At 53.0% G+C, this 57,671-nt stretch carries 52 protein-coding genes and 1 tRNA gene (1 of these 53 running past the window's edge); 27 read left to right on the forward strand and 26 right to left on the reverse strand.

Translation table 11 applies throughout. The annotated features are described in order from the left end of the window. Positions 1–282: 282 nt before the first annotated feature. Positions 283–924, reverse strand: coding sequence for a TetR/AcrR family transcriptional regulator (locus ACR0I1_RS19565; protein ID WP_480707600.1), 642 nt, complete (start codon positions 922–924; stop codon positions 283–285). 171 nt (positions 925–1,095) lie between these two features. On the opposite strand from ACR0I1_RS19565, the gene ACR0I1_RS19570 reads away from it, so the two are divergent. Next, on the forward strand, positions 1,096–2,172 hold the full coding sequence (locus ACR0I1_RS19570; protein ID WP_480707601.1) for an efflux RND transporter periplasmic adaptor subunit: 1,077 nt from the start codon (positions 1,096–1,098) through the stop codon (positions 2,170–2,172). 12 nt (positions 2,173–2,184) lie between these two features. After that, positions 2,185–5,328 (forward strand): efflux RND transporter permease subunit, encoded by a 3,144-nt coding sequence (locus ACR0I1_RS19575; RefSeq protein WP_480707602.1) that lies wholly within the window; start codon positions 2,185–2,187, stop codon positions 5,326–5,328. A gap of 279 nt (positions 5,329–5,607) precedes the next feature. On the opposite strand, the gene ACR0I1_RS19580 is transcribed toward ACR0I1_RS19575, so the two are convergent. From ACR0I1_RS19580 to ACR0I1_RS19590, 3 genes are all read right to left on the reverse strand, one after another. After that, positions 5,608–6,507 (reverse strand): hypothetical protein, encoded by a 900-nt coding sequence (locus ACR0I1_RS19580; RefSeq protein WP_480459834.1) that lies wholly within the window; start codon positions 6,505–6,507, stop codon positions 5,608–5,610. Positions 6,508–6,676: 169 nt separating this feature from the next. Next, a complete protein-coding gene (locus ACR0I1_RS19585; protein ID WP_480707603.1) occupies positions 6,677–8,290 on the reverse strand; it encodes a mechanosensitive ion channel family protein in 1,614 nt (537 codons plus the stop codon). Next, positions 8,287–9,609: a mechanosensitive ion channel family protein gene (locus ACR0I1_RS19590; protein WP_170567857.1), complete on the reverse strand. Its 1,323-nt coding sequence runs from the start codon at positions 9,607–9,609 to the stop codon at positions 8,287–8,289. The genes ACR0I1_RS19585 and ACR0I1_RS19590 overlap by 4 nt, the downstream gene beginning before the upstream one ends. A gap of 1,260 nt (positions 9,610–10,869) precedes the next feature. On the opposite strand from ACR0I1_RS19590, the gene ACR0I1_RS19595 reads away from it, so the two are divergent. After that, complete coding sequence (locus ACR0I1_RS19595; RefSeq protein ID WP_170512780.1) at positions 10,870–11,100, forward strand: hypothetical protein; 231 nt, start codon at positions 10,870–10,872, stop codon at positions 11,098–11,100. Positions 11,101–11,569: 469 nt separating this feature from the next. Here ACR0I1_RS19595 and ACR0I1_RS19600 read toward each other — a convergent pair whose 3' ends face one another. The 3 genes from ACR0I1_RS19600 to ACR0I1_RS19610 form a co-directional block, all read right to left on the reverse strand. Continuing rightward, on the reverse strand, positions 11,570–12,052 hold the full coding sequence (locus tag ACR0I1_RS19600) for a hypothetical protein (RefSeq protein ID WP_480707604.1): 483 nt from the start codon (positions 12,050–12,052) through the stop codon (positions 11,570–11,572). A gap of 37 nt (positions 12,053–12,089) precedes the next feature. Continuing rightward, positions 12,090–12,860, reverse strand: coding sequence for a hypothetical protein (locus tag ACR0I1_RS19605; RefSeq protein WP_480707605.1), 771 nt, complete (start codon positions 12,858–12,860; stop codon positions 12,090–12,092). 74 nt (positions 12,861–12,934) lie between these two features. Then, complete coding sequence (locus tag ACR0I1_RS19610; RefSeq protein ID WP_480707606.1) at positions 12,935–13,450, reverse strand: DUF805 domain-containing protein; 516 nt, start codon at positions 13,448–13,450, stop codon at positions 12,935–12,937. A gap of 393 nt (positions 13,451–13,843) precedes the next feature. Here ACR0I1_RS19610 and ACR0I1_RS19615 point away from each other — a divergent pair, with 393 nt between their 5' ends. From ACR0I1_RS19615 to ACR0I1_RS19625, 3 genes are all read left to right on the forward strand, one after another. Continuing rightward, positions 13,844–14,143 (forward strand): hypothetical protein, encoded by a 300-nt coding sequence (locus ACR0I1_RS19615; RefSeq protein WP_170471152.1) that lies wholly within the window; start codon positions 13,844–13,846, stop codon positions 14,141–14,143. Positions 14,144–14,312: 169 nt separating this feature from the next. After that, positions 14,313–15,812, forward strand: a complete 1,500-nt coding sequence (locus tag ACR0I1_RS19620) for a ShlB/FhaC/HecB family hemolysin secretion/activation protein (RefSeq protein WP_480707607.1) — start codon at positions 14,313–14,315, stop codon at positions 15,810–15,812. 1,875 nt (positions 15,813–17,687) lie between these two features. Beyond that, complete coding sequence (locus tag ACR0I1_RS19625) at positions 17,688–18,941, forward strand: serine hydrolase domain-containing protein (RefSeq protein ID WP_480707608.1); 1,254 nt, start codon at positions 17,688–17,690, stop codon at positions 18,939–18,941. A 79-nt stretch (positions 18,942–19,020) separates the two neighbouring features. On the opposite strand, the gene ACR0I1_RS19630 is transcribed toward ACR0I1_RS19625, so the two are convergent. The 5 genes from ACR0I1_RS19630 to ACR0I1_RS19650 all read right to left on the reverse strand — a co-directional run bounded on the left by ACR0I1_RS19630 (position 19,021) and on the right by ACR0I1_RS19650 (position 23,957). Further along, complete coding sequence (locus tag ACR0I1_RS19630) at positions 19,021–19,722, reverse strand: hypothetical protein (protein WP_480707609.1); 702 nt, start codon at positions 19,720–19,722, stop codon at positions 19,021–19,023. Between the two features lie 605 nt (positions 19,723–20,327). Continuing rightward, positions 20,328–21,290, reverse strand: coding sequence for an ion transporter (locus ACR0I1_RS19635; protein WP_480707610.1), 963 nt, complete (start codon positions 21,288–21,290; stop codon positions 20,328–20,330). Continuing rightward, the gene (locus tag ACR0I1_RS19640) at positions 21,283–22,473 is read right to left on the reverse strand and encodes a low temperature requirement protein A (RefSeq protein ID WP_480707611.1); all 1,191 of its coding nucleotides are present in this window, start codon (positions 22,471–22,473) and stop codon (positions 21,283–21,285) included. Before ACR0I1_RS19640 ends, ACR0I1_RS19635 begins: the two co-directional genes overlap by 8 nt. Positions 22,474–22,673: 200 nt before the next feature. After that, a complete protein-coding gene (locus ACR0I1_RS19645) occupies positions 22,674–23,327 on the reverse strand; it encodes a DsbA family oxidoreductase (protein WP_480707612.1) in 654 nt (217 codons plus the stop codon). Positions 23,328–23,330: 3 nt separating this feature from the next. Further along, positions 23,331–23,957: a glutathione binding-like protein gene (locus ACR0I1_RS19650; RefSeq protein ID WP_480707613.1), complete on the reverse strand. Its 627-nt coding sequence runs from the start codon at positions 23,955–23,957 to the stop codon at positions 23,331–23,333. An 88-nt stretch (positions 23,958–24,045) separates the two neighbouring features. Between ACR0I1_RS19650 and ACR0I1_RS19655 the strand changes: the two genes are divergently transcribed. The 4 genes from ACR0I1_RS19655 (at position 24,046) to ACR0I1_RS19670 (ending at position 26,835) form a co-directional block, all read left to right on the forward strand. Further along, positions 24,046–24,306 carry a hypothetical protein gene (locus ACR0I1_RS19655; RefSeq protein ID WP_480707614.1) on the forward strand — a complete coding sequence of 87 codons (261 nt, stop codon included), beginning with the start codon at positions 24,046–24,048 and terminating at the stop codon, positions 24,304–24,306. 640 nt (positions 24,307–24,946) lie between these two features. Further along, positions 24,947–25,321 carry a DedA family protein gene (locus ACR0I1_RS19660; RefSeq protein ID WP_480707654.1) on the forward strand — a complete coding sequence of 125 codons (375 nt, stop codon included), beginning with the start codon at positions 24,947–24,949 and terminating at the stop codon, positions 25,319–25,321. Between the two features lie 210 nt (positions 25,322–25,531). Beyond that, on the forward strand, positions 25,532–25,933 hold the full coding sequence (locus tag ACR0I1_RS19665; protein WP_480707615.1) for an SLC13 family permease: 402 nt from the start codon (positions 25,532–25,534) through the stop codon (positions 25,931–25,933). Next, positions 25,930–26,835: a hypothetical protein gene (locus tag ACR0I1_RS19670; protein ID WP_480707616.1), complete on the forward strand. Its 906-nt coding sequence runs from the start codon at positions 25,930–25,932 to the stop codon at positions 26,833–26,835. The genes ACR0I1_RS19665 and ACR0I1_RS19670 overlap by 4 nt, the downstream gene beginning before the upstream one ends. Positions 26,836–27,011: 176 nt before the next feature. Here the strand turns inward: ACR0I1_RS19670 and ACR0I1_RS19675 are convergent, their stop codons facing one another. The 3 genes from ACR0I1_RS19675 to ACR0I1_RS19685 form a co-directional block, all read right to left on the reverse strand. Further along, the gene (locus ACR0I1_RS19675; protein ID WP_480707617.1) at positions 27,012–27,890 is read right to left on the reverse strand and encodes an ergot alkaloid biosynthesis protein; all 879 of its coding nucleotides are present in this window, start codon (positions 27,888–27,890) and stop codon (positions 27,012–27,014) included. Continuing rightward, positions 27,883–28,338, reverse strand: coding sequence for a nuclear transport factor 2 family protein (locus tag ACR0I1_RS19680; protein WP_480707618.1), 456 nt, complete (start codon positions 28,336–28,338; stop codon positions 27,883–27,885). The genes ACR0I1_RS19675 and ACR0I1_RS19680 overlap by 8 nt, the downstream gene beginning before the upstream one ends. A gap of 61 nt (positions 28,339–28,399) precedes the next feature. Next, a complete protein-coding gene (locus ACR0I1_RS19685; RefSeq protein WP_480707619.1) occupies positions 28,400–28,861 on the reverse strand; it encodes a DMT family transporter in 462 nt (153 codons plus the stop codon). Between the two features lie 106 nt (positions 28,862–28,967). On the opposite strand from ACR0I1_RS19685, the gene ACR0I1_RS19690 reads away from it, so the two are divergent. Beyond that, positions 28,968–29,579, forward strand: a complete 612-nt coding sequence (locus ACR0I1_RS19690; RefSeq protein ID WP_480707620.1) for a TetR/AcrR family transcriptional regulator — start codon at positions 28,968–28,970, stop codon at positions 29,577–29,579. 75 nt (positions 29,580–29,654) lie between these two features. Here the strand turns inward: ACR0I1_RS19690 and ACR0I1_RS19695 are convergent, their stop codons facing one another. After that, complete coding sequence (locus tag ACR0I1_RS19695) at positions 29,655–31,025, reverse strand: aminotransferase-like domain-containing protein (RefSeq protein ID WP_480707621.1); 1,371 nt, start codon at positions 31,023–31,025, stop codon at positions 29,655–29,657. A 159-nt stretch (positions 31,026–31,184) separates the two neighbouring features. On the opposite strand from ACR0I1_RS19695, the gene ACR0I1_RS19700 reads away from it, so the two are divergent. Further along, positions 31,185–31,574 (forward strand): DUF983 domain-containing protein, encoded by a 390-nt coding sequence (locus tag ACR0I1_RS19700; RefSeq protein ID WP_480707622.1) that lies wholly within the window; start codon positions 31,185–31,187, stop codon positions 31,572–31,574. 51 nt (positions 31,575–31,625) lie between these two features. Next, positions 31,626–32,468, forward strand: a complete 843-nt coding sequence (locus ACR0I1_RS19705; RefSeq protein WP_480707656.1) for a methylenetetrahydrofolate reductase — start codon at positions 31,626–31,628, stop codon at positions 32,466–32,468. A gap of 70 nt (positions 32,469–32,538) precedes the next feature. On the opposite strand, the gene ACR0I1_RS19710 is transcribed toward ACR0I1_RS19705, so the two are convergent. Continuing rightward, positions 32,539–33,288: an SDR family oxidoreductase gene (locus ACR0I1_RS19710; RefSeq protein ID WP_480707623.1), complete on the reverse strand. Its 750-nt coding sequence runs from the start codon at positions 33,286–33,288 to the stop codon at positions 32,539–32,541. A 95-nt stretch (positions 33,289–33,383) separates the two neighbouring features. On the opposite strand from ACR0I1_RS19710, the gene ACR0I1_RS19715 reads away from it, so the two are divergent. Next, positions 33,384–34,298, forward strand: coding sequence for an AraC family transcriptional regulator (locus ACR0I1_RS19715; RefSeq protein ID WP_480707624.1), 915 nt, complete (start codon positions 33,384–33,386; stop codon positions 34,296–34,298). A 5-nt stretch (positions 34,299–34,303) separates the two neighbouring features. Here ACR0I1_RS19715 and ACR0I1_RS19720 read toward each other — a convergent pair whose 3' ends face one another. Continuing rightward, positions 34,304–35,041: an SDR family oxidoreductase gene (locus tag ACR0I1_RS19720; protein WP_480707625.1), complete on the reverse strand. Its 738-nt coding sequence runs from the start codon at positions 35,039–35,041 to the stop codon at positions 34,304–34,306. A gap of 93 nt (positions 35,042–35,134) precedes the next feature. Here ACR0I1_RS19720 and ACR0I1_RS19725 point away from each other — a divergent pair, with 93 nt between their 5' ends. Continuing rightward, positions 35,135–36,031: a LysR family transcriptional regulator gene (locus ACR0I1_RS19725; RefSeq protein ID WP_480707626.1), complete on the forward strand. Its 897-nt coding sequence runs from the start codon at positions 35,135–35,137 to the stop codon at positions 36,029–36,031. 899 nt (positions 36,032–36,930) lie between these two features. Here ACR0I1_RS19725 and ACR0I1_RS19730 read toward each other — a convergent pair. Then, on the reverse strand, positions 36,931–37,548 hold the full coding sequence (locus ACR0I1_RS19730; RefSeq protein ID WP_480707627.1) for a response regulator: 618 nt from the start codon (positions 37,546–37,548) through the stop codon (positions 36,931–36,933). Positions 37,549–37,703: 155 nt separating this feature from the next. Here ACR0I1_RS19730 and ACR0I1_RS19735 point away from each other — a divergent pair, with 155 nt between their 5' ends. The 7 genes from ACR0I1_RS19735 (at position 37,704) to ACR0I1_RS19765 (ending at position 48,381) form a co-directional block, all read left to right on the forward strand. Then, on the forward strand, positions 37,704–38,198 hold the full coding sequence (locus tag ACR0I1_RS19735) for a putative pterin-binding protein (protein ID WP_480707628.1): 495 nt from the start codon (positions 37,704–37,706) through the stop codon (positions 38,196–38,198). Between the two features lie 43 nt (positions 38,199–38,241). Then, positions 38,242–40,779 carry a hybrid sensor histidine kinase/response regulator gene (locus ACR0I1_RS19740; RefSeq protein ID WP_480707629.1) on the forward strand — a complete coding sequence of 846 codons (2,538 nt, stop codon included), beginning with the start codon at positions 38,242–38,244 and terminating at the stop codon, positions 40,777–40,779. A 151-nt stretch (positions 40,780–40,930) separates the two neighbouring features. Then, entirely contained in the window at positions 40,931–42,151 is a 1,221-nt protein-coding gene (locus ACR0I1_RS19745) for an NAD-dependent epimerase/dehydratase family protein (protein WP_480707630.1), read from the forward strand. A 76-nt stretch (positions 42,152–42,227) separates the two neighbouring features. Then, entirely contained in the window at positions 42,228–43,784 is a 1,557-nt protein-coding gene (locus ACR0I1_RS19750) for a hypothetical protein (protein WP_480707631.1), read from the forward strand. Beyond that, positions 43,781–45,616: a glycosyltransferase family 2 protein gene (locus ACR0I1_RS19755; RefSeq protein ID WP_480707632.1), complete on the forward strand. Its 1,836-nt coding sequence runs from the start codon at positions 43,781–43,783 to the stop codon at positions 45,614–45,616. The genes ACR0I1_RS19750 and ACR0I1_RS19755 overlap by 4 nt, the downstream gene beginning before the upstream one ends. Positions 45,617–45,672: 56 nt before the next feature. After that, positions 45,673–46,761: a hypothetical protein gene (locus tag ACR0I1_RS19760; RefSeq protein ID WP_480707633.1), complete on the forward strand. Its 1,089-nt coding sequence runs from the start codon at positions 45,673–45,675 to the stop codon at positions 46,759–46,761. A gap of 717 nt (positions 46,762–47,478) precedes the next feature. Continuing rightward, on the forward strand, positions 47,479–48,381 hold the full coding sequence (locus tag ACR0I1_RS19765; RefSeq protein ID WP_480707634.1) for a DUF6602 domain-containing protein: 903 nt from the start codon (positions 47,479–47,481) through the stop codon (positions 48,379–48,381). A 215-nt stretch (positions 48,382–48,596) separates the two neighbouring features. Here ACR0I1_RS19765 and ACR0I1_RS19770 read toward each other — a convergent pair whose 3' ends face one another. From ACR0I1_RS19770 to ACR0I1_RS19800, 7 genes are all read right to left on the reverse strand, one after another. After that, positions 48,597–48,803 (reverse strand): hypothetical protein, encoded by a 207-nt coding sequence (locus tag ACR0I1_RS19770; protein ID WP_480707635.1) that lies wholly within the window; start codon positions 48,801–48,803, stop codon positions 48,597–48,599. 254 nt (positions 48,804–49,057) lie between these two features. Continuing rightward, positions 49,058–49,321, reverse strand: coding sequence for a hypothetical protein (locus tag ACR0I1_RS19775; protein WP_480707636.1), 264 nt, complete (start codon positions 49,319–49,321; stop codon positions 49,058–49,060). A gap of 57 nt (positions 49,322–49,378) precedes the next feature. Further along, the gene (locus ACR0I1_RS19780; RefSeq protein ID WP_480707637.1) at positions 49,379–49,723 is read right to left on the reverse strand and encodes an AAA family ATPase; all 345 of its coding nucleotides are present in this window, start codon (positions 49,721–49,723) and stop codon (positions 49,379–49,381) included. A gap of 609 nt (positions 49,724–50,332) precedes the next feature. After that, a tRNA-Arg gene (locus ACR0I1_RS19785) sits at positions 50,333–50,409 on the reverse strand. A 64-nt stretch (positions 50,410–50,473) separates the two neighbouring features. Then, the gene (locus tag ACR0I1_RS19790) at positions 50,474–51,856 is read right to left on the reverse strand and encodes a sensor histidine kinase (protein ID WP_480562667.1); all 1,383 of its coding nucleotides are present in this window, start codon (positions 51,854–51,856) and stop codon (positions 50,474–50,476) included. A gap of 18 nt (positions 51,857–51,874) precedes the next feature. Continuing rightward, entirely contained in the window at positions 51,875–53,293 is a 1,419-nt protein-coding gene (locus tag ACR0I1_RS19795) for a dihydrolipoyl dehydrogenase family protein (protein WP_480707638.1), read from the reverse strand. 3 nt (positions 53,294–53,296) lie between these two features. Beyond that, positions 53,297–54,028, reverse strand: a complete 732-nt coding sequence (locus ACR0I1_RS19800) for a TVP38/TMEM64 family protein (protein WP_170392949.1) — start codon at positions 54,026–54,028, stop codon at positions 53,297–53,299. 295 nt (positions 54,029–54,323) lie between these two features. On the opposite strand from ACR0I1_RS19800, the gene rpmH reads away from it, so the two are divergent. The 5 genes from rpmH to ACR0I1_RS19825 all read left to right on the forward strand — a co-directional run. Beyond that, the gene (gene rpmH, locus ACR0I1_RS19805; RefSeq protein ID WP_005980833.1) at positions 54,324–54,458 is read left to right on the forward strand and encodes a 50S ribosomal protein L34; all 135 of its coding nucleotides are present in this window, start codon (positions 54,324–54,326) and stop codon (positions 54,456–54,458) included. Positions 54,459–54,484: 26 nt separating this feature from the next. Further along, complete coding sequence (rnpA, locus tag ACR0I1_RS19810) at positions 54,485–54,910, forward strand: ribonuclease P protein component (RefSeq protein WP_223117081.1); 426 nt, start codon at positions 54,485–54,487, stop codon at positions 54,908–54,910. Continuing rightward, positions 54,907–55,140 (forward strand): membrane protein insertion efficiency factor YidD, encoded by a 234-nt coding sequence (gene yidD, locus ACR0I1_RS19815; protein ID WP_223117082.1) that lies wholly within the window; start codon positions 54,907–54,909, stop codon positions 55,138–55,140. The genes rnpA and yidD overlap by 4 nt, the downstream gene beginning before the upstream one ends. Positions 55,141–55,178: 38 nt before the next feature. Beyond that, positions 55,179–56,063 (forward strand): tRNA 2-thiocytidine(32) synthetase TtcA, encoded by an 885-nt coding sequence (ttcA, locus tag ACR0I1_RS19820; protein ID WP_170402750.1) that lies wholly within the window; start codon positions 55,179–55,181, stop codon positions 56,061–56,063. A gap of 70 nt (positions 56,064–56,133) precedes the next feature. Next, on the forward strand, positions 56,134–57,671 hold the 5' portion of the coding sequence (locus tag ACR0I1_RS19825; protein ID WP_480707639.1) for a putative bifunctional diguanylate cyclase/phosphodiesterase. The gene runs 4 nt beyond the window's last position; 1,538 of the gene's 1,542 nt are visible here — the first part of the coding sequence; it begins with the start codon at positions 56,134–56,136; its stop codon lies beyond the right edge, outside the window.

The raw sequence follows: 57,671 nt of genomic DNA on the forward strand, positions 1-57,671 counted from the left end.
GCCTGCGGACATTCCAAGCTAACAAACGCGCGTGCATAACTCCGGCCTACATATAGATTGTTTTGCGTTCAAGATTCTGCCGTACACCCTAACTTGTAATACTGGCTCAACCCGAAGCCGACATTCACGACGAGACCTTGCGATTCTGGATAGCCGACATTGGCGGCGCTTTCCAAAAATGTCTTCTATGTGAACCAGAGCAATCGTTTAGGCGCAGGCGTGACAGCGGCTTAGATCGTCTGCTATGAGTGCTTGGTTGAATTCGTTTTAGTGTGAGAACGCTCAACTCAGCATTCTTTCCGAAACGTCCTCAAGAAGGGTATGAAGATCGAATTCTTCACCTTTCTCCGCAAGCCCTTTGTCATGCAAAATGAAGGACAGCCCGTGCACGAAACTCCACAACAAAAAACCACGGCGGCGAACTTCGTCTGTGATTCCCGGTTCACCGAGACATTTTGCTACTTCAGTCAAAAGAATCCCGAAACTTTGCTGGCCGCCTTCCTCCAGCCGGGGATCCGCGATGCGGTCTGTGAAGCCGCCAAATTTCAGTCTGAAGATCCCGGGCTCATTTAACGCAAAGGCAATATACTCCATCCCTATGGCAGTAATGCGCTCGGGAGATCCTTCAGGAACGCCTTCCAGCGAAGTAAGCATTTTGTCTCGGTGCCGATCCATTCCCTCAAGGACAGTGGCGACCAGCATTTCTGTCTTGTCTTTGAAGTGCTTGTAAGGTGCCGCAGTCGATACGCCCGCGCGTCTGCACGCCTCGGATACGGAAAAACTGTCCGGACCTTTTTCTTCTACCAACTGTCGGGTTGCTTCGATCAGTGCAGCGCGGAGATCACCGTGATGATAGGCTTTCTTGCTGACGGAAAGACCAGCCGTTTGTCTGCTAGTCGAATGATTTTTTTCGGTGCTGCTCATGATCCAACATGTGCCAGATCACGTATCTCTTGTCAAAGTGAGAACTTCTAACATATGTTAGAGACGCTAACTTGATGGGGTCCCCAAATGCCGAATCCTGCCAATTCATCTACTGAAGCGACCAAACCGAGCCTATTTGCACGTGTGTTACGCGGCACTGTGCGTTTGGGAGTGACCGTCAGTTTTATAGCCGTTGCAGCGGCCGCCGTTCACTTTGGCGCATCCGAGCTCACCCGTAGAGCGGAGGCGGTGCCCGCACCGGATGCCGCCGCTGTGACCCCGGTATCCGTGACGCCGATAACGTCCGAGAGCGCTTACACGGTCGACCGTGTGTTCATCGGGCAGGTCGAACCTCAGCGTTCGGCAGATATCTCTTTCGAGCTGAACGGGACGCTCGATCAAATTCTGGTGGATGAGGGTGACAAGGTTGCCAAAGGTCAACTTCTTGCGACACTGGACATTGCACTGCTGGAGGTCGAACGCGACCGTCTGACAGCATCACGCGATGCCATTGCAGCCCAGCTTGCATTTGCAAGAAAGACGGTCGAGCGAAACGCGAAACTCATTGAACAAGGCTTTACCAGTCAAGCCCGTTTGGACGAAGCCGTTTCTCAGCAAGATGAATTGTTATCCAGAATTGGCGAGTTGGATGCGGCCCTCCGCGATGTTACCGTTCGGATTGAGAAATCCAGCATCGAGGCCCCATTTGCCGGTCAAATAACCGCGCGACACGTGGACGGTGGCGAAACTCTGCGCTCGGGCGAGCAGGTTCTGGGAATGGTCGAGGTCGTGTCGCCGCAGGTTCGGATTGGTGTTCCTCTCGATGTTGATCCGGCGCTTCTGGCTGATGTTGAGATCGAAATATCAGCTAAAAGCTACCGGGCTGAGCTTGCAACCTTGCGGCCCGATATTGACCCGGTGACCCGAACCCGCACTGCGCTGTTCGATCTGAAAAACGCTCCCGACGTTGCTTTCGGACAAACCGCACGTGTGCATGTACTCGATCCTGTCCAAAGTGCGGGAACCTGGGTGCCCACAACATCGCTGAAGGAAGGAACGCGCGGGCAATGGACACTGCTGGTTGCCGACGCGCAAAAGACTGTGCGCCTGGCGACGGTCGAAGTGCTGCATGCCGAAGACGACCGCGTCTTTGTGCGTGGCGCGTTTCCGGAAGGCACCGTCCTGATCGATCAGGGTCCGCAGCGGGTGAGCGTTGGTCAGCGCGTCGCCTTCGACACTGGCGAGTAACGGAGCGATCTGATGGAAACCCTTACCTTTCGCCATCCCCGGCTGGTTGCCCTCATCATTTTGGTGCTTGTGTCTGCAGGGCTGTCTTCGTTCCTATCGCTTGGGCGACAGGAAGACCCCACGATCACCAACCTCTTCGCAACCATAACCACGCAATTTCCTGGCGCAGACCCCGAACGGGTTGAAGCACTGGTTACCGCAGAAATCGAAGAAGAACTGCGAAAGATCGCCGAGGTAGATGAGATCAGTTCTGTCTCCCGCTCGGGCGTGTCGGTCGTTTCTGTTGAATTGCTGGAAACACTAGACGAAGCCACCATTGAGCAGGTTTGGGCCGAGGCTCGGGACGCCGTGGAAGATGCGCGCCAGAACTTCCCGGCAGGAGTATTGCCACCGGAATTCGATGCCGAAGGTATTGCTGCTTATTCCGCTGTCATTGCAGTTGCGGCCGAGGACCCCGACTTCCCGATAACTTTGCTGTCTCGTCATGCCGAAGCATTGGGTGACAGATTGCGCGCGATACCTGCGACACGAGCCGTCGACTATTTCGGTCAGCCAGAGGAAGAGGTGCTCGTAAGTGTCGATATGGACAAGGCCGCTGCGCTTGGGCTTGGCGCCGCCGAGATTTCCCAGCGGATCGCCGAAGCAGATGGGAAGGTTCAGTCTGGGCGGCTGCAATCCGATGTCGACCTAACCATTGGCGTCAGCGGAGAAATTGAGAGTCTGGATCGTATTCGGAGCATCGTCCTGCGTGAAAACGCGGACGGTGCAGTGGTGCAGCTCGGCGATATTGCCAGCGTAGACCGGGGCGCACGCGAACCGCAGTCCTCAATCGCTTTTGCCAACGGGATGCCCTCCGTTTTGGTCGGAATTCTGGCGCAGGACGGCGTGCAGATCGACCGCTGGACAGGCTTTCTACGGGATGAGCTTGAGGCCGGCGCCGCAGCGGTACCTTTGGGCATGCAGGAAATACTGCTGTTTGATCAAAGCCAGTACACGACGGATCGTTTGTCAGAGGTTGGGGTCAACATGGCCATTGGCGTGGCTCTGGTTGTGGCAGTTTTGTTTGTTACGTTAGGTGTTCGGGCAGCCGCGATCGTGGCTTTGGTTTTACCGGTTGTCTCGTTGGCGACCCTGGCGACGATGAACATGATCGGTTTGCCCATTCACCAGATGTCCGTGACGGGTCTGATCGTTGCCCTCGGTCTGCTTGTTGACGCAGCCATCGTGATGACCGATGAAATTCGACGTCGTCTGCAGGATGGGATGGAGCGACTTTCAGCCGTGCGAGATGCTGTTCGCCGGTTGGCCGCGCCTTTGCTGGCGTCGACCGTCACTACAGCGCTTGCCTTCACGCCGATGATCTTGCTGCCGGGACCCGCCGGCGACTTTGTCGGTGCCATCGCTATCGCCGTGGTGCTGATGCTTGTTTGGTCCCTGGTTGTGGCCTTGACTGTGACTCCGGCGATTGCGGGCTGGCTACTGTCCGATCGCCCAGACGCAGGAATGCTGAGCCGCGGTATCAGCATCCCGCCACTTGCCCGTATGTTCGAGGCCTCAATTCGATTGTCAGTCACCAATCCGGTGCGATCTATCGCGTTGGCATTGATCTTGCCGGTGCTTGGCTTTGCGGCCTTTCCAACGCTGACCGCGCAATTCTTCCCGGGCGTCGATCGCAACCAATTCTATATCGAAGTAGACATGCCGGGTGGAACGTCAATTGCCACCACCGAAGCAACCGCCCGCCAAATCGATGAAATGCTGCTGGCTGACGACGGCGTCAAAAGTGTCTACTGGACCGTCGGAGAGTCCGGCCCAGCATTCTACTACAACATCGTTGGAAACCGCTCACGAGAGCCTGGGTTTGCACAAGCTATGATCACGACCGGCACGGCAGACGACGCCGCCCGCCTTGTTGGAACGTTGCAGAGTCGTCTGGATACCGACTTTCCTGATGCGCAGATCATCGTTCGCAGTCTTGTTCAGGGCCCTCCGGTCGCCGCACCGGTTGAAGTCAAAATTCAGGGGCAGGACATCACGGTTTTGCGTGATCTGGGCGACGAGGTGCGTTCAGTCATGGCCAATCTCGATCTGGTAACCCAGGCGCGCGCCAGCGTGAACGGCGGCAACCCTCAAATCCGGTTCGAGATTGATGAGGTCAAGGCGCGTCTGCTGGGACTGGATGTGGCGGATATAGCTGGTCAGCTGGACACGGCGCTTGTTGGCATTACCGGTGGATCACTGATTGAAGGGACCGAACAGTTGCCGGTGCGTGTTCGACTGGGTGACGAGGTGCGATCAGACCTAAGCGCCATTGTCAGTATGCCCATCCTGCTGCCCAATGCTGCCGCCGTATCCGCCACAAGTGTTTTCCCTGCTGTGCCGTTGTCGGAACTAGCCAGGCCGGTGATCGAACCAGCGGAAAGCGTCATAACCCGAACGGACGGCGTGCGCGAAAACACTATCCAAGCGTTTATCGTCCCCGGTGTTTTACCCGAAGAGGCGTTGCAAAACGTACTAGAAGCGCTTAATGCGTCCGGGTTTGTGTTGCCGCAAGGCTATTCGATGTCCTTAGGTGGCGACAGTGATGCCCGATCCAACACCGTGGGCAATCTGCTTGCCTCTGTTGGATTGATTGTCACACTCTCCATTGCGACCATCGTCCTCACCTTTAACTCGTTCCGGCTGACGCTCGTGACCTTGGTCGTGTGCGTGTTGTCTGCAGGCCTTTCAATACTGTCGCTGGCCGTTATGCAATTCCCGTTCGGAATAACGGCGATTATCGGTGTCATCGGCTCGATCGGGGTTTCGATCAACGCGGCGATAATAATTTTAACCGGGTTGCAACAAGACGTTGACGCGAGCCAAGGCGACCGGGTGGCGATGGCGCGTGTTGTGACTGGTTCAAGTCGGCATATCATCTCGACAACGGTCACAACCTTTGGTGGTTTCCTACCCCTGATCATAGCTGGAGGAGCATTTTGGCCGCCATTCGCCGTTGCAATCGCTGGGGGCGTACTGTTGTCGACTGTCGTATCGTTTTATTTCACTCCGCCAATGTTCGCCCTGGTGCATCGTGGAAAGCTTGACCAACCGCTTGAGGCAAACAACCAGCATTCCCAGCCTCAAGAAGCTATTGTTGCGCTTGTGGCAGAGTGAGGTTCGAGACTACTTCTCCTTGCAAATTGGTATGTTTCAAAGCCGTCGTTGTTCGAAGCGGGGTTCACTTTCTGTTATGGGCCGCACGCCGGACTTTGCAAAGTCTGGTTTCTGCGTATTGCTGTAATTGGGGCATCGCGCAGCATCGGTCAAAGTGGGCTCGGTGCAGACCTTCGCTGCGTTCCAGCTAACAGACCTCTTTGCGGACAAAGCGGACGTTCGAACTCAGACGCAAATAATAACTCCGCGCACAATTGGCAAACAGGCTCAATGCTGTGATCAGAACCTGACCCTAAACGCCAGCCCAACCAATGGCGCTGTTTCATAGGTCTGACGACTAATTTCCGCTCCATTCGCATCATCTAGCGTCAGGCGGCCGTCAAATTCTGCGCCTGCAAATACGCTCAATGAAACTCCAGGATTTGGGTTGTATCCAACGGAAAGTACGACGGGGACACTCTTGTCTTCGCCCACCCCGTCCTGCGCGAGACCTTCCCCATCCAACCTGAATCGAATTCTCTCCGATCGTGCGGTTAAGGAAAGATCTATGGTCTCAGTCAACGTGTAGCTCAGGGTCAACCCGGGGCCTTGTGTCGCTCCAATCCCTGAGCCAGTGTTCAAGTTCCAGCGATCATTTAGGTCCCAATCGATCAGCAGGGCCGGAAAAAAATCTGTACCACCATCGTCAAATTGAGAGAACGCGCCAAAGGCCGGTCCTATCGTCAGGCGCTCGTTAAGTTGCCAAGCAATACCCGCGAAAACACCGTAGGTCCTACCATCAGATGCGGAAGCTCCAATTTGATAATCCCACCTGATCTGTGGTGACACAAAAACTGTTGCTGTATCGCTCGCACGAAATCGCATGGGAACAGCAACGCGCAAGTCACGGATGTTCTCCCATGGCTGATTGTTCGATTGACTAAAGCTATAATCCAGCTTGCCAAAGCTGGTTGAAAGCCCAATGGAGTTTCCTCCTTCCAGATTGTAAAGTGCGGTAGCACGTAGAAATGCTCGGCTTGCAGAGAATTCACCGCCGTCACTCAAATCCGCGTCCCCTTGAAACGCAGCAAGCCCATCAACCTGATACGCCCAACCTAGCCGAGGCTGCGCGGCTGAAGGTAATGCTGCAAATCCTAGAGAAATAGCTCCAAAGCAGCACGTTAGAAAAAGGTTTTTCATATGGCATTTCCCACGTGACGCTGATTCCTTTTGAGTTGCCATTCCTGAACGAGCGTTTCAAGTCCCTAATGGTCGGCTCTGTGGACTGCGGAGACATGGCTACTCAATGACATATTTATACAATACGAAGCTTAAGCACTGACACTGATAACCTATAGCTGAATGCAGTTTATTCAGCGTGATGAGCAAGCTTGCCGTCCCATTCCTCTGACGAAACTTTGGGTTCCGGCGGGTCCGCAATGTACGACGGTGTCATTATCTGTGTTCCGTTTTCATTAAACACATCGACAATGTTTTCGCGCAAATCGGACAAAATCTTAGGCAAGCTCGATCCGCGCGAAGTGTATGCGTTGATCTCATAATTGATTGCGTAGTCAGCCAGCTGCGTCCAAAGCACAAAAGGTTCAGGGTTCTTTCTTAACCCTTGAGTACGATGAGCTGCCTCTATCAGCATCGCTTTGATTTTCTTTGGTGGCTCCTCGTATCCGATCCCTACTGTCGTGTGAACCAACAGCCCTCGACCATCCACTTTGCGCGAATAGTTTACGACTTCGGAGTTGAGCAGCTGTGCATTTGGAATGCTAATCATCTCGTTCTTTATCGACTTAATGAGTGTTTCCATCAGTTTGATCTCGGTTACATCCCCAATCTTGTCGCCAACCTGAATTCGATCACCGACATTGGTACTGCGTCTATAGATGACAAACAGACCGGCCATCATATTCGAGACGACCGTGTTCGACCCTAACGATACCATGATGCCGGCAAGGATAGTCAGGCCTTGGAAGGCTCGAGAGTCAGATCCGGGAATATAAGGGTAGGCAAACACCAGCGCGATCACAATCAGCAAAGCCCTGCACAGCATTTTTGTTGGTGCAATCCAATGATCTTCAAAATCTTTCAGTTGGAAAGCGCCGCTCTCGACGTTGTCAAAAAAAAGATCGAGGCCTCGAATTCCCAACCGTGTCACAGCTGCAATGATTGCGAGCATGATCAAGTTGGGGATATATTCAACAATTGCCAAAACGACGGTTACGAGCGGCTCGCTGACATACTTCAAGAGGATCTGGGCAATGCCCTGGGTCTCGGCAAAGGAGAGCAGCACCAATGAAAGGTAGTAGTAGAAAAAGAACAGAAACAGGACCCACATCAATATGTGTATTGAATAGACGATAATCGACGCGATTGCCCTGCTTCTCAAGAGCGATTTCGTGGCTTCTTCAACACCTTCAGCTCTCTTTTCCAAGATGTTTCTAAAGTAGTCTAATAACATTCGCCGTTTCGCAAAAAACGCATAAGAAGTGAGGGCAAAGACTGCTGTCCAAGCAAAGGCAGCCATCGCACTATCTACTCGGCCCTCATTGGACCGAGCATCTCGGTATTGAAGGATTGCAGTCTCAATCGCTTCGGACTGAAGCCCAGCTAGAACTTCAATAACCATTTGTTCGTGCTCAGCATCAGCTTGGGTGGTGATCGTAACCATCTGCCCGTCAACGCGTATCATTTTCCCAAATTCGGCGTCCGAAATCTCAAGCTGTACTGAAGCTTTCGTGGATGCATTGGCGACTTGAGCGATCCGCTCCTCAATTTTTTTCGCTCGTTCGGTTGCGGGCAGCGCACTTGAACCGCGAACCACGAACAATTCTTCGCCATCCACTATCACCGGCGCAATAAACTCGGGATCTTCTCTCTCTTCAGCCGGTGCGAGGATTTCTTCAGACTGAGCAAGCGCAACAGTGCAGGAAAATAGAAGAGGCAGTAACCATAGCGTAAGAGCCCTCATGATTTTGCTCCTTCTGCGGGAATAATATGCACATCGCGTTGCGGGAACGGTATAGATATGCCTTCTTTATCAAACCGCTCTTTTGCTTGACCGGTCAGGTCCCAATAAACGGTCCAATAGTCATCAGACTTGGACCATGGACGGCAGAAGATGTTGACGGAGTTGTCTCCCAACTCACCCACGAAAATTTCTGGTTCTGGTGCCTTCAGACAAAGCTGGTGATGCGCAACCAAGTCTTTGAGCACTTCAATTGCTTGGGCAGCGTTGTCCGAATAGGCGATACCAAAGACCAGATCGACCCGACGTTCTTCGGATGCACTTACATTGGTAATGACATCCCCCCAAATCTTGCTGTTGGGAACTATAATAATCTGGTTGTCGAATGTTCTGATCTTGGTTGAAACCACCGACATCTCATCCACAAACCCAGATGAACCGCCCACTTGGATATAGTCGCCAGTGTCGAATGGCTTGAGGACCATGATCATCAGACCGCTTGCGAGGTTTCCCAGCGTTTCCTGCAATGCGAAACCTAGGATGAACGACAAACCACCGAGCACGGCAAAAAGCGGTGTGACGTTAACTCCGAACAAAGCTAAAACGACGAGTATACCAAGGACGAAAACGGCCCAGTATACGGCGGTGGCAATGAAGCGTTTCAGCATTCTGGAGATAGTTGGAATTTTGTTCAGACCCCGTTCAGTGACCCGGCGCACCATCCGAGCAATGAACATCATGGCCCAAACTGCCAACAAAACACCCAGACCGGCCATCAGCAGGCCTACGCCCCCATCCCACGAGAACAACCAGGCCCAAGCGTTCTGAAAAAGCGTTTGAAGGTCGGTAGTTTTTAGGGCTCCCGTTTTCAACGCGAGAATATAGTCAGAATGCGGTTCTAGATCTTCCGCCTTCGCGCCTTTCAAGGCCCATGCTTCGAGCACCAGACGATAGTTGTTGAGAGTTTCTGATCCAGAGTCGTTCAAAGAGGACAACTGAGACCGCAAGTTGTCTTCCCGAGCTCCGCTCGCCGACCGAAGTTGCAAGTTTACTTGCGCGACTTCTTCGAGCCGAGAGCGCACATAACTCTGCCAAGTACCAGCGACTTGGGAAAGCTCTTCCGCGGTTAGGGGAACAAGTAGGATCTCGAGATCGTCAGCCGCAATCATCTCATCAACGACTGCATTTTTTAGATCGTCATTCTCGACCTCCACAGCCTCTTGGTCGGCCTCAGTCTCTTGCGCGCCGGCAGGAAAAGCACTCGCTAATGCCGTGAACCAAATGAATGACCAAATCTTCAACGTTCTCAGTGCTCGTCTCATCTGTCTGTCCCTTACTTCTTTAACGGTCGAAGAGAGCATACACAGATGCAACAAATCCAGACTTATGTTTATGTTTGAATGTTTCCTTGTGACGAACCCCACGGATTTTTGGGTCGCCGTAGATATAGAGAACCTCTCAAATTCGCGGAACCACAGATCTGCGAATGAAACAGAAATTTCCGCAAAGGGGTCATAGACTTGCCGTGCACGTAGAATTGGGAGCCTTTTCCATTAGACCCATTAAACCGAGAATAACGGCCTCCTGGCGACACCACTCACTTGCGTCTCCAGGAGGCAACCAGACAAGTCTGGCGAATGCGCGAGCAACAGAGGTAATACAAATTCGCCACGCATTCGAATACTTGAATCTAAAATACAACAAATCAAGTAATTTTACGCGCGCCAAAAAGTTTGCTCTCGCGTGCATGAGAAATTCTTGTTTATTCCAGCTTACACGTCCGCTTCAGAAAACGTGGCGGCGCTGTGCAGATGGCGGGTGACGAACTTTGACTGTAGCGAACAGAATTTGCGCTCATGCCAACTTGGTTGACTAACAGCGGCCAACCGCACATTCGACTTAGTCTGGCCAGTCCCATGGTCAGACTAAATCCCCGCGTTGCCCATCATCCCAGATAGAGGTGACGCGGGGAACTTTGATCCATCTTTCAATCAGTACCGTAACACCAACACCCCAAAACTACCGCCCGCGTTGTTCACCTGGTTTCCCTCCGAACGATGCGGGTTTTTTTTGGGGGGGATGGGGATATAATGAGTTTCCATTTTGCAGAGCGACCGACTGGACCTTCTACTTCTGGTTTGGTCGATGGCGCAAGTGTTGGCCTCATTACCACCTGCTTTTCAAACCATTCGAAAGGACGCAGCCATTCATTTTAGTTTGAAGATTCGCGTTTTCGGTTTTCCCTCATATCTTCATTCTGCAATATTATAATGGGATTGTTCCTATGAAAACGACAACTAAGACCCTTGCTGCCGCTGCCGTTCTTGCATGCGGAGCAACCGTAGGACATGCCAAGGACAAAAAATATTCTGCCAAAAGACAACGCAGAGTTCGTAAACTATGGCGAGGAATCCGGCTGGAATATGTTTGTGGATTAGAGCCGAAATACTTGCCTGATCGAACGGGTGGATGAGAATACCAACGTTGTTCAAATGGGTCTGACCCCAGACAAAGATTTTGGCTACATGGGTGTTTTTACAAAGGCAGACATCGAATTTGAGGATGATAAAGCCTAGCTGCTCATGGACAACAAATTATACTATGGCGATACAACAGCGGCGCCACCTAATTTGGCGGACGGGTACAAAGGCGGTTATCTCATTGCCAACAATCCCGACTTCGTCACAGACGTAATGGAGCGCGAAACCATGATTGTAATGCCAGAGTCTAATTTTGCCTTCGAATTAAGCCTTGCTGGCACCAAGAAGGCAATTGAAGCGGCGCGTGAGTGCAATGCTTCTCTGACCAACTGATCGGTGTCGATACTTCAAGGCCGTCCACTTTGTGGGCGGCTTCGTTTGTGACTGCGCGAACCCTGTGTATCGAGGAAGCTTATAATCGATTTCAGGCTTCAATTTCGATCAACTCTGTTTTGTAACTTAGATAGTTAGTCCCTTTGTTCCAAAATAACTTTTTAGAGGCGCAAATATACGTGCGCTTCGGGCTCGATGGGGACGTTCGCTCGATCGCAACGAATGTCCACATTGCGGACAAAGCTGACTTTCGCCCTTCGGCGGCCTTCGCCTGCTTGCAGCCCGAAGCGGACATTCGTAACAAGATTTTGCAATTTCCGAGACTGGGTGTAGGTGCGTTTAAACTGCTACATGTATATGATTGATTTTATAAATTAATATGCTGAAACTTCGCCCAAAAGTTTGCATGCTACAGAGAACCCATCGAACAAACAGGCTCTCAGGCTTTTATACGGTGCCCAATTGCAGTTTACTCCCAATCACCAGCAGACGAGCGCCACGTTTTAGCTTCTGCGTCCCAAACACTGGCCGTAACGCAAGGCGTTGGGTTTATTCCGTCGCAATTGGATCCATGAATACCTGCCACAACAACGCGTTGGCGCCCAAAATCAACGACTGTCCAGCCTTGATTGAGCAAGGAGTGCACCTCTTCACCAACCCAAAAATGCGACATGCATCCGCCAGTCCCGCAATAAAGAGATGCGGCGCTTGAACACGCGAAACCAGACTCATTCAGAACCCAATCGCGTTGTAGGTCTCCGTCGAGATCGACCTTCTCAACCGCACCCCAATCTAAGTCAAATTGAGCGTCGTTGAATTCCGCGCAGGCCTGTGCCGCCAGATCAACCTTCGCCTGCAAACCGGGCGTAAGGCGCGATACATCAGCCGCGACATCTGGTGAGGTCCAAACAAGGCCCGAAGCAAGCACAATCCCGGCGACCAAACACTTCATCTGACGCGCTATTTGGAAAGCTGGTTGGCACAAGGTATCAATTGCACTGATCATATCGGTAGTCCCCATATTCCAGCCAGTTTGCCGAGCCTTCGTTAAAAATCAGAAACTCGGACCTGTCCTCCCCAAGCAGGGCCACGACAAATTCGGCTGGCGGCTCAGAATTTCCGAAGTAACTGTAAGCAGTCATGGCTCTGATCGACTCGCCGTTGACTGTTACTCGCGCGTCCCACTCTTCCCCCGAGTTGTCCAAAATTACGGGTTCGATCACGCGCTCTATCGCTCCGCCACCACAATAGACGATGCCTTCGGGGGGTTCGTAGTAGGACCGCTGGCTAGGATCTGAATCGCAGGCGGAACGAAGGGACCGAATTGCCGCGCTGGAACCTTTCAAGTCAAATATTCCGTAGCTGACATCTTGATCAATCATCGACAGGTTAACCGATGCATTGGCCGCAAGCTGGCCCAGTACAAAACCATAGTCCTCTTGACTATTGAAACTGACCTCGACGGGATAGGTATCAACGATCTGTACGGCAGCGTTTTCTGCGCCAACCTGAAATGCTCCAACTTCGGTGGCTCCGTTCTTCAAGAAACGAATGGAAAGCCCCTGCTTGTCCGTAATGTCCTGGCTGTCCTCATATCCAGCCGGAGCAAAGCGAATACGGTTACACTGAAGTTCCAGCGTCATGTTTCCGGTTTGAATAAATGCATTGGGAATAGGCCCAGAGTTGAACGACCACTCCGCTGATGCAGTGGTCGCCATAACCATCATTAGCGTCCCAGTGGAAATCGTTTTGAAACTCATTTTCTCTCTCCATGGTGTTACGGTTCGCACTGTCATTCAGCCTGAGATTCCGGCCAATTGCCCCGGCAACCAGGTCAGGAAACAGGTTCGCCGTATTCGTTTGCGCCTTCTTCCGAAGGGCGCGTCAACCACCAGATCATCAGAATGGACAGAACCAATTGAAGAATTGAGACAACAACAATACCGGTCACGCCCAGGACTGCCGCGGGTCCTCGTAATGCGTCAGGGTTCTCGGTCCCTTGCTCCAACACCGAAAAGAACGCCACGCCACCCAGCATAACAAAAAGCGTTGTAATGCTGAGCGCCATCGGCAGCAGCAAATACCAGCCAGGTCGTCCTGTATCATGCAGCCTTCGCCAACCGGCGGCCAGCATAGGTATGAGAACAGCCAGTTGAAAAACAGAGGACAGAACCCGAGATCCCTGCCCCGCTTCAGGGTTGGTCCCTAATAGGATCGTATCCAGCACAGCTAAAGCCGCACTCACGAGAACCACAAACAAGAAGAACCACCAGTATTCTGAGCGTATAGCCCGACCGGAAAACTGGAAGTATTTCGAGAAACACGTTTTAACGGCTTCACCAAATCCCATTTTTCAATCCTTTCTTAGTTTCTGTGCGGCCTCAGAACGCCTCGCGGACCCAAAAGCACGCCTTCGCCCTTCTGGGTTTTCCCGCCTTCTATTTTTGTTTGAACGCCAAAAACCTATCTTTCAAAAAGGTAGCGAAATTTACGCGCGGAAAAAATGTTGATTTATGAAAAATAAGATTCAAACATGCGAATTCGACTAAGCTTTATTTGACCCACGTTGTTATCGGCCCCGGCAATCAACTCGATATCGTTCCCCCGACCAATCCGTTGGCGACAAATCTTTGGGATAGGTAAGCACCGGATCGAGCTGTGCTCAATTGGCTGAGTAGAAGCGGACGCTTAAAAAAGGAGCATCCAATTTCACTAGATTCGATGGACCCTGATGGAGAAGAAAATGACCAAAAAGACAGTGATGATTGCAGGCACAACTTTGTTTGCATTGCTTGCGGCATGTGACGAAACGAGTACGTCTAGCGCGTCCGCCGAACCCACGCCCGCTCAGCAGGCATGTTTGCGAGATGTGGCCAAAACCACGAACAATTCGCAAGTCGTTGTGCTCTCGTCGGCGTTTAGCGAAGCTGGAACACAAGTCACTGTCGGCGTTGGTGAGGATCGTGCTCCTTGGAATTGTATTGCTTACACGGATGGTGCGACAGCTGGTATCGAGTTCCTGGGCGACGAAGGCGCACTGTAATCTGGTCGCTGTGTATCTCGAAAGCACCAGTCGTGATCAAATTTGAGTACCGGTAAGCTCAGACATTCAGACCTCGTAATAGGATTGGGTTTTAACATGCTCAATCATGCTAAGGTTGTAGAAAATGCCCGTAACCAACTCGGTTGTATTTGCGATCATTTGCACTTTTGTGGCTATTGTATCAGTCCCAAAATACAGCATGGCCCAAACTTGGGACATCGCATCCCAGCACTCTGTCAGTGGCGTAACGGTGTATGATACCGATGAGCTGTTAACGTTTGCCGGTCAGTTGGCCTTCGACCGGTCGGGGCGCATCACAGCGGCGGATGTCGCATCAACGATTACGCAGATCTACCGAGAAGACGGTTACTTCTTGGCTGAGGCCTGGCCTGGTCCCGATGGGCAGAGCATAGTTGTTGATGAAGGGCGTATTCAAACCATCGAAATAGAGGGGGTAGATACGCGCACGTTCCAAACCTTGGAAAATATCTTTCGCCCTCTCACTACCGCATATCCTATAACTCTAAAACGATTTGAGCGGGCCGTTATGTTAGCCGAGGACATACCCGACTTGGACGTGTCGACCGAACTTGATTACCCGGATCAGACTGGTGCTCGGCTGAGAGTATTGGGAGAGCCACTGCGAAAACAAGCCGGTAGCGCGACACTCGACAACCCTCCGCGTGAGCTTGGAGAAGCGCTTAGTTTTTATGTCGTACAAGAGTTTTATTCGACGCTGACCGTCGGAGATTTGCTGCGATTTGAGGGATCAGGCAATTACAATTGGGACAAAGACGAAGAACACTCATTGTGGGGCGCTCTTACCTATCGCACGCCGCTGAACAGCAATGGTCTATACGGTGAGATTTTTTATGGGAACGTCAACGCAAAACGCGACATTTCAGGGGACTTTGCCAGAACAGATATTGACGGCGAGAACTTCACCCTTGCGTTGGGCTATCCTGTGATCCGCGATGTTGCTCGTTATGGATACCTGCTTTTGGATTATCGCCTTTCAGAATCGGATTCTGTTAGCGGTGGCGTTCCATTGTCCAGTGACGCAAGTGTTGTTGGCCTTACCTATCTGTACGGGCAAAACTATTCCAAAGGGCAAGCCCTTGAAGCCGGGTTAACACTGTCTTTTGGCGACAATGACAACGACACCACAGACGCAAACTTTGACGACGGGAACTCTTCGTTCTGGCACCTACGAGGCGGCGTCGGATACGAAAGCCCACTTACGGGCTTGTCGCCCAACACAGCTTGGCGCACCGAGATTTGGGGGCAGTACACAACAGACCGGTTGCCCTCTGTTGAAGAGTACTTCCTTGGTGATCGTTATGCTTTGCGCGGATATCGATTTGACGAAGTAGACGGTGATTCCGGGATTTCTGCGATATTCGAAATATCTCACTCCTACTTCCCCAGCTCTCAGAGCATTCATCGGCTAACGCCCTTTGCCTTTTTCGACGTGGGTTACATCTCGAACAATGACCCTGCGAGTTTTGAAGTTGATAATGCTACACTGGCATCCACAGGTCTGGGTTTGGACATCGAGTTCAAGCAAAACCTATTTCTGTCCGGATACGTCGGTGTCCCTTTGAGAGACGGCCCTTTAACCGAATCTGGCGATCCTGGCGCGTATCTTGCTCTGACAACAAGTTGGTGAGGATGTTATGAAACGGAACCGCATTGTTTTACTTACTGCAGCTTGTTTGATTGCAGAACTGGCCGCTACTCAGGTCGTTGCCCGCGGAAATCACTACGGGTGGTGCCGAGGCGTAGGGAACCCGCACCAGTCGAGCCAAGGATGCGGGCAGGCTGGTGGGCAAGGGGCAGGTAATCAAGTTACTGGCCCAACTCAGCCGGTGGCAAATCAGTTGCCGCCTAAGGGAACGCAGCAAACACCCACGTCCGTTACTGTTCCAGTCCTTGCTCCGGGCGCGGTTCCGAACGCAATTCCCGGTCAGGTTCCTATTGCGACACCAATAGCGGTTCCTGGTCAGGTTCCCACACCGATAGTAGCGCCGACGCTAACTCCGCCTTTGGCACCAAACGCGACACCAAACCGGGTTCCGACAGCTGTTCCCAATCAAGTTCCACCATTGGCTACCGGTCCTACCGCGGTGCCGCCGCAAGTTCCGACTGCAACTCCTAATCAAGTTCCGACAGCTATCCCTGGCCAGGTTCCGCCTCAACCTACCGGCCCAACAGCGGTACCGCCACTTGTGCCAACCGCAACGCCAAACCAAATACCAGTCGCAGTTCCTGGTCAGGTCTCACCTCAGCCCACTGGACAAACTGCTGTGCCACCGCTCGTCCCGACTGCAACACCAAACCAGATTCCGGTCGCAGTGCCCGGCCGTGTTCCGCAACCCAGCGGTACTACGGCGACACCCCCGCTTGTCCCAACCGCAACCCCCAATCAGGTTCCCACGGCGGTTCCTAGCCAGGTTCCACAGTTGACGCCGAAACCGACGGCAACTCACGTGGCCGTCCCAGGACATCCGAAACCTCAAGGCGTCGTGACAATCATGCGCCCCAAGCCGAGGCCGACAACCGGTAGTGTCCAGCAACCTAGCACAACACAAGTGACCCACCATTTAACCCACCAAAGTAATGCGAAGAAACACGATCACGTCGCAGCAACACCTGGACGACATGACCCGCACGACCTACCGAGATTCCGCAACGCGGCGGCCAAGGAAGACTGGGAATGCGTTGCCAGCGGATTTGGACAGCGCCGGTATGATGCTGGGCGAGGCGTGTTGCTGAACAACGGAGCGTTGCGGCACCTCGGAAACGTGGACGCAATGGCCCGGGATGTACCTGCTCGGCATCCAAAACACTCTGGGTGCATTATTTCGGTTAAACGAAAGCAGCGCTGAAGCTCGCTTGGTAGGTTTTGCGCGGACAATGAGATTAATCGACCACTAGTTTGTCAATTGTCATCTGGTTAATCGGATTTCGCATTACCCTTATTCCCTGGCGTTTACGTTGACTGACGTAGCCCAACAATGCTCCGTACCTAAATTTACTTCACATAGGCCAACACTCTAAAGTGCCGCACTTCCAACAAGAGCCTCCGACCATCTGGGCAGTTCAGGTTAGGCACGCGAAACTTTGCAAAGTCAGCTTTCTGCGCGTCGCTGACATTAGTGCTTTCAGCAGCATCGGTTGGTTTGGGCTCGGTGCGGTCATTGGCAGGTTTCTAATGAATGTCTGCCTCGCGGACAAATCCACCTTATGCTCATCGTTTTCTGATGGCTGGTCTCACACCAAAGCGGACCTTCATTTCGAGCTTTACATCCTCCGAGATGCGTACGAAGCGGGCATTGCTCAAGGCGACCAACGCACAGTATCTGGCATCCGTCGCTTGCGACTACTAAACTGTCGTACCAGAGATTAATTCGCAGTCGTCTGACAGCCTCTGGCCTAAACACAAGGGGCTAGACACCAGAGCTGAAGCGTGGCTGGATTGCTTAGAGATTGTCTAGTCGGACGGAGATCCCCAAAATTGAAAAGAAATGCACACAAGCTGTTAGTGACTTCCGCTATTGCTATCGCTCTTTTGGCCTCCGGTGCGGTATTTACTGCTTCCACTCAACCAGCAAGCGCAGAGGCTGGTTATTTCTGGGATGAAACCGTTGAGTCTGTAGATAGAAGCCCTTGGATATTTGAAGGCACAAATGTTTTTGGCGAATTAGCACGAGTTCCACCGTCAGATTGGGTACGTACTTTGGAAAAAGCGGCATACCCAACTGAGCTTGAGACTTTTGTTTTCACAGCTAGCAATAATGAAGAACAAAACATCAACGATTGGTTGCATCAAACGCATACCGATAGCTTTTTGATTTATCACGATGGCAAATTGGTCGCTGAAAAGTACTTCAATGGCATGAGAGCTGATACGCCTCACCGCATTCACTCGATCACCAAGACAGTGTTGGGTATGGCAGCAGGGCTGGCGGTTGAGGCAGGAGAATTAGATCCTAAAAAGCTGATCACCGAATACCTGCCAGAGTTGGAAGGCCCAGCATTTAAAAATACAACGGTTAGACACCTACTTGATATGACCGCTGCTGTTGATTGGAAAGATGCTTCTAGCGGCTACCTAGACGATGCCGGTGATCTGTTCTGTGCGTTTGGTCAGGATCTCTCTGAAAAAGTTGAAATTTGCGATACAGAGTCTGGCGTTAAGGAGTACATGATCTCTCTTAGTGATCGCGAGACCTTGGTAGAAGACGGTGAAGTTTATAGTTACCGTTCAGTGCTATCTGCGTTGCTGGGTATAGTTATCGAGTCGGCAACTGGAGAAAGCTATCTGGATGTACTGGCCGAGTTGTGGCAGGACATCGGTGCTCAAGACCCTGCATATAGCGAACTAGGGCCAAAAAGGATTGTGCAAACGAGTGGTGGGTTATTTACCAGCTCTCGTGACCTATTGCGATTTGGCATAATGATGCTGGACAACGGAAAGGTTAACGACACTCAAGTTATTCCTCCAGATTGGATAGCTGACACGATTCAAGCAAATGATGACGTTATCGCAGCTTATGAGAAAAGCGCATATGCAGAGGTGTTTGAAGGCTTCCACTACCGTAATCAAGTTTGGGTGAAAGACAGGGAAAAAGGCGCGTTTTACGGCATTGGTGTCTATGGGCAGCTGTTGTATGTGAACCAAAAAGCCAATGTGGTTATGGTGAAGCTATCAAGCCAGCCAGACGTTCAAAATACACCTATGTACCTGGACTCTATGGTTGCGATGAAAGGCATTGCAGAGACTTTGAGTAAATGAATTTCAGATTATCTTAATCTAGCAAGCTGAGCCAAATGGCTCGGCTTATACTACGGAAAGACTTAACAGTGTCGTCGGGTTAGTACCGGGTGACCTCGACTGCGACCGCAGCAAACACCACACCAATCAACAGAGCTTTTGTATTCACTGCCGAAAGGCTGGGTAGTTTAACCCGAAGAGACAGGGCTATTATCACACCCCCTGTTAACCCAGTTGCAATTGAATAGATCATGCTACTTTTGTCTGCGTTGAGACCGATCAATATGCCGACTGCAAGCGACGCGACAAAGTATGCGCGTAGCCATCCAGACATGTGTCCGGGGTGGGTTTTATAGAGAAAGATATTCACCCCAAACAAATGCAATGAATAAGCCAACGTTCCAACAGCGTACAGCTCAGGTGATGTTCCCGTCGTTTGCATGACGGTAATGGCAAGCAAGCAGTTATAGGTTCCAAGTGCCACTGTGTCCAAGCCAAGCGACAACCTGTTATCGGCCCCCGTTTCGCGACTGGCTTCCAGCAAGTAGTAAATGAGAAATCCTAGGAGCGAATAACCGAACAGCGAGTTTTCCCATTTGCCATTTGCAGCCAAATCGGCCGACAATTCACCGATTTTTGGCAGTAAGAAAAGGAAAGCATAGCCAAGTCCGATCCCTGATGAAAAATCAGAAAGCCAGCCTGCTAGGGCGGGGAACTTCCAGTAAAAAGACACGCAGAAGACGTGAACAGTGCCGATGACTGCAATTGATGTTATCGCGAGGTATGTCGACGCGTCGAACACGGCTAATATCCAATGAACACATTACACACCGATGAGACACCCCTTGGGAGCGTTTGCACAACCCAAAAAGTGAAGAAGGTGCGGTTTGAATAGAACACTCAACGACAGCTTTCTTCTGAACTTCCGGCATTGATGCACGGTGCAGAAATTTGAACTTAGGGCTCCTTCGAGTCCTTCGCCGCGTCCCGCCTAAATGTCAGGTTTTGAGTTCTCGGAGGGAAGGCCTTAGATAAAAGCCATTGGACATTGCTGAACGGGTGTTACGTGAACACGTTCAGAGAATCGCCGATTCTCCACTTAAAAACTTGATTTTTAAAGATTTTCTCAAGGGTTTGTGGAACGTCACAGATCTTTGACTCAATCGATGGCAAAAACCTCAAGAAATTAGTACATCACGTCATTCGTATCTGACCCAAACGTCAGGCATTTCTGACCCAAACTGAACTGCGTGCCCAGATCTTTCAACTATTCAGAGCAGTAAAGTGTTTTTCAGTTTCATTGACTCCGATTTTTGGGATCAACGAAAGAGCGCACGCTAAAGAACTGACAGATAGTTTTTCCCCGCAAATCTCGAACTCCGTGGACAAGCAGTCCGATGCTGGCGTTCACGACTTGACCTTTTGCTTGGTCGGCTGACCGCAGGTGGGACAATGATCGACCTGTGATATTGTTTCGGTATGCACGCGGTTTCGGATATGATCGGCAGCGCGGCGCGAGAGACCCAATTGCTTGCGAACTGCGTCAATCTCTTTCTCATCGGCCTCGCAGATATCGCCGTCTTCCAAGGCCTTTCGAAATTCACGTTCCAGGCTGGCCCGTCGGCGGTGCAACTGGTCGTTCAGGCCGCTGGCAATGATCCCTGCAGGCAACGCAGCCATACCGATGCCAATCACGGTGATCGCAGCGCCGAAGATCTTACCGGCAACTGTCACGGGCGTCACGTCGCCATAACCAACGGTCGTCAGCGTTGCCATCGCCCACCACATCGCTGCGGGGATCGAACCGAAGGCATCCGGTTGCGCTTCGTGCTCGGCCAGCCAAGCACCGCTGGCCGCAAAAATCAGCATCACCATCAGGATGAAGAAACCTGCAAAAAAGGCGCCAGCCTCTTCCTCAAACACAGCAAGCAGCATGCCGAGCGCGGGGGAATACCGCGTGAGTTTAAGCAGCCGCAACATGCGGAAGGTACGCAGCAGACGCAGGTCAACCGGGAAGATCAAGTAGAGCAGCGCAGGTAAAATCGCTAGTAAATCGATGATGGCGATCGGGGAGACGGCCCACGCAGCGCGCGTTTTGTAACTTGGATTTTCAGTGGCGACCCACAGCCTTGCCGCGTATTCGACCACGAAAACAAACAGAGAAAGACCCTCAAAGAGGTTCATAGCCAGGCCCCAACGGAAATATATGGAGTCAACCGTTTCCAGGATAACGGCGGCCACGTTCAGCGTGATTAGGGCAATTAGAGCTATTTCAAGCAACCAGGGACCGGTGGCCGCCCGGTCCGGGCGCTCGAGCCACCAATAGACTTTTCTTTTTAGATAGCCTGAACTTGTAAGTGCCTCACTCATGTCGAAACTGCGTCCAGGCGCGCGTCAGGGGGATCGCGATTTGCGATAGCAAAGCTGTCCCCCAGATCAGATTGCCTACCAAAGAGGGGACATGTGGGACGACAAAGAAACAGATGATTGCCAGCACTATCCCGAATACACGCACGTCCCATCGCCCGAAATCCGACGCCAAACGATGTTCTATGACGTTTTGAAGCACCCAAAGCATGGCGATGTAACCGGCAAGACCGAAACAGCCTATAGCGGCATATTCGGTTGGATATGGCTCCCAAAATCCGACTTTGACCTCGGCAGCAAGAGCCACGCCGACCATGACGCCGCAAAGCATCAAAATCAGGTGCGCAAGCCACCAGATGACCAACGTCGACACCTTTTTGTCTTTTGGTTTGGCATTGCCGACAAAGTCGAAATAGATCCAACACATCACGAACATCGAAACGCCACCGATGACGAAGTTGACCAGTACGTCCGGTGATACTTTGTAAATTCCTTTTTCGGACAGGGTGACGACCAGTTTGAAGAACCCTTCGCCTAATACGATCAATGTTAAAAGAGCAAACCGTTCAGCCATATGGCCAAGACGCGGGACAAACCTCTCGAAACGCAGGACTGTGACACCGGGGATCATATACATCGCCTGCGTGGCCACCATTGCGACGGCAAACACCCAGTAAGCAAGAGGAGCAGGCAAAAAGGCTGCAATCGCAAAGATCACCGCAAAGACCGAGAAATTGCGGATCTGGGCCGTCGACATCGACTCGCCTGATGAATTGGCCCGCCGGGCTCGATAGTACAGCGCCGCGATCATGGCCCTGTTCGCAGCAAATCCTAACGCGAAGAAAACCCAACCCTTTCCGTCAATAGCCGGGATCGCCGCTGCCATGAACATCACCGTGCAGATCATCACGGCCATGATCAGCCGATGCCAAAAGTCGGTACTGACGTAGATCGAGTTGAATATGCTGAGTTCGCCCCAAGCGTACCAGAGCGTTATGAAGACTCCGGCGAACACAAGAAACCCATGCAGATCGAGATGATGCGACAGGTAATTGCCCAATAGAAAGATCGTCACGACGTGGATCAGGTCGTAGAACAGCTCGGCCCAGTGGACATGGTCGTGCGCGTGGTCGAGGTCTTGGTGATGTTGCGGCTTCCGCCAGATGGGGTGATCATGCAGTGCCATAAATTAGGAACTCTTCCAGGTTGAAGGGCTGTAGCGGCCGGCATTCGGCCACTCCGACTGAGTTTTTAATTTAAGAGGAAGGTTGTCGCGGAGACTTACGTCATGCAACCCCCACAATGGTTGTTCAGCGATGGCAGGCCGGGCGACACCTGTCCGATCGTGGTTTTTTTTGCGCCGGAAGTGCCTGGTATTCACTGGTGTCACGCGGCCCTGTCGTCTCGTAGATGCAGCAGGAAGCGGGCGTAGTTTTCCTCGCCCTGCGCACCGGTCACGAGGTGACGTTGATCGAACACCATTGCAGGCACGCCCCGAACACCTTGGCTGATCCAGAATTGCTCTTTTTGGCGCAAATGATTGGCCCGATCTTGGCTTTGCAACATGTCTAGCGCATCCGCGCGGTTCAGCCCGATGCCTGCGGCCGCGTCGGCGAGAACCTGCATGTCCGAGACGTCCTCGCAACGGGTGAAGAAGGCCGCAAAAAGTGCCTGCTTCATCTCGTGGCCTTTTCCTAGTTCCGTTGCCCAGTCAATCAACTGATGCGCTCGGAAGGTGTTATACATCCGCATGTCATCGGTGTAGTTGAACTTGAACCCAAGTGCTGCGCCCATCTCGCTGAGGCCGGCACGCGCCTTGATCGATCCTTCCAAAGTGGTCCCGTATTTTGCCGCCAGATGTTCGCGTAGGTTCACGCCACCCTCGGCCATCTGCGGGTTCAGCTCGAATGGATGCCAATGGATATCTAGTTCGGTCTGGGTGTCGCGCGCGGCTTTGGCAAGTTGGTGGTAGCCGATCACACACCAAGGGCAAACAACGTCTGACACGATATCGACGCGAATGGGCAGAGCAGCTTGCACGGTTTAGGTTCCTTTTACATCGCTGGAAAAGCGCGACGCGTTTTCCTTAGCAAAGGCGCTGGCATCTGCGTTGGCATCCCAGAATTGGGGGTTGGCCTTTGGGATGGTCAACGCCCGCTGCACGGCCGGCCGGGCGTCAATACGGTCGAACCAGGCGTTCAGATGCGACAGGTCCGACACATCTACCCTTGCCCAGACATATGCACGCGCCCATGGGAACAGCATCATGTCAGCTATGGTGTACTCGTCTGCAGCAATCCATTCGCGCCCGTCCAGACGAGAGTTCATCACCTCCATCAAGCGGCGGCTTTCGTCCACGTAGCGACGGATTGAAAAGGGCTCTTTATTGCCATTAGGCGCAGCGATGTGCTGGAAATACATCGCCTGTCCCATCATCGGTCCTACGTGCCCAACCTGAAACAGCATCCATTGCATGACCTCGGACCGTTTGACCGGGTCCGATGGCAGAAATTTTCCGTATTTCTCGGCCAGATACCACAGGATCGCGCCGGATTCGAAAATCGCGCGCCCTTCCGAACGGTCTTCGATGGTCGGGATCTTTCTTCGGCGAGCGCTGCAAGATGGCGGGCTTTTGACGCTACATACGGCCAATGCTGGTGATCTGGTCACGGAAGCATCCCTGTTTGCAGACCGCTATCACTGCGACGCTGTGACCGAGCTTTCTACGACGGTCTTATTCCTCCCGAGGGACGAATTGATGACGCACTTAGAGGATGCACCTTCATCAGATCATCTTTTGATCAGGGCGTTTGAACAAACAGCGAGAGATCTGCAGGTTTTGCGGACCCGCATTGAAATCATGCGCCTGCGAAAGGTGAAAGATCGGCTGGATGCCTATCTCGAACTGTACGGTCCACCGGAAGAAGGCGGTTGGGTGCGTGTTCGTGTTGCCGATTGGATCGGAGTGACGCCCCCCCGCGCTGTATCGCGAGCTGGCGAAGTGTCGAGCGAAAAATGACGTTCACCGTCTCGCAGCTAAATCGTAGGTATCGGCTCAGTGTTGCCATTTTCCAAGGTGACCACGGTTGGTTGTTCGCAGCCCAAAGCAGTTATTTTCAACTAGAACATACAGTTTTTAGATCATAATACCTTAGAGTTTCGTTACATTGAGCAAACTGATCCTGAGTGTGCTCGGAAAACGCCCAAGGGGCTCACTACTTTGTAGATCACGAGTGAGTAGGCACCTTAGAGTAATTCCATCATCGATGAGGTTAATCACTTGGACAGTTAGCCTTCAGAAAACAGGGTTATACACTCGTAAGCATGGCGATGAAATAGCTTCGGTTGATGCAGGCAATTGCGTAGCGCAAGAAAGGTCCATCAGCGTAAAAAGGCAAAGACAGAAACCATCTATGTCCCAATTGCATGAGTATTTTTCGATTTTTTCACAGGACTTTGCGCTTCCGACACTCTATCTCGCATAGTTCCTGGAAACACTGGGTTTGCCTATTCCCGGTGAGACAGTTCTGATTTCCAGCGCCGCTATTGCAAGTCAGGGCGACCTCAACATTTTTTTGGTGGTAGTTGTCTCGGTCGTGGCGTCGATGACAGGTGACAACGTTGCGTATTTCATAGGTCGCTGATTTGGGCGCAAGGTCATTCTAACATATGGGACAAAAATAAGGATCACACAGGAAAGATACGAAAAAGCTGAGCAGGTAACCGAGCGCTTCGGTGCTTATGTTGTTGTCGTCGCTCGGTTCTTTATCTTACTGCGTCTGCTAAACGGTCTCGTGGCCGGCGCCACGGGAATGCCTTGGCAAACATTTCTTCTGGCCAATGCAATCGGATCACTGCTTTGGGTAAGCTTCTGGACAACACTTGCATATAAACTCGGTCAGAGTGTCTCGTTGCTTCCTTGGGTGACGCACCATTTAGCAATAGTAGCCAGCATTGTGGTTGTAATGACCTTGTTGCTTATAGCCGTACTATTTATCCGTGCTAGGCATGTTGGCAGAGACAAAAGCGTTTAACTCGACAACAAACCACACGCCGCTTTTTGATCAACTGTTCTCGAAAAACCAATCACTTTGAGAGCATATCGTTTTGGACGCATCCATACTTAAATTTGAGCCTATTGTTGCCCTGACTAAAACTTTGGTCGCGGCTGCAACCCAGCTTTCTTGACGTAGAAGAATCGTGCGTATTGACTGACCGGGAGCTTGGAAGGAGCCCGAGGCAACATGGCAATTATTGGATTGGTGACAATTGTACTCGTTGTTGTGTCTCTCCTTACTGGCCGGGTAACTCCAGTCATAGCGTTGATATTGTTCCCGCTCGCAGGAGCATTATTGACGGGTTTCGGTCCTGCGGAACTGTCGGAGTTCTTTAACTCAGGTCTGCTTCGAGTTGCGCCGGTCGCCACGATGTTCATCTTTGCGATACTCTTCTTCGGCATCTTACAAGACACAGGCCTTTTTCGCCCGATTATCAATTGGGTCATCGGGGTGACCAGGGGCAACGCGGTGGCAATTACTGTTGCCACGGCAATGGTCGGCGCTCTGGCCCATCTGGATGGCGCTGGTGCAATGACATTTCTTCTTACTGTTCCGGCCCTGCTACACTTTACGTCGGGCTTGGGATGAAACGGTATTTGATGTTGATGATGCTGTGCTTGGCTGCCGGCCTGGCGAACATGCTTCCTTGGGCAGGACCATTGGGCAGAGCTTCTGCTGTCTCGGGTATTGATCTGACTGTGCTTTGGCACCCTCTGATACCCATCCAGATTATCGGGCTGGTGCTGTTGGCGGGATTTGCGATCCTGATCGGACTACGCGAGAAACGCATAATGTCTCAAACAACAGGGACGGTTGCTCCGACTGGCAGCATGGCACAATACGCCTTGAAGGTGACTGACGAAGAATTGGCGCTGGAACGCCCTCAATTCATTTTCGTAAATGGGGGGTTGTTTTTGGCGACGGTCGTAGCGTTTGTGGTGGGTTTACTGCCGCCTGCATTTCTCTTCATGATCTCGCTTTCGTTGCTTCTACTCATCAATTACCGCGACGTGGACAGCCAAATAAACCGGATGAAAGCGCATGCGCCTTCCGCGCCGACAATGGCTACGATTATCTTTGCTGCTGGGGCGTTCCTGGGCCTTATGGACGGTACAGGAATGCTCCGGGTTATGGCTGAGCAGTTGGTCGAGATCTTGCCTGAAAGCGTTGTACCAACATTACATATTTGGGTCGGGCTGATCGGCGCACCGCTTGAGTTGGTGCTTAGCACGGACGCATTTTACTTTGGTTTGATGCCGGTGATGCTGGAAGTTGTGGAACCAACTGGCGTCTCAACCGAAAGCATTGTCTATGCGATGCTCATCGGCAATATCATTGGCACGTTCATCAGCCCGTTTTCGCCCGCCCTTTGGCTTGCACTTGGATTGGCCGGTGCAAGCATGGGGCGGCATATTCGGTACTCGCTGCTCCCATTATGGCTGTTTTCCATCGCAGTTTTTGGGGTCGGTTTTTTGTTGGGCTTGTACTGAACCCATTCCCAAAAGCACTACAACAGGCTTGGTACGACTGTTTTCTGGAAGACTCATGGTTGGCTGGTCGGCAGCCCGAAGCGGGCATTCATCGCCGAGCTTAGCAATCTTCGACATGCGCAACGTTGCTACCGTCCCCGAAGCCAGCACGAAGGTCAGCTAAGGACACACTCATCTCACATGTTAGCCGTCTCAGCCACTCGCATGTTGATATCTTTTCTCTGCGTCCATGCTTTCATGTTTTGCTGAACGAACTGATCGATAGAGGTTGGTCGTGATCCGGTCAGCTTCAGCACACTGTTAGTGACGCGATCCTCTGACCCGCCAGCAATTACACCGTCCATTGCCGCCAGAGTTCTTGCGTATTCTTCCGGCAATCCGAGGCTTTGATGACGCTCTGTCAGTTCATCGACGGTTAGGTGATGATGGGTGATCTTCCGCTCCAATTGATTGCTCAGTGTTTCGGCAACGACATCATAAGAAATCGCTTCCGGGCCAGTGAGTATATAGTCAGTGTTTTCGACTGATGGAGTGACCAGCAGCGCCGTTGCACAGGCTGCTATATCGCCAGCATCGATAAAGCCCACTCGGCCGTCATCTGTCGCTGTGTAGATGGCGGACTCATCGCGAATGGGATCACGGTGATGAAGCTCTGAGAAGTTCTGCATGAACCAGGTTGGACGCAATACGGCCCATTCTGGAGCGTTGGAGCGCAGCCAAGTGTGGACTGCGCCCATCATGGGTCCGCCTTCTTCCAAAGAAGAAGCGCTGAGTAGCACGAAGCGTTGGACGCCAGCGGCAAGTGCCGTCTCAAGACCGGGCTGCATTGCGCCCAGTGAGTCCACGGTGTCTGTGGGTGCTACGAGGTAAACAGCCCTGACGCCTTCGAAAGCTTCTGTGAACGTAGACGGATCGCTCCAGTCGAAACGCACGTCGTTTTTGTTCTGAGGTCTGCGTGTTCCCACGCTGGAGGCCAGCCCTTTTGCATGTAGCTGTTTGACGACGCGGCTTCCCGTTTTTCCGGTGCCGCCGGTGACAAGAATGGAACTAGTCATCAATAAAGTCTCCCAGCTTCGACTTAAGAACTTCGACGCCGCCGACGGCGTTTAGCAGAACTAGCGGGTTCCAGTAGTCGCGATAGCGCGTGATGCGTCCGTTTTGGACCTCAATGACCGATATGTAGTTTTGATCATAGCGCCCGGCCTCACCTTCACCTTTGCAGGAGAATTCCAACACAAAGGTTTCACCGTCTTTCGCGACATGGGTGACTGCCGGGCTCATGGATTCAAAGCTGATGAGGCTTCCAGCTTTTGGCAGATAGGCGGCCATCGTTTCTCGGCCACGGAGTTCTCGCACTGACCCTTCTGGAGAAAACGGGAACTCGAACACGATGCCTTCGTCACACATATCCAGGAAGTTCTCGCCTGCTTCTGCGATGATTGCATCTCCGAGGGCACCGCGCAGCATCGCGCCAAAGCTGGGTATGTTATTCGTATCAGACATTATTTCTTTACCTCTTGTTGTTCCCTTAACGGGTGGGTTGTTCTGTGACTGGTGACTTGGTTTATGCCGCTTTTCCAAACTGCATGATAAGGACGCCGGAGATCGACAGCATAGCACCAGTGATGCGATAGAAGTCCGCTGGTCGAGCAGCGTTTCCAAGTAGCCCGTTCTGGTCCAGGATGAGTGCCATCGTCATTTGTCCGGCGACTACTGCGGCAATAAAAGCGGCGGCCCCAAAGCGTGGGATCAGAACCATGGTCGCCATCACGTAAATGACACCAATCACACCTCCTACCCACGCCCAGGGAGGAGCCGCATATAGTATTGATAAGCTTGGCAATGTCGGTCGAAGCCATGCGATGCCGACCACCAGGCAAACGAATGAAATTCCAAACGACAACAGAGTTGCCCAGAGTGGGTGACCAGCCGCGCGGCTGAGCTCTGCGTTCATTCCGGCATGGATGGGTATCAAGGCCCCGCAAAGCAGAGGCGCAAACCAAAGAAGTGCGATTTTCGGGTCCATCTTCGCGTCCTTTCCACAAGTGCCAAAATTGGGTTGCAGTATTTAAGGGTTTGCTCCAGATTGCATCGGAACGATACCGTTTCGTCCTATCTAAGGGAGAATCACGATGGAACGCAATAGTTCCGACGTAAGAAATCCTGATCGGCCGCGTCGGAAGCCGGCCGGGGCTGCCGTTTTGCAAGACACGGTGACAGAAGCAATCCAACGCGCTTTGTTCGAGGAATGGGCGGAAACGGGTTACTCGTCTCTACGAATGGAGCGCATTGCGGCTCGCGCAGGTGTCGGAAAGGCGGCGCTCTATCGAAGGAGTAAATCCAAGTTTGAACTGGTGACCAAAGCGGTGAAATCAGCGGCCACGAATATCACTCCAATTCCGGACACAGGATCTTTTGAGAAGGACGTTGCCAGGCTTATGCGCAGAATGGCTGCAACTCTGCGCCATCCGCTTGTGAGGCGGATTCTGCCGGACCTACATGCTGAGCACGCTCGTTCTGATGAATTGTCAGAATTGCTGGAGAGTGTGACGCGGGATCGCCAGGCCCAGGCAATGGTTATGTTGGACAGAGCCATTCAGCGTGGCGAGCTGACAAAAGACACAGATCGGCAAATGATCCTGGATATGTTTATCGCACCGCTCTACTGGCACGTCATCGTTCAGCATCGACCTGTCAGATCAGCAGACATTCAACGATTTACCAATCTGGTACTAAGTGTATAAAAATAAGCAGTAATCATAAAGCAAGTTGAATAACTGAGACGAAAGTCGCTTGGGTTTTCGGCACAGCCTAACAGCCTAGGGAACCCAATTTTTATGGGTGATCGCATAATTCAAAGCTTCGAGATCTTCAGTCAGCTGGCTGTATGAGATTGGCCCTCCCAGGCACACCCTGACCGCTTCGTCGGGTGCGCCTGTTACCGTAAAGGCATTGCTCGGCATAACTCCGACTTGTCGATTGGCCATGTGGCTCATCACGTCAGCTCGGCTAGACCATTCGGGCAGCTTGAGCCAGATATTGAATGCTTCGTTGCTGCCGACGAAGTCTTGGTCCAGCATAATCTTGGCCGCCAAGTTCTGTCTGCGGTTGGCCTCATTGCGTACGAACTTTTGCACCGCCGCGGCTGTACCATCCTCGATCCATCGCGCCATCAAAGCTGTTGTGATTGGTGACGCCATGACATTCGTTGCCTGCAAGGCACGCGTGAAGTGGGTTTTCGACAGCCCGGACGGAACCACCGTAAGCGCAAGCCTCAAACCAGCGCCCAGACACTTCGAAAGACCCGCGATGTACCACCCCAATTCGGGGATCTGCTGTGATATAGGCGGTGGCGCATCCGACGACACGAAACGACAAGCGTCATCTTCAATCAAAGGCAAACCGTACTTGTCCAAAACGGACGCGATCTGCTGACGTCTCTCCATCGGAATTGTAAGCGTCAGGGGATTTTGCAGCGTCGGGTTCAGATAAAGAGCAGAAGGTGTGTGCTCTTGGATAGCGGCATCCAGATCATCAGGAAGAATACCGCTGTCGTCTGATCTCACGCCAATTAGCAGGATGCCAAGTTGAGCGCCTATGGCACGAATACCGGGATATGTCACGCGCTCACAGATCACGGTGTCTCCGGGCTTGGTGAGCAATGTCAGGATCGACAGCAAACTGGCATGTGCGCCAGGCGTGATTGCCAATTGGTCTGCTGTAACGTCGATATCATTGATGTTCATCCAGCGCGCTGCGGTCTCCCGGTCTTGCCGGCTCCCGATAATGGATTGGTAGCGAAGCAGAGGAACTAAGTTTGCAGCAACATGTGTGAGGCCTTGTTCCATACGGGCCACCAGAGCCGGATCATCTGGCTCCGGGGGCATGTTCATGTTCGGGTCTTCTTCCAGCGCGCGGCGTGGGTCTGCTTTTTCTGCTGTTTCTTCTGGGTTCCGGATAAACGAGCCCCGACCGACAAAGGTGTCGATATATCCTCGCTTCGCAGCCTCTGAGTACCCGCGAGAGACAGTTGTGAAATCCAAGCCAACAAGCTTGGCGACGCTGCGTTGAGGCGGAAGCCTGTCACCTGCATCTAGCACACCTGTCTCTACATCATGTCTGATCGCTTCCGCGATCTGGACATAGAGTGGTTTCCCGTCGTCGCGCAGATTCGGCGTCCATGACTTCAAGGCATCATTCCATTCAATGTATAAGATTGTGTCTGTCGTATTTATCAGCATTTCAAGCGAAATTCAACATGTTGTCGCACTTGCAATCATATTGATTGGTAATTGATTGCATTATGTCTGAAGATGGACTATCTGAGGCACGACCGAAGGAGATCAAAGATGTCCGACCTTGCAATTGACAGCCACGACGACAGTGAAGAGCGCCCCATCAAACCCGCAATCATGAACGGGATGCGCCTCAAGTGCCCCAGATGCGGGGAAGGCAAACTACTGCACAGCTACATCAAAGTGAACAATGAGTGTTCGAATTGCGGTTTGGATCTGAGCCATCAGCGGGCGGATGATGGTCCGGCTTATCTTACGATCTTGATCGTTGGCCACCTTATGGGGTTTGCGTTGCACATCGCCTGGGTGACATGGAGGCCAGAACCTTGGGTCCTGGCTTTGAGCATGTCGGTCATTGCAGTAGTCGGTGCCTTGGCACTGTTGCCGGTCATGAAGGGCCTGATTGTTGGATACCAATGGGCCAAACGCATGCACGGGTTCTAGCCAACCGCCCTCCCAATGAATTCACAGCCCTTTCAGAGGATGGTTTCCTTGATGGATTTGAATTTCTATTCACTTGAGGCGACAGGAAAGACGATTGCGGATCTCACAACAGCCGCACCCCTTATTCCTGCGAGAACCCCTGTCAATGTGGCCTGGCTGAATGATGAGGATGATTACGACAGGCTGCGAACGGTGCGCCGGATCGACGACGCCGGACTATTGCCGGTGCCGATATTTGCAGCTCGTCGCCTTAAATCAAAGAAACACTTGTTTGACCTGACCGAAAAACTCCGGTTTGCGGGCGCACAGGGACAAGTCATGGTCGTTGGAGGTGACCCATCAAATACGTCGGAGCCATTCAACAACACGATGGATCTCCTTCGAACGGAGTGGATTGAAAAATATGCGATTAAGAGGGTCACCTTACCGGGTTTTCCTGAGGGGAACGCTGCCATAGGCTATCGTTCGGACGTGGCCCTACTGGAGCAGAAGGTAAAACTTCTGGAGTCCTACGGGTGCAGCGTGAGCATAACAACTCAACTTGCCTTTGATCCCGACAGAATTCTCAACTGGATAAGCCAGCTTCGAAACATTGGTGTTAGCCAGCCGATCCAAATTGGGATACCTGGGCCGACCAAAAAGGATCTCCTGCTCAGGTTTGCACGCTCATTTGGGGTTTCGGCTGGCGGGTTGAACAACGTGAGTGTCACCGTGGACGGGATCGTAGATTTCTCCCGTCTGGTCTGCTTGATCGAACAAGGGCTGCAACGACGCAATTTAGCTGATGTTGCGGTTCACCTTTATCCTTTTGGTGGCGCGAAGGTTGCCGTTGAGTGGCTTGCTGCGACTAAGGCGCGGCAAGTTCGGGACGCTTCGAGCAAAATGCTAGCCTGAGGAAAAAGGCCGCCCTTAGAGGTCGGCCATTTCAGTTCTTAGAAAAGTTTTCTTCTTATTATTGAGGGTATCAGGCCGCCAGTGCGACCGAGTCCTTACCGGCAGGGATCCGTAGCGGACAAGTGGTATCGGTCACGGCTCTCCAGATTGCCTGAACAACATCCTCTGAAAAGGTGAACTCTTTCCCTTCAGCGTTCATAAAGGCCGCCATAGTCTGCTCGACGAATGGCTTGTAGTCTTCAGGCGTGTCATTAGATTCTGACATCAGTGCCATTGCGTTCTTGCCGAAATTCGTTGTTGGTGCCTGACCAGGTAGAACGATATGGGTGCGAATACCCAGAGGAGCCAATTCAAGGGCAAGACATTCGGTGAAGGCGTTCACTGCGGCCTTGCTTGCCGTGTAGACCGAAGCCAGCGGCAGCGGTTTGAGTGTGACGCTGGAAGAGACATTCACGATCACCCCCGACGCTTTCGCGCGCATTTGTGGCAGCACGGCTCGGACCATTTCCATGGTGCCGAACGTGTTGGTCTCAAAAATCCGGCGCAGGTTATCTTCTGATGTGCCCTCGAAAGGGGAAAGCCAGCCGACGCCTGCATTGTTCACCAAAGCGTCGATGGGGCCAGCAGCTTTCACTGCCTTTGTGATGCTCTCGCTATCCGAGATATCCAATGGCAGGATCGTCAAACGATCCGAGGCCGGGAATAGTGCTTCATCTGGCTTACGCATTGTTGCCATAACCGACCATCCCTGTTCGAGAAAGAAGCGCGCAGTCTCCAGCCCAAATCCCGAAGAACATCCTGTGATCAATACGGTCTTCATGACGTTGTCTCCTGTTCGTTGATGCCTTGAAAGTAACCAACGTGAGCGGTATGATGTATAATTATTCATCCATTTTTTGTTATCAATGGTCCAAAATGGCAGATCCATTCTCTGAAATCATCGCCCTCCTTCAACCCAAAGCATCCTATTCAAAGCTGGTGCATGCATCGGGACCATTTCGAGTGCATCGCGAGGATGTAAACGAGGCCTTCTACTGCTCACTTCTAACTGGACGTGCATGCCTGGACGTCGAAGGAAAAGAACCATTGGTTTTGAATGCGGGTGACTTTGTGCTTATCCCTGCGGTCAAGTCATTCACCTTTTTAAGCATGGACCCGCCTCCACCCGCTGATTTGATCAACCACCCTGTGGAGGGTGAAAACGGAGTTTTCCAGCTTGGGGCATCTGATGCGGAGCCAGAGGTTCAACAACTCGTAGGACACTGCACCTTTGCCAGCCCGGACGCTGATCTATTGATCTCTCTACTGCCTGATCTGATTTTTACCCGCGGTGAGGGTCGGTTGGCTGCACTTACGGGGCTTGTTCGTGACGAGGCGCGTGAAAACAGGCCGGCGCGAGATGTGATCGTCGAGAACCTATTGCAAGTCCTACTGATCGAAGCCTTCCGCTCTGGCGCGGACCCGGCCCCGACTGCCGGCCTTTTGCATGGATTGGCAGACGTGCGGGTTGGACCCAGTTTGCGAGCCATGCACGCGGCTCCGGCTCACAGTTGGACTGTTCAGGCTCTTGCAACCGAAGCCGGGCTGTCTCGATCTGCATTCTTCACCCGGTTTGAAGGGGTCATGGGAATACCCCCAATGAGCTACTTGCAAAACTGGCGGATGACGCTGGCAAAACACATGCTCCGGGCAGGAGATCTCAGCATTGCCGAAATCTCTGCCCAGACCGGATATGGGTCATCCAGTGCCTTCAGCACCGCATTCTCTCGCTATGTAGGATGCCCGCCCGCGCGCTACTCAAAGGCAAATCTACTGGAAGCTTCGGGCTAAGCTTTTCAGATGACACCGCCATTGGCGCGAAGAGTTTGCCCACTGATCCATCGGCCATCAGGACCGGCCAGGAGCGAAACAACAGCAGCGATGTCTTCGGGCGTTCCGAGCCGACCAAACGGGTTCATCTTCTTGATGTTTTCAATTACTGCTTCCGGTTTTCCATTGATGAACAATTCTGTCCCAACCGGCCCAGGCGCGACGGCATTCACGGTGATGTCACGTGAGCCCAGTTCTTTGGCAAACACATGGGTCATCGCTTCCACAGCGGCTTTTGTCGCCGCATAGACCCCATATGTCGGCTGATAGAGCCCGACAACACTGGAGGAAAGACTGACAATCGCTCCGCCCGCGTTAAGTCGGTTGGCAGCCTCTCGCATTCCGCGAAACACACCGCCAATGTTGATGGTGCAGTGAGCCTCGAAGTCGTCATCAGATGTAGATGCAACTGCACTCAGGCGCATAATACCCGCGTTGTTGACCAGAACATCGGCAGAGCCGAACTCCTGTTCAGCCGCATCGAACAAGCTTGGCATGCAGGATGGATCAGAAATGTCACCCTGAACTGCGATTGCCTGGCCGCCAGCTTTTTTGATCGCGTCCACAATCTCGTTCGCTCCGGCCTCGTTACCCGCATAATTGGCAATGATTGCGTGGCCATCCTGAGCCAGGCGGAATGCGATGGCTGCGCCAATTCCTTTGCTGGCGCCGGTTACAATTGCAGTTCGTTGTCCGTGTACCATGTCATTCTCCTGTCTGATTGCAGCGAAGATAGGCAAGGAAACAGGCCAGATAATCTGCCTTGAATTGGAATGACAATTCGATAAAAGCGAACAATGATCGATAGACTTGAAACCATGCGCCTGTTTGTTCGGGTGCTCGAACGCGAGAGCTTCACAAAGGCCGCAGCGGATCTGAATATCCCGCGGTCTACCGCAAGTGAAGCCATCCAGAGGCTGGAGCGCGACCTAGGTAGTCGGCTGCTGGATCGAACAACCCGCCACGTGGCCCCAACACCGGATGGGCAAGCCTACTATCAAAGATGCGCGTCTATTTTAGCTGATCTGGAGGAAGCTGAAGGAGCACTGCGTGGGCACGAGCCCTCAGGTCTGCTGCGCCTTGATGCCCCCGGCACTCTGACGCGGGTATTCCTGCTGCCGCACCTGGCTGATTTTTTCGCGATGTATCCCAAGATCACCCTTCAACTTGGCCAGACAGAGCGCCTGGTGGACCTGGTGCGCGAGGGCGTTGATTGCGTCATCCGCGCAGGCATTCCTGATGACAGTGGCATGATAAAACGGCACCTGACCGATCTCCCTGAGATCACCTGTGCGAGTCCATCATATCTGGCCAAGTTTGGCACTCCCACGTCGATAGACGATCTGAAAGGTCATCAGATGGTCGGCTTCCTGTCTTCGCGAACCGGCGGCGCACTACCGCTGGAGTTCAAGATCGGTGACAAGCTCAAGGAATTTACGTTGCCAGCGCTGGTTACAGCAAATGACGCGGACACAGTGCATCATCTGATCCGAGACGGGTTCGGAATTGGACAAGCTCCAAAGTATCGTTTTCTGGAAGACTTGAGAGCGGGACGCCTTGTAGAAGTTTTACCGGATATGCCACCATCGCCCACTCCGCTCGCTGCATTTTACCCGCAAAACCGACAACTATCCCCGCGCGTCCGGGTTTTCCTCGATTGGGTCATTCGCATTTTCGACAAGGCAGCGCTTTGACCAAGTGTCTAGGGCCGTCCTCTTGACTTTGCAAAGTCCGCTAACTGCGCATCACAGCCACTAGAGACGATAGATGCTACTAGCGCAGCGAAGGGCAGCTCAGTGGCCCTATTGCTTTTGGCGGTTTGACAAAATGGTTCAATCGCAAATGGCGGCATGCCTTCTTCCCCTCACTTTCCCTTCGTGGGCCCGCGGGATTTGGACAAGCCAAACGCCCCTGGCCGTCAGGGTGAGGGCGCGGCCCTCCCCCTCGGGCAACCCTCTTAGACAGGGCCGTGTCCTCGGCTGTGCCTGCGGGCCGCACCACCCCTGTCGAATAGCGTTGTCTCGCCCCCTCCCGCGTTCGCCACGTGGCAGATTAGCAGGAACAGGCAGCTTCGCTGTCTGGCCTGCAAGTCAGCTCTAATTTTCCGAAAGGGAAGTCAGATCAAACCAAACTGTTTGCGGGAGTCTGAGATGGGGGTGGCGTGTTAGTTGATGACGCAAAGATCAAACTCAACTGATGTCCAACTTTTGGGGGCGCCTTCTAATTTCGAACGTTCACCCCGTTTCTGGTCCAACTGTGACGGTTGGGTCAGGTTCGTGTGACGTTCAACAGGGTGTCGGGCGACACATAGTTTTGCCATTAGGCAAAATCTAAGCTATTGAATTTGCTAACTCTTGGTTGTTTCTTTCGCGTAACCCTTACCATTTGCGACTCAAAGATCTGCCATAAAACACGAGTGTCCTATTCAACCGTCGTTGCTCTCCTTTTATTGATCGGCAGGACAAATCTCGAAGTCTATTTAGACTCCGCGCTCAACACAGGGCACTTTTAGTGGAATGAGAAATTCGCCACGCAACCAAATGCGAGTTCGAAACAGAAAAGATAAAACCTGTTGTGGCCTTTGTTCCGCCGTTTAGAACAACTGCTTCTCTTTCGCCAGTAGCGCGGCTTGCGTTCGATTGGAAACGCCCAATTTTGCCAGCACGTTTTTTACATGCAGCTTTACCGTAACCTCTTGAATTCCTAGGTTTCGGGCAATTTCCTTGTTTGAAAGGCCGATGCAGAGCTGTTCCAGCGTCTGCATCTCCCGGCTGGACAGGGTGGCAAAAACGCCAGACGACTCCACTGGCTCATCTGCCTGTCCGAAATCGAAGGGAAAATACCGTTCGCCTGACAGTACAAACTTGATGGCGTTGACCAGCGACACAGCTTTCAAGGACTTGGGGATAAACCCGTTTGCACCGTTCTCCATTGCCTTGTTGGCAACCTCCCGGTTAGCGACACCTGACATCAGTGCAACCTTAGTCGCAGGAAAGGCCTGACGGGCGCGACTGAGGCCATTCAGGCCGTCCATTCCCGGCATGTGATAGTCGAGGATCAGCAGATCGATGGAATCCAAACCGCGCATCAATTCCAACGCTTCTTCCAAATTGGCAGCGGTTTGGACTTTGAAGTCGTCTACGGTTTCCAGATAGGCCGCGATTGTGTCGCGGACCAGATCATGGTCGTCAGCTAAGAGGATATTAGGCATGTCCACAGTGTCCTTACGCTGAACGCATTCACAACCAAAAAATCAGGCCAAAACATGACAGAACTATACTTTGGTATAGTTGCCTAAGCCAATGCTCTGATGACCGTGGGGGATCAATAGTTATAACCCAGTTTACCTGACCCGGAGTCTATTCAATGGCACAAAAACACTACTCGCGGATTTACGTCGTGCTGTTCATGCTATTGCTGAGTTTAGTCACTCCGGCCACAGCTCGGGCAGAGATGACGTTGGAATTAACAACATCAGGCTCTAACTCCGCAACCGTCGAATTCAGCCTTCAAGATCTTGACGCAATGGACCAGGTGACATTCAGCACCTCAACGATCTGGACAGATGATAAAGTTACTTTCTCGGGGGTGCCGCTAAAAGCCCTGCTTACCGAATTGAACACAGACGGCACCAGTATCGAGATGGTGGCCTTAAATGATTACAAGGTCACGATGCCACTTGCGGAACTTGAAAACGACGCTCCGATCATCGCCACTCGCATGGATGGCGAGACGATGTCTGTTAGGGACAAGGGGCCGTATTGGGTTGTTTTCCCATACGATCAGGATCCCAAATACCGGGCTGAAACGATCTACACGTTCAGCATATGGCAGCTTAAGCATTTGAAAGTCGTAGATTAACACGCTGAGTGTGCTTACGGTGACCTCAAGCAGGAGGTTGCAATTGAAGCCAGAGTTGAACCGATACCGCCTCTTGGTATTGGCAGGCATCTGCCTGTTGATCATCTTGTTCGCAACAATGGTCTCGAACCTGTTAACACAGGTACGCGACTTGTCGAGCGCTGATGAAGACAACATTCAGTGGAGCATTTCGCAGCTTGACATCGAGTTTGCGAACCTCGACGCCGTTCTAACCGAGCAAATTGCTGCACAGACAGGCTTCTCTGACCAATTACAGTTGCGTGCAGACATTGCCTTAAGTCGTTTGAACGTTGTCAATTCTGGACGGGCCCGCGAAATTTATGGTGACAGTAGCGAAGCGGCGGAATTGATTGAGCAAATCGAGGTCTTTGGAGACGATGCCGTTGCAATTTTGGATTCGTCCGAGCCACTGGACGAAACTGATCTACTTGAGCTGAAACGCTTGGTTCGTGACGTTCGCCCTGTTGTTCGAGAGCTTGCATTGCTGGGCGTCCGGATAGTTGCCGAGCGTTCCGAGGACCGGCGCGCTGAATTGGCCGGCCAATTGTCTCGAACCGGGGGAATTGCAGTCGGTTTACTGGTCCTTATGGCACTCCTGTTACTCTTCATGGATCGACTTTTGCAGCGCTCCGTTCGCAGGGACGCGGCTCTATCTGCATCGTCAAAGCAACTTGCATCGACCGTCGCTGCATCACTAGATGCGATTGTAACTTCAGATAGTTCCGGACGTATTATCGAATTCAACGCTTCGGCCGAGCGCGTTTTTGGTTGGACCCGAGACGAAATTGTTGGGTTGACGATGGAGGACACCTTCATCCCACAGCGTATGCGCGATGCGCACCACAATGGCATGAAGCGTTACCTAGAAACGGGCGCGCCACGTGTCGTTGATGCCGGCCGTATCGAGCTTGCGGCTTTGCGCAAAAGTGGCGAAGAGTTCCCAGTCGAATTAAACGTTACAACCACTCATGATGGTGATGACACCAAGTTCATTGCCTACATCCGTGACATCAGCGAGCGTAAGATCAACGAGCAGAAGCTGATTGATGCCCGCGACCGAGCCGAGAGGACGGACAAGGCCAAATCACAATTCATGACAGTGATGAGTCACGAAATGCGCACCCCCCTGAACGGTATTCTGGGTGTGCTTGATCTGCTTAAGACTACCCCCCTAAACGACCAACAGGTTCGCTATACCCGCATCGCAACATCTTCCAGCGAGGTTTTGCTGGAACATGTGAACGAAGCACTCGATATCACTCGTATTGAAACGGGTAATCTTCAACTGAACTCCGAAGCCTTTGATCTAACAGAGCTAATGCAAGCGTTGGTCGAATTGTTTGAACCGCTCGCCATTGAGAAAAAATTGGCTGTGAAACTCGACATAAACCCAGCAGTGCAAGGGCCATATCACGGTGATTCCGGGAGAATTCGCCAGGTACTTACGAATTTGATCGGAAACGCAATTAAGTTCACTGAAGATGGAGAGGTCACTTTACGCGTCAGCGGCATTCATGGCCCCGAAACCTCTTCACTCCGTTTTGAAGTGATCGATACTGGCATCGGAATTCCCGCCGAACAGCACGAACAGGTGTTTGAGGATTTTATTGCCCTCGCGAATAGCGAAGGTCGCCAGGCTCGTGGGGATGGTTTGGGGTTGTCCATCTCTCGTCGCATCGCGCGGGCGATGGGCGGGGATGTGTCCCTAAAAAGTGTCGAAGGTGCGGGATCGGTGTTCATCTTAACTTTGCCTTTAAGACGCACAGGACCTGAGACGCGAGACGACAGTGACAATCTGGCCCAAAACGCCAAGCAAGCGCCCTCCTGCAATATCCTTATTGTCGAAGATAACAGCATCAACCGCAGTGTCCTGTGCGACATGCTAACGACGATGGGACACACTGTACGCGAGGCTGTTAACGGCGAAGATTGCTTGCAAAAGGCCAAGAACGAGGCGTTCGATATCATCTTGATGGACATCAGCATGCCAGTCATGGACGGGATTGAAGCGACCGAACGCTTACGCCGCAGTAACGGGATAAACGCCGGGACACATATTGTCGGATTAACAGCCCATGGGCGCGAAGAATACCGTGAAAGATCTGTAGCTGCGGGCATGGATCGCTTTCATACCAAGCCCATCAGGCTAGAGGCTCTGCAAAATATTGTTGCGGAAGTGACCTCCAAGCACTTGTCCAAACCGGATACGGCACACTTTCCCGAAGCCCTTTCTGAGATGATCGACTTGTTAGGCAGCGCTAAGGTCGCAAATATCGCGGAGAAATTTCTGTCCGAGATAGCTGAATTTACGGCGGATCTTCGCGTCGCGAGCGACCCGCTCGATACGCTGGCTTTTGCAGAAGCAGCCCACAGCGCCAAGGGCGCGGCGTCTCTATTGGGGCAGATTGAACTCCACGATGCTTTGGAAAAGCTGGAACTTGACGCGCGCGATGGAAATCTCACGGCAACGCAGATCTGGGCCGAAACACTGGAAGCCGAGGCAGCAAAGTCCAAATCGGTACTTGATGGGGCCATCAACCGCCACACCAACACCCCATAGGCCTATCCACCCTAACCGTTGGGATAGCTGCCCCAGCCTTAATCCCCGCAATCTATACTCTCGCACCCCGGCACGTTTCGCTCCGGGACTCTACACCTGAGTTTATCTTGAACAGGGTCGCCTGGAGGGGCCCGTGCAGAGGAACATCAAAATGAAAGATTCAAAAAAAATCATAGTGGTCGGTGGCGACGGATTCTGTGGCTGGCCAACGGCGCTCCACTTATCAAAGCTGGGTCATAGCATTACTATCGTCGACAACTTGTCGCGCCGTGAAATTGATGCGGCGTTGGGCTCTGACAGCCTGACGCCAATTGCGTCCATGGAGGATCGACTTGCCGCATGGAAAGAGCATTCAGGCAATACCATTGCATTTAAAAACATCGACATTGCACAGGATTTTGGCGCCGTCACCACTTTGCTGGACACGATCAAACCAGACACCATTGTGCACTTTGGCGAGCAACGCGCCGCACCATATTCGATGAAGGGTGTCGGTGAGAAACGCTACACCGTCGACAACAACATTTCGGGCACTCACAACTTACTAGCGGCATCGGTCGCTCTGGGTTTAGACCCACACTTTGTCCACCTCGGGACTATGGGCGTCTATGGATACGATGATGACGGGTTGGAAATCCCTGAAGGCTACTTGCCGGTCTATGTCCCTGGTGACGATAAGCAGATCACGAAGCGTGATATCTTGTACCCGACCAACCCCGGCAGCGTTTACCATCTGACCAAATCCATGGATCAACTGCTGTTCCAGTTCTACGCAAAAAACGACCGGTTACGCATTACTGACCTGCACCAAGGCATCGTTTGGGGAACTCAAACGAACGAGACGAAACTGGACGAGCGCCTGATAAATCGCTTCGACTATGACGGAGATTACGGAACCGTATTGAACCGCTTTTTGATGCAGGCCGTCGTTGGTCACCCGCTGACGGTGCACGGAACAGGTGGCCAGACACGGGCGTTCATCCACATTCAGGACACCGTGAAGTGCCTTGCCCTGGCCGTTGAAAATCCGCCTGAAAAGGACGGCAAAGTTGCAATCCTCAACCAGATGACTGAAACGCATACCGTGCGCGAGCTAGCCAAACTTGTTGCAGATATTTCCGACGCGCGGATCGCCAACGTGGACAACCCACGCAACGAAGCCGCTGAAAATGATCTGCGAGTTTCGAACAAAACCTTTCTCTCATTGGGGCTGAAGCCGATCACACTGGCCGAAGGGTTGATCGACGAAACACAAAAGATAGCTGCAAAATACGCCGGCCGGTGCATTCACAAGATGATCCCATGTGTTTCAACCTGGACCCACAAACAACGGCCCGGCGTTGTCTTTCCAAAGCCACACAAAGTGGCCTGACCTTCTGCACCGCCCGTGTTGGTCCCGCTTGGAGGTGGGGCCAGCGCGATCGGTTACTTAAAACCATAAAATTACAGTGAAAAACATGCGCATGATTGGCATTGGGCTCATGGGATTTCTTTTGGCAGGCATAGCCCTCCTGCTATCGACAATGAACATTCTGGAACAAGGAAAACGCTACCTCCATGAAGTAACGTTCGGCCCGCAACTGGTGTTTGAGCACCGCACACCCGCCCAAGCGCAGGATGTGTACGAAGCCGTGGTTGTGCGCGCCGATCCGGACCATCCGGTCATTTTATCCGGTTTTCCCGCCTACCAGAGCGTCACATTCATGATGCCAGTGGATGCACGCCCGACGTCTGGATACCTCCAAATCGATGCAACGTCTCAGGTTCTGGATGGGGTTGAAGGGGTGCTGCGCATCTCAATCAATAATACCCGCCGAGGCGAGATGCTGCTGCGTTCAGGCGAGGTGGGACGTTCCCTGCAAATTCCTCTTTCACAGGTGGACTTTGCAGGGAACCAACTGGTCGTTTCTTTCTCGCTGCAGGGCACTGGCCCTCAAATCCAGTGTGGTTCGCAGGACGGTTTCGAAGCCGTTGTTGAGATTGAAACGACCAGTGCCATTTTTTTGACGCTAGATCGGCCACTGCACAGTGTACGCGATCAGGTGCACGCCTGGGGTCATGTCGTGCGTGTTGCTTGGCCCCACTGGCTGAAAAAGGACGAACAGCTTCGCCGCTTGGTGTTGGCAACCCAGTTCCAGCGACGGGGCCTTGCAACCGTGTTTGCTCCGTCCCCACAAGAACCAGCCTTAAATACGCTCGAGCTACGCGCGGTACTTCCAGCCTTTCCTGAAACCGATGTGCATGGGCGAACGGTGGGCGCGTTGGCGCAAAAAGGAATGAATGGTGGTTTGCGCCGCTTTTACAGACAAGCTGTATGGCGTGAGCGTTTCGATTTGGGAGGGCGCAGCGGACAGTACATACCCAGCCAGTTGGACCTGCGCATGCAGCTTGGGCACCTCATGCATGGTCAAAATTGGTCGCTCACCGTAACGCTGAACAACCGACTTGTTTTTCAAGAGCATACCAAGGGGTCTAAAGCCGAGTACGAAACGTTAATTGACCTCCCGGTTGATATTCAGGTCGCCACAAATACGCTGGAAGTAGTGGCGACAACGACCGCTCCGAAAGACGGCGTGTGTGATCAGGGCCCTGAACTCGTGGCGGAGTTACTACCTCATTCCCGTTTGATCATTAGTGACATGCCCTTTGCCAACGCAGTGTCCGAACTACACACCGCCTTGGATAATGTTGGGCCGGTCAACATTGCCATGACTTCAGAACTAACCGCGCCGGACGCTGCCGCGGCAAGCCGCATGTTGGACCTAGTGATACCGGCTGGCGTTGAAATCAAACCGGCTGGAAGAAAGGTTCACATCCATGTCCTGGGCCCAGGTCACCCTGCCCCGCTTTTACCTCATGCTGGCGCCACCTGGTTAGTCACGCAAGTCAGTGCCACCCAAGGCTTGTCCATTAAAAAACTATTGCCGAACGAACCAATGTCGCATGTCGGCCTTGCACTGCTGGTGACGCCCGCCGCCCCGGTATTACCGGAGGCAAAAGGATGAGTGGCGTTGATGACAAGCGCGAACAGATCAACTTTGTCTCGGTCGACAGCGCACCCAAACGTTTTGCCGGATCGGTTTCAGAATGGCAGGCACCCAAGATGCTGGCGGTGTTTGCGCTGCTTGCCACAACACAACTTTGGATCGTGAACACTGATTTTGTCGCACAGGTATTTCCAAACCGTGACTATGTGTTTTCGGCCCATTCGGGGCGGCACGCCATTGCGATCCGGATTTTCCTTATCTCGTTCTTTGTTGCTTTTGCTGCATTCAGTTCCGGCGATTTCCGTGGGCGATCGATGTTTGGCCTGGATCTGGTACTGACCTTTCTGGCAGGTTGCGCGGTATTCGATCTGGCAAATGTCATGGCAGAAGACATCCTCGGATCATCCTTCTCCCTGCATTTCAGTGCTATTGCGTCTGGTTTGTTCGGCTTTGCGGTATATTCGTTCAAACTGTTGGAGCGTGGTTTCATGCCGGCCCGCATACGTGTCCAACATATTCCGGTTAGTCAGATGCGTGCCTTGTTGCGCCTTGGTGTCACAATTGCCATCGCAGCAGGAGTCGCGATGTGGGTTGGCGGTTTGGGTCTGCATCTGGTCGAAGTGATGCGCAGTCTGACGCTGTTGGGTGGCATTGGTCCGGGCGTATTTCTGTTCCTGCCCGTGCTTTTTGGGCAGCTTTATGTGCTTGCTATCTACGATGTGGCGACCGCCAAGAAACCCAAGTTTAATCCACCCGTCTCGGTCATCGTGCCCGCGCATAATGAGTCCTACATCATAAAAGACACGATCAACGCGATGGATCGCGCCGCACAACGCTATGGTGGCGAAGTTAACGTTCTAATCATGAACAACAATTCGACCGACGACACAGAAGAAATCGCGCGCGAGACACTCTTGTCATGCAAGGCCGCAAAGGGGCGCGTGATTAATGTTCCGAAGCCCGGCAAATCTAACGCTCTCAACGCAGGTCTTGATGCCTGCGAGACCGAGTTTCTTGTGCGTGTCGATGCCGACACTCTTGTGGGCGAAGATAACTTTTCCCGAGCTATGCCATACTTCACAGATCCCTCCGTAGGTGTTGTCGGCGGCGTGCCTGTACCACCAGGTGGAGCCCTTTTTGACCGGGCTCGCCTGTTGGAAGTTCTTGTGAAGCACGGCTTTTACTCAGTTGCCATGGGAGCAGTGAACGGAGTTGTGGGTATCCCGGGCATGTTCGTTGTCTACCGCACGCAACACCCACGCCAACTGGGCGGTTTTGTTGAAGGGATGAATGGTGAAGACACCGATATCTCGCTCCGTATTGGTGAGTTGGGCTTCCACTCGGTTGTTGATTCCAAAATCCGCTACATCTCTGAAGTGCCGTCATCCTACAGCCATATGCGTGAGCAACGCATGCGCTGGTTCCGCTCAATCTATCACATCTCGTCGCGCTGTCGGGACCTGATCTATGGACCAAACGTGACGTTGAGGGGGAAAGTTATCCTGCCCTACATGCTGGTAAACTCCGCACGCCGCGCGATGCTTGTCCCTCTGATAATTTTTGGGACCTTAGAGTGGGGCGTCGCGTTTAACGAAAATACCCCTATCGTATGGCAATCCATCGTGGCCGTGACCACAGGTGCGCCTGCGATCGTGGCGGTGGTTGCGTCGCTGCTAAACGGTGTGCCGCGCGGCATCCTTGCGCTACCAGAATACCTGATATTTCGGGTTTTGCGGGCCTATTTCACACTCGAATCTATGCTCAGCATTTTAATCGATATCCGCGCCGAAAACCTTGAGCTTGCGATCCGGCGCGACATCGTTCCTGACAAGCCAATACGGGTAGCATGACCGCGACACTTCAACCTCTGCCACGGAAGATTGGTCGGCACGACCGATGATGTTAAGTGAAGGAGCATAAAATGAGAATAATGGCTTTGGCCGCTGGCTTAGCTTTGACATTGGCAAGTGTGGGTCGTGCCCATGAGCAACGCTTACAGTTCAAATCTCTTATCCAGCAGGAACAGGCCGATCCAGTTGCAGCACATGCTGCAATGATGTCATTGGCAGAAAGTGGGTACGTTCCAGCAATTGATCGGATTGGATATCACTTCCGAAAAGGGATCGGTACGCAAATGGATCTGGAAGCAGCGCGTCATTGGTATGTGAGCGCCGTTGATGCTGGTCATCCTTGGTCCACTGCATCTCTGGCGCGAGTTGAAATGGAGATGGGACGGGGTGACGTTGCATTGGAGCTCCTCCGAGCTGGCGCCCGCGACAACCAACCCGGCGCAGAACGGCTTTTGGCAACGGCACACATTGATCGAAAGTTGGGCGCCGCTTCAGACGCCAAACAGGGACGAGCGATCTTGGAGCGTATGGCGGAGAGCGGTGATCAAAATGCGGCGCGCGATTTAGTGGTGCGCATAAACTGGAAACGTTTAAGTGGACCGGCGCCGGATACAGCCGTAGAGCAAGTTGTGCGTGCAGGCCTTGGGGGTGACGCGAGATACGCCGCAGTTGCACTGGTCTATCTGTCTTCGCAGCCTGATAGAAGCGAAGAGGCTGTTCAAACACGTGCAATGCTCGCGGAAGTCCCAGGCATTTCTGATCGGGTGTTGTCGCCAGAACTGATTAAGCTCGCTGCAGAAATGCATCCCACTCGATTCTGGTCGGAAGTCGAAGATATTCTTGAAGACGCTCAACCAGAAAACTACGCCAAGGCAGCAAGCACGGCCTTTTGGATCAACAAGAATGCGTGGGTTCGCGTGTTACAGAAGGAACTTCGCGCATTCGGATATTATCAAGGTCGGGTCGATGGGATGATGACCTCACGTACAATCAAGGCTCAAAACCGTTTTTGCAGGGATCGCGAGCTTTGGTCAATTTGCGCATCAGGTCCACTCCGCGGAGCAACTGTACGGACCGTGGCGGGTGCAATTACAAAGGAAAAGCATAGCGGCAAAATTGAAAATACTGCGCACCCGGGTTCGTGAACTGAGGCGGAGCAAATGGAAGGTTTTGGACATTCAGGTACGGACTTTTGCGATCCGGCTGAAGAGTTCCGAGCGTGCACCTCGTTTTGGCCTCGGAGAAACAAAACTATTTGGTGTTTCAATTCGTCGCTACTCGCCATCAACGTCGCTGAAGCGGTTTTATGTGAAGCGATCTCTGGTTGAGTGATCAGCGCCCCAGCGGACCCAACGCACCTTTACTTAAATCTGTCTGGCAGCAGACATTGATCCCAATTGCAGAGATCGGCCGTCTCGAGCCCTTAGCTACTGATGCTGCGCGGTACACCAATGCTAGCGATGCGCAGTTAGTGGGGCTTGCAAAGTTATGGGATATGGCTCCATGGTTGCAGGACAATGCCGAAGACGCGCTGAGGAAAGCCGCCATTCACAGCACGTGCAGACTAGGCACCCCCAAGTGCTCGCCATTCGAAGGGGACTGCAGGTTATAAAGCGATCCCAACTTGACCTGGCACGGTGGATCGCGGACTTCGTGGTCGCCACCGACGTCAACGACTTTGGAATGCAGCCACTGACACCAGATTGTTCGCATTGAGACCCAATCGACGACTTTACGAAAACTGCTCGCTTGGTAGAAGCGATCGCACAGTTTGGAGAATCGGTCATTCAATGCCAGCAAATACAAGACTTCTTCCCCTCATTCGAAGTAGAGCCAAATCTTTTCGCCACAACTACGAAGTAATGGTTAAAGAGGCATTTTCGTCAGGAGAGGGAAATAAGACAATTCATTCGAGCGAGTATGGGGGGTATCGGGAAAGACTTCTTGAGGACCTACTTAAAACATTTCTTCCGAGGCATATAGAGACAGGCACCGGCTTCATTATTGGGAGAAACGGCGACACTAGCACTCAAGTTGATAATGTCTTGTTTGACGCAGATGAAACGCCAAGGGTGGAAGACGCAGCTTTTCGAAGGTTTTACCCTATTGAAACCATCGTAGCAGTCGGTGAAGTTAAGTCGTCGCTGCAAAGATCAGATATAACAAAGGTTCTGGAAAAGCTTCGAAAAGTTAAGGAGCTCACATTAGAGAGACCCGAAACCCCCATTCCGGTTCGTCCTAGCTGGCGCGCAGCTGAGGTCGCAATTGCGCAGGAGAAACACCTCTTGCAGATCATGGAGGACAAAGAGGCGGGGCGATGCAGTAGGCCGATTTCGGATCGTATGGAGGAATTATTGCACCGCTTATATGACCCCATTGAAACTCACTGGCAAAATAAAGTCAGCTATGTGGTTTGTTCTGACATTTCAGGAGGCACCAACGCAATGAAAGACGAAATTAAATCTTTCACTTCTCGCGTGACAAGTGAGGAAGAAGCATCAATGGATCATAATATGTTTTTATCTCTTGCAGATGGTTACCAGACATACGCGTATAATGGTAAGGCTCATCTTTATCCAAGAGCCATGATGGATAACGGCAATTACAATGCCCGTGCGACGATGAGTTTCATACCCGCAGATGATGAATGCAACCACATAATTGCCTTTATTTCTGACCTTTGCTCCGCTGTTTCAGATGTCGCGGTATATCCATTCCGAGTTACCGACCACGTCGAAATAGAAAGGTTGCACGTAAAATGGTGACTACGATGTAACTCGAATGTCGCGTTTGGGCTGTTACCGACGTGCCGCGCCAACGAAGGGCTACCTGCAGGGCAACGACGGCTGAGAGCTCTTTTGAGGCATTCGCCGCGACCCGCATATGTGTCAGGTTTTGAGTTCTCGGAGGGAAGGCCTTAGATAAAAACCATTGGACATTGCTGAACGGGTGTTACGTGAACCACCTTCTAGTTACATCGTCACCCATCTGGGTCCTCATCGCTCCAGTGTCCAATTTCGTAAACACCCTGCTTTTTCATGCGACGTATGAACGCTAGGTAGTTAACTACGCGGTCGATCTCATCCAATTCTCCAGTGGCATAGGCGACCGCAATCATCTTGAATTGGGCCTCAAGATCTTCCGCAATTTTTTCGTCTCGTCGAGCCAGACCCTTTCCAGTCCTCAAAGAAACAGTAGTTGTTTCGTCTTCGCTCCACATCTCATCGAGATAGGCCTTTAGATTAAGCTCGGGACTATCCGCGCCCAGCTTGCCTACGGCCTCCCATATTGGTTGAAGCCGTTCAGTAAGATTTCTTCGACTGCTAGTCGTGTTTCTTTACCTCGCGGTACAGCAGTTTAACGTAGTTGCCCCAATCGATAGACCGCCACTTTTACCGATGAGCATGTGTGGCGGAGCATCAACCTTTCTCCGCCGCCTGCTTATCTTGGTTCCAACTGTCGTAGAGAGATTTCCGTACCCAGAACTTTTGCGCCGGTCTGCAGCGGATAGTTTTCACGCACAAAATCCTGCACACAAGCCCTGAGGACTGCCGTCGCCAGGTCCTCTTCAGTTTCCTTAAGCCAGGTGTAGAATTCGCCCATACGTTCCAGCGATGAAAACTGAACACTATAGTGCTTTTTCAAATTGCCCTCTAAATCCAGAAAATGGCTTAGCGAGCGTTTGCGTTCACCGTTCTGATCCACCGGAAAAGCAATATTATAGTGCCTCCAGAGTTCGTTGGCATCATCAACTGCCAGGGCTCACCGAATTCCGATTTCAGTAAAATCAGTCGATAGAGTTGTGGCAAGAGCGAATACCCGCCCGAACGATACTGCCTCTGGATCAACTTTGAACCACAGATCGAGCTCGACCGGTGGCAAGTTTTCCCCATCGCCATTTAAGTAAGCATCAATCGCCGAAATACTGCTTACCGAGAAGTCGTGTATCTTAGAATCACGATTTCCAAGGAAGCTCCGCATGACTGCGGTTCCCGAAGTTTTTCCACTGTTGTTTGGACCAACAAACACCGTCTCCTTTTCTTCGAAATCTAGATCAATGCTCTTGAGGCGGCGAAAGTTTCTTACAGAAATGCTGTATAAGCGCATGCAAAACCTCATTTTTTCTTGAGGCCATAGTATCATCATGAGAGAATCTGAAAAAGGGAATGGCGAGCTTTTTGATCTATTTCAGGTTGCCAGCTTCAACATGCCGCAGCAGAGTTGTCAGGTCCCGGTAGAGGCGAGCCTCCCGTAGTGGTCACGGCTATCCGGCATCCATTCCTGAAACAAAAAAATGTAAGGAGGGAAAGACCAGAAAGAACTATCAAGTTTCAGGTGGCAGGACTGACGCCCCGCCGATTCTGTTTCGTGAGCCAGCGGGAATTGGACAAACCGGACGCCTCTGGCCATCAGGGGTAAGGCGCTGCCTTCCCCCTCGGGCAACCCTATTAGACAATACCGTGTCCTCGGCTGCGCCTGCGGGCCGCACCACTATTGTCGAATAGCATTGCCTCGCCCCCATCCGCGTTCGCCACACGGCAGATCAGCAGGAACAGGCGCCTTCGGCGTCTGATCTGCAAATCAGCCCTGATTTTCCAAAAAGGGAAGTCAGGATCATTGAAATCGGTCTGGGTGCTGGATGAAGGAAGTGAGGCGAAAATGGAAAGGTTCTGTCGCTGGTGGCAGAACCATGTGTCGCCTTACACAGGGTTTAAGTGGCGGACCGAGGAGGATTCGAACCCCCGACCCCTTGATTCGTAGTCAAGTACTCTATCCAGCTGAGCTATCGGTCCGCGTTGGTGAGGCGGTATGTAGACCCGAGGCCAAGGGCGCGCAAGTCGATTCTTCAAAAAAACTTCAAAAAGTCATATCGCCGCGTGGAAGCCTTATTTCAAAGGTGGTTCCATCAGGCCCTGTGTCTTTCAGAAACAGGTCTCCGCCGTGACCCCGCACCAATTCTTGCGAAATCGCGAGCCCAAGTCCCGAGCCGCCTTTGCGAACACCACCCTGAAATGGTGTAAACAGATTCTCTCGGGCCTTAGGAGGCAGGCCTGGACCCGTATCGCTGATTTCGATGCACCAGTCGGCTTCAAGCTCAGATGCAGACACTGTTACGCGCCCCGCCTTACCAGAGACCAAAAGCGCCTGACGGGCATTGCGCACAAGATTCATGACAACCCTGAAAATCTGTTCCGGGTCGGCACGGATAACAAGATCTTCGGGTACGTCGTTCACGATCTCAACGCAGGCATCGGCAATGGCGAGTTGTTCGCTGGCGACAACATCTGCGGTAACGTCCCGCAAGCGCACCATGGTCAGGGTTGGGGCTGGTTCTTCGGCGCGTCCGAACGCCAAGGTGCTTTCGCACAAGGAAACCGCCCGCGTGATCGAATTGACAAGTTTGGGTGCCATTCGCGCCACCAGGGGGTCATTGCTGGCCTCAATTCGATCGGTAAACAGCTGAGCAGAGGTCAGAATGTTGCGCAGATCGTGGCTGACCTTAGCCACCGCCCCGCCCAACTGGGCCAGACGTTCACGTTGTTTCAGGGCCTGGGTCAGATCGGTTTGAAGCATCTGCAGGGCCTCTTCGGCCTCGCGCAGTTCGGTCACCTTGGAATTGGGGGAGATGATGCCGCGCGCATCCTCAGGTGCGCTGGCATAGCGCTGCATGTAGCCAACAACGCTTTTGATCGGACGCACCAGTACCACGCGCACAGCCAGAAACAGGAACGAGGCCGTTATGATTGAGATCACAAAGGACAGCCCAAGGATGCGGAGCCCATAATCCGTCATGGCCATGCGCAAGGGCTCACTGTCCATTGTCACCTCGATCAACAGTCCTGCGTCTTTGACCGGCGCGCCGATCACACGAATGACCTCGTTTTCGGGGGTAAACAGCCTCGAGACAGCATCACGGATCAGCACCCAAGCGCTGGCATTACGCAAATCAAAGGTCTTGGTGATCTGGGTCGGGATCGGTGAAGACAGCATGAGCTGACGCACCTCGTCGCGGCGCAATACGACGTTATAGACCCCCGCATTTGACAGCAATTCCGCTTCAAGCTCATCAGCCAGCATATCGTCGGCCAACAAAGCAAGCGAGGCGATCTGGGCGCGTTCCAGCCGGTTCAGCAGAAAATCTTCACGGAAACGCGCGATCGAGGGCACAAAGATCAGTACTTCGGCCAACATGACGAAGACCGTCGTCAGGATCAGAAATCGGCCCGACAGCGAGTTCAATTTACGCTCCTCCTTGGGTCAGGGGATCCAGCGTTGGACGAACCTGACCACTCGTTTAACCATTTGATTCTCAAACAGCCTTGGAGAGAAATAGGCTCCTGCCACACGTTTGTTAAGCTCTCCGACCGTTGGGTAAGGCGAAACCATCGCTGCGATCTGACCCATCTTGAGATTATTGGCCAGCGCCAGCGACCACAAGTTGATCAATTCTCCGGCCTGATATCCGACGATTGTCGCGCCCACAGGTCGGCCCTTTGCGACCATCACCTTGATGAACCCCTTGGTCTTGCGCTCGGAAACTGCGCGGTCATTGTGGTGATAGTCGAACCGGGCAACCTCCACCGCGTCGCCATGCTGTTCACGGGCTTGTGCCTCGGTCAGGCCGACCTGTGCCAGTTCGGGATCTGTATAGGTGGCCCATGGGATATGAGCGGTCTTCGCTTTCGACGGAAGCCCAAATAAGGCAGAGCGGATGATGATCCCCGCATGATATCCGGCGACATGGGTAAATTGCAGCCCACCTGCAACATCACCAATGGCATAGACCTTGCGATTGCTCGTGCGTAAAGAATCGTCCACCTTGATGCCTGCCCGCGTGCTGTCGATCCCGGCAGCGCCGAGGTTCAGACGGTCGATATTGGCCTTGCGTCCGACGGCCAGCAACAGATGAGAGCACGCGTAGACCTCATCATTCTCAGTGACCACCTCAATGGTGCCTGCATTTTCTCGGATCTGGGACACCATGGCGTTTTCATGGATTTCGACACCTTCAGTCCGAAGGCTGTCCAGCACGACGGCTGCAGCTTCAGGGTCGTCTTTGCCCAGCGCACTAAGGCCCTCGATCACGGTCACTTTGCAGCCCAGCCGGATATGCGCCTGCGCCATTTCCATGCCGATGGGACCTCCGCCGATGATCAGCAGGTGCTCGGGCTTATCGCGCAGGTCGAATATGGTCTCGTTGGTGTAATACGGCACTTGATCCAGCCCGGGCAGCGGCGGCACCAAGGGCGATGAACCTGTGGCCACCACGACGCGACGGGCGGTGATCAGATGATCTCCGGCCTGTACCTGCGTGGGTGAGATGAAACGACCGTACTCCCGGATTACCTTGACGCCAAAGCCCTCAAAACGCTCCTGACTGTCCATGGGTTCGATTTGAGCGATGACGTTTTGCACGTGTTCTTTGGCGGCTGCATAATCCACCCGTGGCGTCACATCCGCGACACCAAAAGCCGACGCGTGGGCCTGAGCATATGCAGCCTTGCCGCTGGCGATCAGAGCTTTGGATGGGACACAGCCGAAGTTCAGGCAATCCCCACCCATCTTGTGGCCTTCCAGCAGGATGACATCCGCACCCATCTGGCTGGCCCCGGCGCCTACAGACAACCCGCCTGACCCGGCCCCGATCACCAGGATATCGGTTTTCAACTCTTGCATGGATCAGGAACCCTTTCGACCACGGAGGGATTTGATGACAATCGGCAGCGCTGCCAGCGCGCACAAGCCAATAATTGGCCCGATCACGAAGGGTTCCCATAACAGCGAGACATCCGGGGTTTCGCCGCGATCAAAGACACCACCCAGCCCAACACCGATCCAGGTATAGACAATCCCACCAGGGATGATGCCCAGCGCCGTCGTAATCAGGAAGTTTCGGAACTTTACCCCAACCAATGCGGGCACCAGATTGGCAACGAAGAAGGGCACCACAGGTACAAGACGCAGCAGGAACAAAACCGAGATTTCATTCTCACGCAGCCCGTCCTTCAGTTTCTTGACCGTCCCTTCCGAGGCTTCAAGCTTGGCGGTCAGAGATTCACCCAAACCCCAGCGTGCGGCCAGAAAGATCGTCGAAGCGCCTATGGTTGCGGCAAAAACATTAAAAGCCGTTCCTGCAAGCAATCCGAACAGGAACCCACCGGTCATCGAAGCGACCGCAGCACCAGGCAGCGAGAAGGCAACAATAATGATGTAAATCCCTACGAAAGCCGCAGCCATCGCCCAGTAGTTTGAATCGCGCCAGGCCAGCAGGGCCTCGCGATTGTCGCGCAGGGTTTCAAAGGTCAGATAGTCGCCCAGCGCAAAGAACCCCACGGCGGCAACGGCGAGAATCACCGCCAATGGGATATGACGCGCCAGCCCGTTGCGCGGGATCTTGGTGGTTTCGTTCATCTGGGTAGCAGGTTCTTGTTCATTCATCTTGCCCACAACATGCGCCGCCCGCGCGCGCTGCAACAGAGGCCTCACGGGGCCTTGATGTTTATGGCACTTAATGTGAGGGATACGCGCTCTGAACCCGGTTTTTGAAATCTTTTGCCCGGACAGATTACAGATTTGTTGCAAAACGCACCAAAACCCCCACCTAGGGGTTTGACTTACCCCCCGCTACCCAGTAGAGGACGGGCTTCGAACACTAGGGCCAGGCGAATCCGCGCCGCACCCACCGCTATAGATTGGAGACGGAGCGATGAAACGCACCTATCAGCCTTCGAACCTGGTTCGCAAACGCCGCCACGGTTTCCGCGCGCGCATGGCCACCAAAGCCGGCCGCAAAATCCTGAACGCACGTCGCGCACGCGGCCGCAAGTCGCTGAGCGCATAAACCGCTCGACCTTTCAGGTTATGAACATGACGCCGCCGGAGGCCCCTGAGGATGGTAATAACCAGCCGCGGGTGATGCCCCCGGCGGCGTCCGTTTGCGCATCTGAATCATTGACCGTACTGCAGAATCGCTCGGACTTTCTGAAAGCCGCGCGGGCCAAACGGCAAGGCACTGCATCGATGATGGTGCAGGCGCGTAAACGTGGCGCTGATGAGGCTGCGGGCATTCGCATCGGGTTCACCTGCTCAAAGAAGGTCGGCAATGCCGTCGCCCGCAACCGCGCCAAACGCCGCCTGCGTGAAGCCGCGCGAGCCGTATTAACTATTCATGGGCATGCGGGCTGGGACTACGTGTTGATCGGCCGCGCCGAGGTTACCGCTGCACGGCCCTTTGATGCGCTGAAAGACGATTTGCGCTATGCGCTGCGCAAAATTCATGGGGGTGGCAAGTGAACATATTTGCCCATCTCCTCGCCCTGCCCGTCCGGGCCTACCGGTTGATCTTCAGCCCCTGGGTCGGATTCAACTGCCGCTATCAGCCGACTTGTTCGGCCTATGCGCTGGAAGCGCTTGAAAAACACGGCGCCATCAAGGGCGCATGGCTGGCGGCGCGCCGGATCGGGCGCTGTCATCCGTGGGGTGGCGACGGTTATGACCCTGTGCCCGAAGACGAACGACCCTGACCCTTGCCCGGCTCACCCAACTGCGATAGGCCCCGCCCATGTTTGATGAAGCCGACGATATCCATCCGCTTTTTGCCGGTGCGCCTTCAACCACCGAGTTCAAGAAGCTGCGCAAGCGCATCGTGCGCCAGACGCGCGAGGCCATTGAGCAGTACGGCATGGTGGACCGCACCGCCGAAGGTAAAACACCCCGCTGGTTGGTCTGCCTATCGGGCGGTAAGGACAGCTATACCCTTCTGGCGGTGCTCTACGAACTGAAATGGCGCGGTCTGCTGCCCGTGGATCTTCTGGCCTGCAATCTGGATCAGGGGCAACCGGGGTTCCCGGCAACAGTCCTGCCAGAATTCCTAGACCGTATGGGGGTGCCACATCGGATTGAGTATCAGGACACCTATTCCGTTGTGATGGACAAAGTTCCGCAGGGCCGCACCTATTGTGCGCTGTGTTCACGCCTGCGTCGTGGCAACCTCTATCGTATCGCGCGCGAGGAAGGCTGTTCCGCAGTTGTGCTTGGCCATCACCGCGATGACATCCTTGAAACCTTTTTCATGAACCTGTTCCATGGCGGTCGCCTTGCAACCATGCCACCAAAACTGGTGAATGAAGAAGGTGATCTGTTCGTCTATCGCCCGCTGGCCCATGTGGCCGAGGCGGATTGCGAGAAATTCGCCAAAGCGATGAACTATCCCATCATACCCTGCGATCTGTGCGGCAGTCAGGACGGGCTGCAGCGCCAACAGGTCAAGCAGATCCTCGATCAGTGGGAAAAGAACAGCCCCGGCCGGCGGCAAGTGATGTTTCGGGCATTGACCAATGCGCGGCCTTCGCATCTTCTGGACCCAAAACTGTTTGATTTCGCAAATCTTTCGATCGATCCGATTCAAAAAGACGAAAATTCAGACGATATTCCCCAGTTACGTTAACGCCTGACTCAGATTGATTTCCTACGGTTGGCTTGCGCGATCCTAGCCCAAGCTGAAGGCCCTAAAACCTATGCGGAAATTCCTCTTTGTCGACTGTTGTTCCGAAACGCTGCGGATATTTCTCACCGGACCGCAGGTTCTGGCATTTATTCCCGCGGCGTGTTTAGCCGCCTTCTGGTTGGGCGGTGAACGTGCACTTGTTACCACGGCTTTGGGTTTGCCCCTTGCTTTTGCCGTCATCGGAAATTGGGGAAGCCGTTCTTATACAGCCCGCAGTTCAGGTATGCGCCCCAGCGGCCTGGTTCCCTATGACGTTTTTCAATCAGAGTTGGAGGCGTTGAGTGAATCGGTCAGCAAATCAGGTGAGAATGCCGCCTGTATTGCAATTGCTTTGGACGGCTATGCCGACCTTCAGGATCTGCACGGTCAGGCTGCCGCCACTCATGTAAAGCAGCAATTCAGTGATCGTATCCTGTCGATCATCCGAAATCAGGACATCTTTTCGCAGATCGATCAGAACCGGTTTCTCATTGGCCTGCATCCCTCCCCACATCTTGATCTGGAAGCTTGCATTCAAATGTCCGGCCGCATCCAAAGCGCAGTCGAAGAGCCGCTTTTGTTGAATGGCACAGGAGTTTACCAATCCTGCTCGATCGGGTTTTGCCTGCATTCAGACCTGCGACAGGCCGAGGCTGATGAGTGGATTGGCGCCGCCACCGCTGCACTGTCCGAGGCGCAAAGAAGCGGTCCCTCGACCATACGCGCCTATTCAACCGCGACCCGTCGGCGATCCCTGGTCCGAGCCAATTTGAGAAAAGAGTTCGAGGCGGCATTGGACAATGGAGAGATTCGGCCCTGGTTTCAGCCTCAGGTTTCAACGGATAATGGGAACATCACAGGGTTCGAGGCTTTGGCAAGGTGGGAGCATCCAATAAAAGGTGTTCTCAGCCCGCAGGTATTCCTGCCCTTCGCCGAGCAAGCCGAACTGATGGAGCGGCTAGGCCAAATCATGCGTCACCATGCTTTTAAAGCGATGCAAGCTTGGGATCTTGCAGCATGCGTTGTGCCCCGGATCGGTATCAATTTCTCATCCGATGAGTTGCGCAATCCCGGCTTGATCGACCGCCTGAAATGGGAGTTGGATCAGTTTGATTTGACACCGGATCGGCTGGCGGTTGAGATTCTGGAAACCGTGTTCTCTCGCAAGCCGGATGACGTGATCACCCGGAATGTAACCGGCATGGCTGCGCTTGGATGTTGTATCGACCTGGATGACTTTGGCACCGGACATGCTTCAATCGCCTCTATCAAGCGGTTTGACGTCTCGCGGATTAAAATTGATCGGACGTTTGTCACCAAATCCGATCAGGATCCCAGCCAGCAGCAACTGGTCAGCGCCATTCTGACCATGGCTGAACGTCTGAACCTCGAGACGCTCGCCGAAGGCGTGGAAACGCCCGGCGAGCACGCGCTGATGGCGCAATTGGGCAGTAACCACGTTCAGGGGTTCGGAATTGCAGAGCCAATGCCATTTGAGCAGACCCTGGATTGGATCGCGGCGCATCGTGCCAAGATCAGGGGTGCATCCAAGATCGGTCGCAAAATGGG

It is taken from the genome of Ruegeria sp. B11 (assembly GCF_056539785.1).

Coding starts and splice junctions, on each gene's coding strand:
- ACR0I1_RS19565 (WP_480707600.1), bottom strand. CDS start 924: ATGAGCAGCACCGAAAAAAATCATTCGACTAGCAGACAAACGGCTGGT.
- ACR0I1_RS19575 (WP_480707602.1), top strand. CDS start 2,185: ATGGAAACCCTTACCTTTCGCCATCCCCGGCTGGTTGCCCTCATCATT.
- ACR0I1_RS19580 (WP_480459834.1), bottom strand. CDS start 6,507: ATGAAAAACCTTTTTCTAACGTGCTGCTTTGGAGCTATTTCTCTAGGA.
- ACR0I1_RS19585 (WP_480707603.1), bottom strand. CDS start 8,290: ATGAGGGCTCTTACGCTATGGTTACTGCCTCTTCTATTTTCCTGCACT.
- ACR0I1_RS19590 (WP_170567857.1), bottom strand. CDS start 9,609: ATGAGACGAGCACTGAGAACGTTGAAGATTTGGTCATTCATTTGGTTC.
- ACR0I1_RS19595 (WP_170512780.1), top strand. CDS start 10,870: ATGGACAACAAATTATACTATGGCGATACAACAGCGGCGCCACCTAAT.
- ACR0I1_RS19600 (WP_480707604.1), bottom strand. CDS start 12,052: ATGAAGTGTTTGGTCGCCGGGATTGTGCTTGCTTCGGGCCTTGTTTGG.
- ACR0I1_RS19605 (WP_480707605.1), bottom strand. CDS start 12,860: ATGAGTTTCAAAACGATTTCCACTGGGACGCTAATGATGGTTATGGCG.
- ACR0I1_RS19610 (WP_480707606.1), bottom strand. CDS start 13,450: ATGGGATTTGGTGAAGCCGTTAAAACGTGTTTCTCGAAATACTTCCAG.
- ACR0I1_RS19615 (WP_170471152.1), top strand. CDS start 13,844: ATGACCAAAAAGACAGTGATGATTGCAGGCACAACTTTGTTTGCATTG.
- ACR0I1_RS19635 (WP_480707610.1), bottom strand. CDS start 21,290: ATGAGTGAGGCACTTACAAGTTCAGGCTATCTAAAAAGAAAAGTCTAT.
- ACR0I1_RS19640 (WP_480707611.1), bottom strand. CDS start 22,473: ATGGCACTGCATGATCACCCCATCTGGCGGAAGCCGCAACATCACCAA.
- ACR0I1_RS19655 (WP_480707614.1), top strand. CDS start 24,046: ATGACGCACTTAGAGGATGCACCTTCATCAGATCATCTTTTGATCAGG.
- ACR0I1_RS19665 (WP_480707615.1), top strand. CDS start 25,532: ATGGCAATTATTGGATTGGTGACAATTGTACTCGTTGTTGTGTCTCTC.
- ACR0I1_RS19670 (WP_480707616.1), top strand. CDS start 25,930: ATGAAACGGTATTTGATGTTGATGATGCTGTGCTTGGCTGCCGGCCTG.
- ACR0I1_RS19675 (WP_480707617.1), bottom strand. CDS start 27,890: ATGACTAGTTCCATTCTTGTCACCGGCGGCACCGGAAAAACGGGAAGC.
- ACR0I1_RS19680 (WP_480707618.1), bottom strand. CDS start 28,338: ATGTCTGATACGAATAACATACCCAGCTTTGGCGCGATGCTGCGCGGT.
- ACR0I1_RS19685 (WP_480707619.1), bottom strand. CDS start 28,861: ATGGACCCGAAAATCGCACTTCTTTGGTTTGCGCCTCTGCTTTGCGGG.
- ACR0I1_RS19690 (WP_480707620.1), top strand. CDS start 28,968: ATGGAACGCAATAGTTCCGACGTAAGAAATCCTGATCGGCCGCGTCGG.
- ACR0I1_RS19700 (WP_480707622.1), top strand. CDS start 31,185: ATGTCCGACCTTGCAATTGACAGCCACGACGACAGTGAAGAGCGCCCC.
- ACR0I1_RS19705 (WP_480707656.1), top strand. CDS start 31,626: ATGGATTTGAATTTCTATTCACTTGAGGCGACAGGAAAGACGATTGCG.
- ACR0I1_RS19710 (WP_480707623.1), bottom strand. CDS start 33,288: ATGAAGACCGTATTGATCACAGGATGTTCTTCGGGATTTGGGCTGGAG.
- ACR0I1_RS19715 (WP_480707624.1), top strand. CDS start 33,384: ATGGCAGATCCATTCTCTGAAATCATCGCCCTCCTTCAACCCAAAGCA.
- ACR0I1_RS19720 (WP_480707625.1), bottom strand. CDS start 35,041: ATGGTACACGGACAACGAACTGCAATTGTAACCGGCGCCAGCAAAGGA.
- ACR0I1_RS19725 (WP_480707626.1), top strand. CDS start 35,135: ATGATCGATAGACTTGAAACCATGCGCCTGTTTGTTCGGGTGCTCGAA.
- ACR0I1_RS19730 (WP_480707627.1), bottom strand. CDS start 37,548: ATGCCTAATATCCTCTTAGCTGACGACCATGATCTGGTCCGCGACACA.
- ACR0I1_RS19735 (WP_480707628.1), top strand. CDS start 37,704: ATGGCACAAAAACACTACTCGCGGATTTACGTCGTGCTGTTCATGCTA.
- ACR0I1_RS19745 (WP_480707630.1), top strand. CDS start 40,931: ATGAAAGATTCAAAAAAAATCATAGTGGTCGGTGGCGACGGATTCTGT.
- ACR0I1_RS19755 (WP_480707632.1), top strand. CDS start 43,781: ATGAGTGGCGTTGATGACAAGCGCGAACAGATCAACTTTGTCTCGGTC.
- ACR0I1_RS19765 (WP_480707634.1), top strand. CDS start 47,479: ATGGTTAAAGAGGCATTTTCGTCAGGAGAGGGAAATAAGACAATTCAT.
- ACR0I1_RS19780 (WP_480707637.1), bottom strand. CDS start 49,723: ATGCGCTTATACAGCATTTCTGTAAGAAACTTTCGCCGCCTCAAGAGC.
- ACR0I1_RS19795 (WP_480707638.1), bottom strand. CDS start 53,293: ATGCAAGAGTTGAAAACCGATATCCTGGTGATCGGGGCCGGGTCAGGC.
- ACR0I1_RS19800 (WP_170392949.1), bottom strand. CDS start 54,028: ATGAACGAAACCACCAAGATCCCGCGCAACGGGCTGGCGCGTCATATC.
- rpmH (WP_005980833.1), top strand. CDS start 54,324: ATGAAACGCACCTATCAGCCTTCGAACCTGGTTCGCAAACGCCGCCAC.
- rnpA (WP_223117081.1), top strand. CDS start 54,485: ATGACGCCGCCGGAGGCCCCTGAGGATGGTAATAACCAGCCGCGGGTG.
- ttcA (WP_170402750.1), top strand. CDS start 55,179: ATGTTTGATGAAGCCGACGATATCCATCCGCTTTTTGCCGGTGCGCCT.